Raw genomic sequence first — 57,671 nt, 5'->3', positions numbered from 1 at the left:
GCTGGAGGAACTGGGCGAGAGCGTCACCCGCTACCACGGCAAGCTGGCGGCGCGCGAGCGCAAGCACAACCAGGACTTGTTCATGGGCGGAGAGCGCCGCATCATGGTGGCCACCAACGCGTTTGGCATGGGCATCGACAAGCCGGACACGCGTTTCGTCATCCATTTGCAGGTGCCGGCCAACCTGGAAGCGTACTACCAGGAATCGGGCCGGGCGGGGCGCGACGGCTTGCCCGCCGACTGCACCTTGCTGTACTTCCAGGAAGACAAGCGGGTCCAGCAATTCTTTCTGGCCAAGCATTACCCGACGGCGGAAGAACTGGCCGCCATCATTGCGGCAGCGCAAGACTTGCCGGCCACGTTTTCTTTCGCTGCGCTGGCGTCCAGCCTGCCCGAGTTTTCCGACGGCCACCTGAAGGTATGCCTGAAACTGTTGAAAGACGGCAAGCTGCTGCGCCAGGACCGCAAGCTGGGCTACAGCCTGAGAACGCCCTCGGCCAGCTCGCCCGCGTATGCGCAACTGGCGCAGATCTATGTCGACAAGCAGGAGCGCGACAAGCAGGCGCTCGAACAAATGGTGGCCTATGCGCAAAGCGGCTTGTGCCGCTGGAAACTGCTGCTCGATTACTTTGGCGACGCCGGCGATTTCGAGCGCTGCTGCACTTGCGACAATTGCCAGTCGCCGCCCGCGCTGGCCATGCCCATTACCCTGGACGAGCTGCCGCCGGCGCCTGCCCAGGCACCATCGCCGCCAGCGCACCAGATCGCCGTCGGCAGCCGCGTGCGCGTGCCACGCTACCAGATCGGCACCGTGCTGTCGGTGGCGGGCGACCAGGTCACGATTGCCTTTCCAGAAAACACCACGCGCACCTTCATGGCCGAGTTTGTCGCACCGGCGTGAATCCAGTGTGCGCTGTCTGACAGATGATCTGGCGCAAGAGCGCTAGAATCAGCCCATTCCAAGGCGGTTTTTTCGTAGGGAGCTGGGCATGGCGGACATGGTAGTGGTGCGCAAGGAAGGCTTGTACTGTGTGCCGGGTCAGTTCTACATCGACCCGTGGCGTCCCGTCGAGCGCGCCATCATCACGCATGCGCACGCCGACCATGCGCGCGTCGGGCACCGGCACTACCTGTGCGCCGCGCCCGGCGAGCAAGTGCTGCGCGCGCGCCTGGGCGCCGTCTCCATCCAGGGCCTCGCGTATGGCGAGACCATCGAACACCACGGCGTGCAAGTGTCGCTGCATCCGGCCGGCCACGTGCTCGGTTCGGCCCAGGTGCGCATGGCGCACGGCGGGCAAGTATGGGTGGCGTCCGGCGACTACAAGCTGCAGCCCGACCCCACCTGCGCGCCATTCGACCCCGTGCGCTGCGATACCTTCATCACGGAATCAACCTTCGGCTTGCCCATCTACCGCTGGCAGGCGCCGCAGGAAATATACGACGACATCAACCAGTGGTGGCGCGGCAATGCGGCCGAGGGGCGCACCAGCGTGCTGTTCTGCTATGCCTTCGGCAAGGCGCAGCGCATCCTGGCGGGCCTGGACGCCAGCATCGGTTCCATTATCTGCCATGGCGCGGCGCAGGCATTGACGCAGGTCTACCGCGAGTGCGGCGTGGCCTTGCCCGCCACCGTTATGGTGGACCAGGTGACGGACAAGGCCGCCCTGAGGACGGCCATGGTGATCGCGCCCCCATCGGCTGCCGGTTCGCCGTGGATGAAGCGTTTCGGCGACTACAGCGATGCGTTCGCCAGCGGCTGGATGCTGCTGCGCGGCGCGCGCCGGCGGCGCGGCGTGGACCGGGGTTTCGTGCTGTCCGACCACGCCGACTGGCCCGGCCTGATGCAGGCGATCAAGGCCACGCAGGCTGGACGCATCATCGTCACCCACGGTTCGATCCCCGTGATGGTGCGCTGGCTGCGGCAGAACGGCTGGCAGGCGGGCGGTTTCGAGACGGAATATGGCGACGACGAGGCCGATGACGGTGCGCCCGGTGCATCCGCGGCGGCGGAGGACGTCAGCCATGCGTGAATTTGCCCGGCTGTACGGGGAGCTCGACGAGACGACCTCCACCAGCCGCAAGCTGGCGGCCCTGCAAGCCTATTTTCGCGGCGCCTCGCCCGAGAATGCGGCCTGGGCCGTGTATTTCCTGGCCGGCGGCAAGCCGCGCCAGGCCGTGCCCACCAGATTGCTGCGCGAATACGCGACGGAGCGGGCGGGCCTCGACGCCTGGCTGTTCGACGAGGCCTATCACGCCGTGGGCGACCTGGCGGAAACCATCGCCCTGATCCTGCCCGCGCCGGGCAAGCGCAGCGACATCGGCCTGGCCCAGTGGATCGAGCAGCGCATCGCGCCGTTGCGCGGCGCGGCGCCGGACGCCATCCGCGCCGCCCTGCTGGGGTACTGGGACGAGCTGGAAACGCGCGAACGCTTTCTGTTGATCAAGCTGATCGGCGGCGGCTTTCGCGTGGGCGTCTCGAAACTGCTGGTGACGCGGGCGCTGGCGTCCATCGCCGCCGTCGACAGCAAGCTGATCGCCCAGCGCCTGATGGGCTGGACCGATGGCAAGGTCAGCCCCACGGGCGCGGGATTCTTGAAGCTGATCGCCGCGCAGTCGGAGGGCGAACATGCGCTGCGCGGCGGCCAGCCGTATCCCTTCTTCCTCGCGCATCCCCTGCAGGCGGGGCCGGAAAGCCTGGGCGACGTCGGCGGCTGGCTGGTCGAATGGAAATACGACGGCATGCGCGCCCAGCTGCTGCGCCGCGATGGCGTGAACTGGCTGTGGTCGCGGGGCGAGGAATTGATCACGGAGCGCTTTCCCGAACTGGCGCAGCTGGCCTTGCCCGAGGGTACCGTGCTCGATGGCGAAATCCTCGTCTGGCAGCCGGGCGGCGTGCCGGCGCCATTTGCCGATTTGCAACAACGCATGGGCCGCAAGACGGTCTCGTCCAAACTATTGGCTCAGCTGCCCGCCGTGCTGATGGCTTACGACGTGCTGGAACTCGATGGCGTGGACGTGCGCCAGTTGCCCCAGCTGGAGCGACGCGCGCTGCTGGAAACCGTGGTGGCGCAGGTGGATGCGCCCGCGCTGCGGCTGTCGCCGCGTGTTGAAGCGGCAAGCTGGGACGCTCTGGCCGCCATCCGCGACGAATCGCGGGCGCGCGGCGTGGAAGGCTTGATGCTGAAAGCCGTGTCGGCCGCATATGGCGTGGGCCGCACGAAAGACGTGGGCACCTGGTGGAAGTGGAAGATTGATCCGTATGCCGTCGACGCCGTGCTGATCTACGCCCAGGCGGGCCACGGCCGGCGCGCCTCGCTGTACACGGACTACACGTTCGCCGTATGGGATGGAGAGCATGGGGACGAGCGCAAGCTGGTGCCGTTCGCCAAGGCGTATTCGGGCTTGACGGATGCGGAGATCGCGCAAGTCGACGCGGCCATCCGCAAGACGACGATAGAAAAATTCGGCCCCGTGCGCAGCGTCAAGCCCACGATGGTGTTCGAGATCGGTTTCGAAGGCATCGCCGCTTCCAGCCGCCACAAGGCGGGCATCGCCGTGCGCTTTCCCCGCATCCTGCGCCGGCGTGACGACAAGGCCATCGCCGACGCGGATACGCTGGCTACCCTGAAGGCCATGCTGGCCCAGACTACATGAGCAAGCGATGAGCAAAAGCGCGCTGGCGCAGCGCATCGGCGCCTGGTTCACGGAACGCGGCTGGACGATCTTTCCCTTCCAGCGCGCCGTCTGGCGGGCTGGCGCGCAGGGTCGCTCCGGCCTGCTGCATGCGAGTACGGGGTCCGGCAAGACGTATGCCGTCTGGTTCGGCGCCTTGCTGCGCGCCGAGCGCCTGGCGCGCAAGAGCCGCAAGCAGGGCTTGCGCGTGCTGTGGATTACGCCCATGCGGGCGCTGGCGGCCGACACCGTGCGCGCGCTGCAGGCGTCCGGCGAAACGCTGGCGCCCGGCTGGCGCATCGAGGCGCGCACGGGAGACACGAGCGCCGCCCAGCGGGCGCGGCAGGCGAAGTCCTGGCCCGAGGTGCTCGTCACGACGCCGGAAAGCCTGTCCCTGATGCTGAGCCAGGCGGACGCGCAGGAACGCTTCGCTCTGCTGGAAACGGTGATCGTCGACGAGTGGCACGAATTGATGGGCAGCAAGCGCGGCGTGCAGGTGCAGCTGGCGCTGGCCCGTTTGCGCCGCTGGCAGGAAAACCTGATGACGTGGGGCCTGTCGGCCACCCTGGGCAATCTGCGGCAGGCGCAGGATGTCTTGCTGGGAGAACAAAATGCTGGCGTGCTGATCGAAGGTAAAGTCAGGAAGCGCATCCTCGTCGACAGTTTGATCCCCGTCAACCCCACGCGCTTTCCCTGGGGCGGGCATTTGGGCATCCAGATGCTGCAAGCGCTGATCGCCGAAATCGAAGGCAGCGCCACCACCCTGGTGTTTACGAATACGCGGTCGCAGGCCGAGCTGTGGTATCAGCACCTGCTCGATGCGCGGCCCGACTGGGCCGGCCTGATCGCTTTGCACCACGGTTCGCTGGACCGTGAAGTGCGCGAGTGGGTCGAGCGGCACCTGAAGACGGGCGAGCTGAAAGCCGTCGTCTGCACGTCCAGCCTGGACCTGGGCGTCGATTTCCTGCCCGTCGAGCGGGTGCTGCAGGTGGGCAGCGCGAAGGGCATCGCGCGCCTGGTGCAGCGGGCGGGACGCAGCGGCCACGCGCCGGGGCGCATTTCGCGCGTCACCCTGGTGCCCACCAACAGCCTGGAATTGCTGGAAGCGGCCGCCGCCCGCGCCGCCCTGGCACAGGGCCACCTGGAAGCGCGCCCCGTGCCGGACAAGCCGCTCGACGTGCTGGTGCAGCACCTGGTGACGATCGCGCTGGGCGGCGGCTTCGATTCGCTGGCGCTGTACGCGGAAGTGCGCGCGGCCTGGTCGTACCGCCACCTGACATTGGATGAGTGGCAATGGGCGCTCGACTTCGTCGCGCGCGGCGGGCAAAGCCTCACCGTGTACCCGGAATACCGCAGAGTGCTGCCGGACGAGCAGGGCACGTACCGCGTGCCGGACGTGGCGCTGGCGCGGCGCCACCGCATGAGCATCGGCACCATCGTCTCGGAAGCGGCGATCCAGGTCAAGTTCCTCGGCGGGGGACGCATCGGCAGCATCGAGGAATCGTTTATCGCGCGCCTGAAGCAGGGCGATCATTTTCTGTTCGGCGGGCGCATCCTCGAATTCGTGCGCGTGCACGAGATGACGGCCTACGTGCGGCGCGCCACGGGCAGCCGCGGCGCCGTGCCGCGCTGGCAGGGCGGCAAGATGCCGCTGTCGTCGGAACTGGCGCACGCCGTGCTGGACCAGCTGCAGCTGGCGCAGGAGGGTAGGGCCAGCGGGCCGGAAATGCGCGCGCTGGCGCCGCTGCTGGCCATCCAGCAGACATGGTCCAGCCTGCCCACGCGCACCGGCTTGCTGGTGGAAACCTTGTCCAGCCGCGAAGGCCGGCACCTGTTCGTGTATCCATTCGCGGGCCGCTCCGTGCACCTGGGCCTGGCGTCCCTGCTGGCCTACCGCATCGCCCGCGTGCAGCCGGCCACCTTGTCGATCGCCGTCAACGACTACGGTTTTGAATTGCTGGGGGCAAGCGAGCTCGATTATGCGCCCCTGTTCGATGCGGCCACGGGCGCGGGGGTGGCCCTGTTCGGCACGGACAATTTGCTGGAAGACGTGCTGGCCAGCCTGAACGCGACGGAACTGTCGCAGCGGCGCTTCCGCGAAATCGCCCGCATCGCGGGCCTCGTCTTCCAGGGCTATCCGGGCCAGCCGAAAAGCGCGCGCCAGCTGCAGGCGTCGTCTTCGCTGTTTTTCGAGGTGTTCCGCAAGCACGATGCGGCCAATTTGCTGCTCACGCAGGCGCAGCGCGAAGTGCTGGAGCAGGAACTGGAATTGACGCGCCTGCGCGCCACCCTGCGAGAGTTGCATGAACGCAATATTTCCCTGCAGCCGTTGGAGCGCGCCTCGCCGTTTGCCTTCGGCCTGATGGTCGAGCGCTTCCGCGAACAGCTGACGACGGAAAAGCTGTCGGACCGGGTGGCGCGGCTGGTCAGCGCGCTGGAAAAGGCGGCCGCATGAACGGCCCGCAGCAAGCGCACTGCGTGGTGGAGCTGGCCGGCGAGCAGGTCTGGCTGCTGGCGCACAAGGCGATGTATTGGCCGGCGCGCAGGATGCTGATCATTGCCGATATCCATTTCGGCAAGGCGGCCGCGTTTCGCGCGCTGGGGGTGCCCGTGCCGCGCGGCACCACCACGCAAAACCTGCTGGCGCTCGACGCCTTGCTGGCCAGCTACGCCTGCGAGGAAATCGTCTTCCTCGGCGATTTTCTGCACGCGCGCGCCGCCCATGCGGCCGCCACGGTGGCGGCCATGCTGGCCTGGCGCGCGCGCCATCCCGACGTGCGCCTGACGGTGGTGCGGGGCAACCACGACGCGCATGCGGGCGATCCGGCCGCCGCGCTGGGCATCCGCATGGTCGATGAACCGCACAGCGTGGGCAAGTTGTCGCTCTGCCACCACCCGGACACCGTGGCGCCCGGCTATGTGCTGGCCGGCCACGTGCATCCCGTGTTTCACTTGCGCACAGAGCGTGGAGGCCTGCGCCTGCCGTGTTTCCTGCTGGGCCGCGAGCGTGCCATTTTGCCATCGTTTGGCGCCTTTACGGGCGGCCATGCGATGCGGCCAGGCGCCGGCGAGCGCGTCTACGTGACGGCGGACGCGGCGATTTTCCCGCTGCCCGCTAACTGCTGAGTGTCTGGTACTTTTGGTGGAAAACTGAAAGTAACTGCGCCACCACGGGCGGGACTCATCCTACATGCGCTCTTGCCATCCTCCTATTTCTAGCGCCCCATGCGCGCACTAAGATGACGGTTCCCTTGCCATGCGAGGGGGAAGAATTGCATGGTTTGCACTGTTTTCTGATTCCATCGATCAAGGAGATCATCATGGCCACATCGAGCGACAATAAACAGCAAGGTAGTCAAGGTAGTAAAACCAGTAGCAGCAGTGGCGGCAGCGGCGGCAGCAAGCAAAGCGATACCAGCAAACGGGGCTTCGCTTCCATGGACCCGGCCCAGCAGCGCGAAATCGCCAGCGAAGGGGGGCGCGCCGCGCATGAAAAAGGCACGGCCCATGAATTTACGTCGGAAGAGGCACGCCGTGCGGGCAGTCAAAGCCACAAGAACGATGCCAACCGGCAAAGCGCCGCCAGTTCCAGCGGCTCGCGCGACAATGCCAGCGTGAACCAGGAAGGCAACCGCGACAGTGGTAACAAGCAAAGCGGCGGTGCAGGTTCAGGGTCGGGTTCGGGCTCGTCCGGTTCGCGCAACAAGTAAGCGCCAGCAAGGCCGGTCTGGCCGGCGGGAATCCCCGTATTTCCGCCGGCCAGTTGCCGCGCTTGTCGGCGGCAAAATTTTGATGCATTGCAGCAGCCATGGACTATGATGAAATAGCTGCGCTGGCAATGATCTCGCAGTCAATTCGCATCGATGATCAGGGAGAACATGATGGGCAATTCGAATACGCCGCAACCGGGCAATCGCCAGGGCGGCACGCCGTCCACGGCGGGCAACAAGCAAAGCACGGCCGACTCGGCCGAAAACTTCGTGCTGGTCGATAGCGAGCAAGGCCTCGATATCGGCGACGATCTGTTCTCCATCGGCGAAGTGCGGCGCGCCGACCGCTTGCCCCATCACCAGTCCGCTTCCACCGGGCAAAGCCGGCAGAGCGCCGACGATGCCCCCGACACGACGGGCAGTACGGGCGTCTGAGTTTTTATTCTTGATTATCTGATAATCCCCGCAGGGCCAGCCGCCAGACGTGTTCGCGCACGTCGGCGGCTTGTTGGCGCGTCTACCTGGCTCGGCCTTGCTACAGGTCGATGCGGCCGTGTTCGCCCATGTCTTTCGGCGGCTCTCCCGTGATGGCGGCCTTGGCCATTTCATAGAATTGCATCATCTTGCTGGCGCTGCTATCCCAATACTCGGCCGACTGGATCGTCACCTTGATCAGCGACAGCTTCGGATCGTCGAGCCCGCCCGGGAACCAGGCTTTTACCAGCGGATTCCACAATTCCTCCGCCTTGGCGCGGTCCTTCAGCAATTGCGCATGGCCGCAGACGGACACGTACAGGCTGTCGCCCGTGTCGACGAAGCTGACGTTGACTTGCGGATTGTTCGGCAAGTCGCGCGTATAGGCTGCCTCGTCCGAGACAAAGAACCAGATGTGCCCGTCGCTGTCGACCTGCTGCTGCGTCAACGGCCGGCTGGTGAGGGTGCGCATGTCGTCGCTGGTGGTCAGCATGCCGAATTTGACGTCCTTGATCCTGGCCGCGATGCTGGCCAGCTGTTCGCTGGAATACGCTTGCATGGGTGCTCCCTTGTTGGTTGTCCTGAACAACAGCATAGGCGGATGCTGCATGCGGCTCTGTACGGCAGCTTACGTAGCAGCGGTGCTTTGTTTCAAAGCTGTTACAAAACGCTGGCCCGGCGGCGTGCCCCATGTATTGACTTAATAAATGATAATCATTATCATTTGTTTGAAAATATCGGCATGCACTTTGATTGAAGGATGGGAATGAAGCACACTGACTTGTCGCGCCACCTGGCCCGATCCTTGCCGGGAGCCCTCGATGGGTAATGCGGGCGCCGCCGACAAGGCCAGGAATAACGCCAGCCGCGCCGTCTGGTTGAAGAACTTGCATCAATGGCACTGGATCAGCTCGGCGCTTTGCCTGCTGGGCATGTTTTTGTTTGCCATTACCGGCATCACCCTGAACCACGCTGGCCAGATCGAAGCCAAGCCGTCGGTCACGCGCCAGCAGGCGACCTTGCCGGCCCCGTTGGTCACGCAACTGGCCGCGTATGCCGCGCAGCACGATGGCGCCAACGCGCCCATGCCGGCCGCTGCTGAAACATGGTTGAAAAAGCAATGGTCGCTTAATGCGGGCGGCCGTCCCGCGGAATGGAGCGTCGACGAGGTCTACCTGCCGTTGCCCAGGGCGGGCGGCGACGCCTGGGTGCGCATCGGCCTGGAAGACGGGGCCGCCGAATACGAATTGACGGACAGGGGCTGGGTATCCTGGCTCAATGACGTCCACAAGGGCCGCAACACGGGCGTGGCCTGGAGCTGGTTCATCGACATCTTTGCCGGCGCCTGCATCGTGTTTTGCCTGACGGGACTATTGATTTTGAAGTTCCACGCGGCCAACCGGCCATTTACCTGGCCGATGGTTGGCCTCGGTATCTTGATACCCTGCGCGATCGCCTTGCTGTTTATCCACTGATCGTTTTTATTTTTCCTTTTTACAGGCACACCATGAAATTACGCTACTCCCTGGCGCTTGGCCTTCCCCTGATCGGTACGTCGGCGATGGCGGCCGACCTGGCCCTCAAGATTGAAATCCCGCAACTGAACGTGGCGGAATACCATCGTCCCTACGTGGCGGCATGGCTGGAAACGGCCGATCAAAAGGTCGTCGGCAACCTGACGGTGCTGTATGACGTGAAAAAGAAGGACAAGGCGGGCGAGAAATGGCTGAAGGACATGCGTCAATGGTGGCGCAAGAGCGGCCGCGACCTGGCCATGCCTGTGGACGGCGTCAGCGGCGCCACGCGCGCGCCCGGCGAACATACCTTGACTTTCCCCGGTGCCAAGGCCTTGCTCGACAAGCTGCCGGCCGGCGAATACCAGGTGGTGGTCGAAGCGGCGCGCGAAGCGGGCGGACGCGAACTGGTGCGCGTGCCGTTCCAGTGGCCGCTGAAATCGGCCCAGTCCGTGCCGGCCAAGGGCAAGGAAGAACTCGGCAATGTCGTCGTCCAACTCAAACCTTAAGGCGCCTCTACCATGTTGAAGCAACTGAATAAACCGCTGATCGCCCTGGCCCTGGCCGGCCTGGCCATGAACGCCCACGCCCACCGCGGCTGGATGGTGCCGTCGAGCACGATGGTGGAAAGCAAGGACGCCTGGGTGACGGTGGACGCGGCCGTCTCCGACGGCCTGTTCGAGATCGACCACCAGCCGCTGCGCCTGGATGCGCTGCAAGTCATCGGTCCCGATGGCGCGAAAGTGGCGCCGGCAAACACGGTGACGGGCCGCTTGCGCAGCGTCTTCGATGTGAAGATGGAAAAGCCGGGCACGTACAAGGCTGCCATCGTGTCGCAGAACGTCATGGCCAGCTACAAGCAAAATGGCGAGCAGAAGCGTTTCCGTGGTAACGAGGAAACTTTCAAGAAGGATATGCCGGCCGATGCGCAAGACGTGAAAATCACGCGCACGGCAAGTCGCCTGGAAACCTTCTTCAGCAATGGCGAAACCAGCACGGAAGTATTCAAGCCGACGGGCGTGGGCCTGGAATTCGTGCCGGTGACGCACCCGAACGACTTGCGCGCGGGCGAAAAAGCCACGTGGCGTTTCCTGGTCGATGGCAAGCCGGCAGCGAATCAGGCCTTCAGCCTGGTGCCAGGCGGCGTGCGCTACCGTGGCGTGCTCGGTGAAATCCGCCAGAGCACCGATGCCAAGGGCGAAATCACGTTCACCGTGCCGGCCGCCGGCATGTATTACCTGAGCAGCACCTGGCCTGCGGCAGCCCCTGCCGTGGCCGGCCAGCCGCCAGCCATGCCCGAGCGCCGCATGACCTACGCGGCCACCGTGGAAGTGCTGCCGCAGTAAGCGGCGGCATCGTCACGAGAGCGCCGATGCGCCGGGTCCTGCTGCCGCAGCATATTTCCGATCAGGTCGCGCCGCCCGGCGCCGCGATCCGGGACTTGCGCGGCTTGACCATGGGCACCAGCTGGTCGGTGCGCCTGGTCGAATCCGCCATGCCGGGACGCGCCGGCAGCGCCGACCTGCAGCAGGGCTTGCAGCAGCAGCTGGACCTTGTTGTAGCGCAAATGAGCCACTGGAGCGACGAGTCCGACCTGGGCCGCTTCAACCGTGCCGAGCCCGGCAGCTGGCACAGCCTGCCCGCCGCGTTTTGCGAGGTGCTGGGCTTTGCCATGCACGTCTCGCAGGCGTCGGGCGGCGCGTACGACCCGTGCGCGGGCGCCCTCGTCAACCTGTGGGGCTTCGGCCCCCGCCAGCGCTACGATGAACCTGGTTTCCTGCCGCCGACCAACGAAACGGTGGCCCTGCTGCTGGCGCAGCGCCAGCGCCGCCGCCTGGAGCCGGACTTGCCGGCCCGCCGCGTCCGCCAGCCGGGCGCCTTGCAGCTCGATCTGTCCGCCATCGCCAAGGGCTATGGCGTGGACCGCCTGGCCCGCTACCTGGACAGCCAGGGCATCCATCATTACCTGGTCGAAGTGGGCGGCGAGCTGCGCGGCGCCGGCAGCAAGCCCGACGGCCAGCCGTGGTGGGTGATGCTGGAACAGGTCGGTGGCGCCGCCGATCGTGCCGAGAATGCGCAGCATCCGGCGGAAATGCTGCTGGCGCTGCATGGCTTGTCCGTGGCGACGTCGGGCGACTACCGGCGTTTCTTCCAGGATGGCACGGCGCGTTTCTCGCACACCATCGATCCGCGCAGCGGCATGCCGATCGCCAATCAACTCGCTTCCGTCACCGTCGTGCATGAACAATGCATGGCGGCCGACGCCTGGTCGACGGCCTTGACCGTGCTCGGTGTCGAGGCCGGCATGGCGCTGGCAGAAGAGCAGGGCCTGGCCGCGCGCTTCCTGCAGCGCGACGGCGCTGGCTTTCACGAAACGCTGAGCAGCCAGATGCTGGCCATGCTTGACGAATGAACGATTAATTCCATGATTTTTACGCACGATACGACACGGCTGGCCTTGCTGGCCGCCCTGTCCCTCAGCTACGCGGGCGTGTGCCTGGCGCCCTGGCTGCGCGCGCGCGCCAAACGTCGCGCGTCGGACGCCGCGAAGGCGGCGCTGGCGAACAGTCCCGCCTGGCTGGTGGCGTATGCGAGCCAGACGGGCAATGCGGAAGAGCTGGCCACGCAAACGGCGCAGAGCCTGCAACTGGCCGGCATCCCCGTGCGCCTGTGCGCGCTGGCCGAACTCACGGCCCTTGATCTGCAACAAGCGGAACGGGCCCTGTTTTTGGTCAGCACCTATGGCGAAGGCGACGCGCCCGACAATGCGGCCGCCTTCATGGGCCGCCTGATGACGGGCGAGCTGGCGCTGCCGCAATTGCACTATGCCGTGCTGGCCCTGGGCGACCGCAGCTATGGCCAGTTCTGCGGCTTCGGCCGCGCGCTCGACGCCTGGCTGGCGGCACAGGGCGCCTCGCGCCTGTTCGAGCGTATCGAAGTCGACCGCAGCGCCAGCGCTACCATCGAGCAATGGTTCCAGCACCTGAGCCACCTGGCCGGCACCAGCGATGCGCCCGACTGGAGCGCGCCCGCCTTTGGCGACTGGAAATTGATGCAACGGCGCTTGCTCAACCCGGGCAGCGCGGGCGGCGCCATCTATCACGTGGAACTGGCGCCCGTGGCGGGCGCTTTGCCGGACTGGCAATCGGGCGACCTGGTGCAGGTGGCGGCGCCGCTTGACCCTGCGCAACCGCGCGAATACTCGATCGCCTCGGTCCCGCGCGATGGCGGCGTGCACTTGCTGGTGCGCCAGCATGCGCATCCCGACGGCAGCCTGGGCCTGGCCTCGGGCTGGCTGACGGCGCAGGCGGCTGTCGGCGACGTGGTACAGCTGCGCTTGCGCCAGCACAAACGCTTCCGGCTGGAAGACAATGCCCAGCGGCCATTGATTTTGATCGGCAACGGCAGCGGCATCGCCGGCTTGCGCGGCCACCTGAAAAGCCGCGTGCTGGCAGGGCAGCGGCGCAACTGGCTGATCTTCGGCGAGCGCAATGCCGCCCACGACTTCCATTACCGCGAAGAAATTGAAGGCTGGCACGCCAGTGGCGACCTGCCGCGCCTTGACCTGGCGTTTTCGCGCGACCAGGCCGAGCGCACCTACGTGCAGGACCGCCTGCGCGGCAATGCCGATGAAGTCAAATTGTGGCTGGAGCAGGGCGCCGCCATCTACATCTGCGGCAGCCTGGCGGGCATGGCGGGCGGCGTCGACCAGGCGCTGCAGGAAATGCTGGGCCGGCCCGCGCTCGATGCGCTGGCGGCCGAAGGGCGCTACCGGCGCGATGTGTATTGACCGGCTGCACATAAAAAAAGGACTGGCCGGGCCAGTCCTTTTTTATTGGGCAAGCCCGCTTACGGCTCGATGGCGTCCAGCGCGGCCGGCTCCATTTCCCCGCTCACTTCCTGCAAGCCGCGCGCCAGGCTGGAGATGCTGGGGTTGTCGATGAAGACGCAGCGCTTGCCCGTGCGCTTGCAATAATCCTTCACGCGCCAGTAGGCGCTGTGGCTGATGCAGCCCGTCTGGCAAATCACCAGGTCGGCCGCCGCCAGGCTCGAATCGAGCAGGTTGGCATTGTCTTCCAGGCCGCCGTCGTGGTGGGCGAACTGCGCGCCCACGCGCTCGATCAGGGCGCGGTAGGTGGCGACATTGCCGCTGCGCCCGCCCACGCACAAGACGCTTTGATCGACGAGGCGGATCGGCATTTTCAGCTTGCCGCCCGTCGGCACTTCCAGCTTGGCAGCCGGTGGCGGCACGGCGGCGGCCGGGCGCGGCTGGGCTTGTTTCAAGTCCGCAATTTGCTGGCGCAATTCCTTTTCGCGCTCATCCATCTGCGCCAGGCGTTCGACCAGGCGCGTGCGCGATTCCAGCGCGGGGACGGCGGCCTGCAATTGCGCCAGCTCAAGGCGCAAGCCGTCGATCAGGCTATCCTTGCCGATTGATTCGGCACGCGTGCGCAGCAGCAAGGCTTCCTGGCGTTCCAGTTCGCCCGTCTTTTCCATTAGCATGGCCTGGCTGCGCTGTTGCAGCTTGGCCAGTTCGTGCGCCAGGCGCGCATTTTCTTCCTGCAAGGCCGTAAATTTGCCCATGTCGGCGCGCACGCAGGCGCCGGCCTGGTGCTGGATCATGTGCAGGTCGCGGCACATCTGCTCTTCCAGTTCGGCGTCGCAGCGCGGGTGCGTCAGGCCGGCCCAGAAGGCGCCCGACACGTCGCCGTTGGCGACGGCCGTGCGCCACAGTTCGGCCACTTGTTCCGTGCTCTTGGCGCCGCGAAAGCGCAGGATCACGGGGGCGTAGCGGCGTTCGAGTTCCTTTTGCAGCGCTTCGGACAGGCGGTTGCGCGCGCCGCATTCCGTCACGGCGCCCACGTGCACTTCGTAGTCGTCGGCCAGCACGCGCCCGCCCGTCATCTTGCCCACCAGCTTGCGCAGGTAGCCCAATGGCAAGCCCACGCCCACCAGCGGGCAATGGCAGGTGTGCGACAGTTCCCACAGCCGGCGGCGGCGCGAAGCGAGCGCGGCCGTTTCCGTGCCGGCGTGGGCGCAATTGCTGATGACGGGCAGGGACTGGTCTTTGTCACACATGGCGATATCCTGTTGGGCGGTGGGAGTGTTGATGAGAAATTATTGCGGCAGGGGCGAGGCAGGGGGCCTGGCGCGCAGCAGGCGTGCCAGCCGCTCGAGCAGGGTGGCCTTCGGTGGCGCGGGGCGGTGCAGCGCCACCAGGGCGGCCCATTGCTGCGACAATTGCTGGCAGGTTGCCTGCAGCACGGGGCCCAGGCCGGGCGAGCTGGACAGCACTTGCAGATGGCGTTCGATGACACCGGCCAGTTTCTCGCAGGGACTGCCCGCATGGTAGTGCGACATCAGGTGCAGCACGGCCGACAACAGCAATTCAGGCTGCTGGCCTTGCGGGGAAGGAAACATCGGGGAAGGTCGGTCGTGCGCCATCAAACACTCCTGTACGGTGGTTTGGCTGGCTGCGCGCAAGGAGCGCGACTGGCTGGCGAGTGTGGTGACTGGCTGCCGTGCTGCTTCAGGCAGTCAGGATCAGCTTGTTCAATTGGGTGACGCGCAGGCGATAGATCTTGCCGCTGTGCTCAATCTCCACTTCGCGGCCCTGCTGCAGCAGCGCTTCGCTGGTGATGCGGCGTGCCGGCTGGGCCATGCTGACGGGCGGACGGACGTGGGCGGTAGCGGCATCCTGGATCAAGGCTGGTTTTGAGCTTTGCATGTTGGGCTTTCTTTATCTCAGTTGAGAATGATTCGTATTTGCATTATTGTTGAATGTGGCCCGAAAAGCAAGGCTTATTTGTGCCGGATACAGGCTTTTTTTTGACTGCAGGGGAGGGGCGTGCCGTGTGCGGGGCGCGCGGTGGCGCCAGCGGGCTGAAGAAGGGGCGGACAGTAAAAAAGACCCGGCAAGGCGGTGCGCCTTGGCCGGGTCAAGCCTGTGCCAAGCTGGAAGGAATCGGTTGGCGTGAATCGGGTGGCGCTAAATCGTGGCCAGCAGTTGCGCCGAGGCGTCGGCGGCCGCTGCCGTATCGGCTTTCAGCTTGGCGGCGGCCAGCTGCTTGGCGCGCGAGCGCGAGGGCGGCAGGCGGCGCAGGGTTTTCAGGGCCTCCGGGTCCTTGATGCCGATGGTGCGCTGATCGACCGAGATCAGGCCGATTTCATTGAAGGCGGACAAGGTGCGGCTCACCGTTTCCAGGGTCAGCCCCAGGTAGCTGCCGATTTCGTGGCGTGTCATGCGCAGGTTGAACAGCTTGCTCGAGTAGCCCATCTGCGCGAAGCGGTCGGCCAGCGAGACGAGGAAGCGCGCCACGCGGGCTTCGGCGCTGAGGGCGCCCAGCATGCCGATCATGGCTTGCTCGCGCACCAGTTCGCGGCTCATCACGCCATACATGACGTTTTCCAGTTCCAGGTGGACTCTGCCCAGGGCCGTGAGTTTCTTGAACGGCAGCAGGATCAGGTCGCAGTCGGACAGGGCCACCGCTTCCGAGGAATAATGGCGCGAGTGGATGCCGTCGACGCCCAGCATGTCGCCTTTCATGGGGAAGCTGAGGACCTGCTCATTGCCGAATTCGTCGATGAGCACGGTTTTCAGGAAGCCCGAATTGACGATGTACAGGGTGTCGAACGGTTGCCCGATGGTGTGCACGCGCTGGCCCGTCTTGAATTGCACGTGCTGGAACAGCAGTTCGTCGGCGGCGATGGTACAAGCGCTGGAGATATGCAGCAGGTCGCACACCTCCTTCAGGTTCGACCATAGCCGGCCCTGGCGCTGGCGCCCCGCTTCCATCGGAGTGGCAGGGGGCAGCGATGGAGCGGCAGCGCGGGTTTCAGGCGTTTGCGTGGACAGCATGTTCATCTCCTGGTGACAGGTAGTTCAGAGTTGAATGACGGGGTGCACAGGGCGGCGGGCGGGCAAGGGCCGGCGGCGCGCGTCCAGGCAGGTAATGCTCAATTCGCTGAAGACTTGCTGTGTGATGAAATAACTTCCCAGCAACTTGATTACTGGTTTCAGTATGCCAACAACCGTATGCAATTAATATCAGCAGTGGCTGAATATGGCAGTAGGAGCTGTGGTAGATGAAGTAGGATTGTTCCTACAGTCGACGCGCGGGCGCGCGCCGTTGGACTTAGGTCTTGAAGGGGGAGAGCAGGCGGTGCGCGACGGCATACTGGACCATTTCAGACAGCGAGCTCATGCCCATCTTTTGCATGATGCGCGTCTTGTGCGTACTCACGGTCTTGACGCTCAGGTGCAGATTGTTGGCGATTTCCGTGATCGACTTGCCTGCCACCAGCAGGGAAAAGACTTCGAATTCGCGGTCCGACAACTGTTTATGCAGCAAGCTTTCATTCGGCATCATGATGTTGAGCACGAGTTGCTCCGCCACCTCGGCGCTGATGTAGGGACGGCCCGACGCCACCTTGTGGATGGCGCCCACCAGCTGGGTGCCCGCGCTTTCCTTGGTCAGATAGCCTTGCGCGCCGGCGCGGATGGCGCGCACCGCATATTGTTCTTCCTCGTGCATGGTGAGGATCAGGATGGCCAGCTTGGGTGCTTCGCTGCGGATTTGCCGGATCAGGTCGACACCGCTGCGGCCCGGCATCGACAGGTCGAGCAGCAACAGATCGAAGCCGCCCTGGCGCACGTGGTTGAGCACTTCGAAGCCGTCGATGGCTTCACCCACGATATCGATATCCGGTGCGCCGTCGAGGATGCGCTTCAATCCTTCACGCATGATGGTGTGGTCGTCGGCAATCACAATACGTATCATAGGCGGGCAATCTGGAAGCGTGTAGTCTGCTCTGGCCATTTCGTGGCGGCCAATTGTTGAGAAGCGAGAAACATTGTCATTTTAACTGAAATGGCCGCGGATTTGCCTTTTTCTTAATGTGCAGGCCGCGGCGGCCCCATGGCCATGTGACCCCTTATTTCGTCGGGGGTTCCTTGATCAGCCTATGCACGAGCACCGGCAATTTCGAGTGCGACAGCACTTTATTGGTCACGCTGCCCAGCAGCAACTGACCCCAGCCGCTGCGGCCGTGCGAGCCCATGAAGATCAGGTCGCATTGCTGCAATTGCGCCACTTCCACGATTTTCAGGGCCGGGCTGTCGGAAAAGGCCGTCAAGCCCGTCGCTTGCAGGCCCCGCTTGGCCGCCGCGTCGAGGATGGGCTGCCAGTGGTCGGCGCCCGCCTTGCGCATGGCGATGCGGTATTCCTCTTCGCTGGGATAGCTTGGTGGAATGATTTCGATGTACACCGGGTACTGGTATTCGGGCGCCACGTACACGGCAAGGATATCGGCGTGCATCTGTTCGGCAAAGGCAACGCCGGCACAGGCCGTCAAGTTGGAGACGGTGGAACCGTCCGTGGCGATCAGAATTTTCTTATACATGGCAGGTCCTTTGGCGGTGACTCAGCGCGCGCAACGCCTCTTATTGTAGACGGGGCGGCAGCATTGTATTCATGTAAAGACTTGATAATTATCAATACAACTGCACCTTCAGTATAGACAACATTGGCAGAAAGATCGTGTTTTACCTGCAACGATGTCCGTATGGCGCTGTTGCGCAGGCGCCCGGGAGCAGGATTTCTTGTGTCATGCGTGGTCTTGCACGCACGCCAATGGTAGTATTTCAAAATACAACAGCAGGAACACTTATTTCCTGACGGAAAAGCTCTTGTGGACAAGCTTTGCACCAGGAAGCGCGTTTTGAGATTTACCAACAGGGCGGCGCCCTGCTACACTCGCACCATCGCAGCGGTATTGCCTCAAATCATCTTAATCGAGACATTGTGGGTATCAGTCTGTAAAACGCACAGTTCAGGCGGAATTTTGACAAATTATGGAGAAGCAGGGATATGACCAACGCCGCTGATGATTTCGATGCATTATTCGATGAAGTATCTGCGCAAAGTGCGGCAGCGGCTCAGCCCGCGCCTGCCGCCGCGCCCGCTCCCGCCGTGATTGCGGAGGACGATTTCGACGCCCTGTTCGACTCCGTGTCGGCCAGCGCCGCCGTGCCGGCGCCAGCCGCAGCGGCCGAGCCGGCCGTCGCGGAAGCGGCGCCCGCGGCAGTTGCCGCGCCTGGCGAAGCGGCCGATCCCGTCGACCAGTCCGACAAGCCGATGTTCGAGCGCCTGGGCGGCATCGTGCGCCTGCTGCACGATTCGCTGCGCGAACTGGGCTACGACAAGGCGTTGACGGAAGCGTCGTCGCAGATCGTCGACGCCCAGGACCGCCTGGAATATGTCGCCACCCTGACGGAGCAGGCCGCCAACAAGGTCCTGAACACGCTCGACGAAGGCATGCCGGCGCAAGACGTGCTGTCGAAGAAGGCCAAGGACATGGATGGCCGCTGGACGGCGCTGTTCGACGGCAAGCTGAGCCTGGAAGAGTTCAAGGCCCTGGCCGGCGATTCGCGCCAGTTCGCGCAAGCCGTTGCCGAGGCGACGGAAGCGGAAAAAGCCCGCTTGCTGGAAATCATGATGGCGCAGGACTTCCAGGACATCACGGGCCAGCTGATCAAAAAAGTGGTCAACATCACCAAGACGGTGGAAAACGAGCTGGCCCAGCTGTTGCGCGACAACGCGCCGGCCGAGGTGCGCGAAAAACTGGCGCAAAAGCCGGTGCCGCTGATGCAGGGCCCGTCCGTGCCGTCGGTGGCGCTGGACCAGGATAATGTAGACGACCTTCTTGCGGATTTGGGATTCTAATGGACGATATGCTCAAGGATTTCGTCGTTGAGGCGATGGATCTTGCGGTTAATGTAGAAGAGCACTTATTGCGCCTCGAGCGTGATCCTGACAACAAGGAAACACTGAATGCCGTGTTTCGTTCCTTCCACACCATCAAGGGTGGCGCCGGTTTCATGGGCTTGCCCGCACTGGTGGCGGCCTGCCACCTGACGGAAAACCTGTTCGACGCCTTGCGCACGGGCGCCGCGCCCGTGACGCCGATCGCCATCGAGGCAGCGCTGCAGGCGTCCGGTTTCGTCGCCGACCAGCTGACGGAACTGGCCAATGGTTCTGCGCCGGAAAGCTTGCCTGCTATGCCGGAAGAGCTGGAACACATCCTGACGAATGCCATCGAAGGCAAGGGCATGGATGCGCCTGCGCCAGCCGCCGCCGTGGTGGCGGAAGTGGCCGCGCCCGTTGCCGAGGCCGTGGCGGCGGCGCCTGCCGCTGCCGCTGCCGTTTCCACCGCCGGCGCCGATGGCCTGGACTGGGAAGGCATGTATAACGCCGTCGTGCCCGAGGGCAGCCGGGTCGCTGCCGCGCCGGTGTCCGCCGTCGCCGCTGCCCCTGCCGTCGTGGCTGCGCCCGCCGCTGCTGCCGCTGCCGCCAAGCCGGCCGCCAAGGCCTGGGATGGCGCGGAACGGCGCGAAGAGCGTCCGGAAGTGCGCCATGCCGCGCCCGTCAAGGAAGACAGCATCCGCGTCGACGCCGTCAAGCTCGACGCGCTGCTGGAAGTGGCCGGCGAATCCGTGCAGGCCGCCAACCAGGCTGCCGTGCTGCTCGAACGCTTGCTTCAATTCAAATTCGAAGGCCAGGCCGCCACCCTGATGGCGACCTTGGCGGAAACCCTGGAACGCGCTTCGCGCTACTCGACGGAACTGCAGCGGGCGACTTTGGCCACGCGCATGCAGCCCGTGGGCCGTCTGTTCCAGAAATTCCCGCGCCTGGTGCGCGAACTGGCCAAGGACCTGGGCAAGGATGTCGAACTGACCATCGAAGGCGCGGAGACGGAAGTCGACCGCGTGGTGGTCGACAGCCTGTACGACCCGCTCGTGCACATGCTGCGCAACTCGCTCGACCATGGCGTCGAATCGCCGGAAGCGCGCCTGGCTGCCGGCAAGCCCGCCAAGTCGTATATTTCGCTGAAAGCCTGGCAGGAAGCCAACAGTGTCATGATCGTGCTGCAGGATGACGGCAAGGGCATGGACCCGGTCTTCCTGCGCAGCAAGGCCCAGCAAAAGGGCTTGATCAGCGAAAACGCGCAATTGAGCAACGACGAATGTTTCCAGCTGGTGTTCCTGCCGGGCTTCTCGACCAAGGAAGTGGCATCCAGCGTCTCGGGACGCGGCGTGGGCATGGACGTGGTGAAAACTGCCGTGGAGAAAAACCGCGGCGCCATCCACATCGAGTCGACGCTGGGCAAGGGCACCAAGTTCGCCATCCGCCTGCCGATCGAACTGTCGATCGTGCCGACCATGCTGGTATCGACCTCGGGTGCCGCGCTGGCGCTGCCGATGGCCGTGGTGCAGCGCGTCGTCGAATTGCCGGAAACCTTCATGGAAGTGGGCGGCGCGCCCGTGCTGAAAGACCAGGGCCGTCCATTGCCCGTGCGGTCGCTGGCCGGCTCGCTGGGTTACGAATCGTGCAGCGAGCGCGTGGGCATTGTTGTCGCCGCGCCACAGCCGTATATCCTGGCCGTCGCAGCCGTCGATGGTACGGCCGACCTGGTGATCAAGCCGATGACGGCCATCACCGTGGAAGGCATCACGGGCACGGCCCGTTCGGCAGAAGGCGAGCTGGTGCTGGTGGTGGGGCTGTCCTTCCTGATGGACGGCTGCCGCGGCACGGTACGCATGGCGGCATAAGCTTTGCTTTGAAAAATCAAGCCCGCTGCGCAGATTGCGCAGCGGGCTTTTTTTATGCGCCGTCCGGTCGCAGCGTGCCGCCTTCCAGCCAGCGCCGCACGCGCACGATCTCATCGTCGCGGCCCGCCTCGTCCTTCGGCGGCGGCAGGTAGATGTCGGGCATGATGCCGCCCAGGTCCACCTGCAGCTGCGGCAGGCGGGCCGAGCGCGAGGTGGCGTATTGCAGGTGGCGCAAGCCCGAAGGCAGAATGTGCAGGCGCAGATTCGAATAGTCGAGCGCGCCGTAACTGTTGCGGCCGATCAATTTGACGTGAAAGCTTTGCCGCGCCGCCAGCAGGAATTCTTCGCAGGAACTGGCGCAGTCGCGGTCGACCAGCACGGCCACGCGCGCCGGCCGGCGCGGCTCGGGCGTCTCCACGCGCGCATAGCTGATGGTGCCGCCGCTTTGCTGCGGCGCGTATTGGCCCGTCTGGACGGTACGCATCTGCGCCACGGCCTGGGCCGCAAAGGCCGCGCATGCCTGGTCGCCGGGCGCCAGCAGCGCGCAGACTTTCTCCTGGCCCGCGATATTGGCCGGCGTGGACAGCCATTCGGCGCCCATGCTGACGATTTCGCCGGAACTGATCCAGGACAACAGCGGCGCATACGTGCTGTCGCTGCCGCCGCCGTTGCGGCGCACGTCGAGGATCCAGTTGGGACGCTGGGCCAGCGCGTCGCGGTGGGTCTCGAGCAGGCTGGCCACGGCGGCGCGGTAGCGGCCGTGGAAGCTGGGCAGGACCAGGAGCACGGTCGAGTCCGACAAGATCTGCAGCGCCGGTTCCTTCGAGGGCGCCGCCTGTCCCGCCGCGGCGGGCTGGGCCGGCGCCGGTTTGGCGATGTCGAGCGCGCTGCCCGGCTTCACGTGCAAATGGCCCTTGCGCCACATGCCCGCATAGTTTTCCAGGATCGCGTCGCACGCCTTGCCGTCGGCCGCGCCGGCCGCCGCCGTTGCGGCCGTGGCCAGCGCCAGGTCGAAGTAGGCCTGGCCCTTTTGCGCCAGGTGGGCGCGTGCGCCCGTATCGTTTTCCAACAAGAAAGGCGCAATGGCGCGCAAGTCCTGCGCGCAGGTTTCTCCCGGCGTGGCGGCCGCCGCATGGGCGCCGGCCAAGGGCAGCGCGGCCAGCGCCAATAAATGCAGTTTCATCGAGGTCCCCAGGTGTGGCGGCGCGGGTGCGCCGGTCATTATTGTCGAAATACAATACACGAAAGATTGAAGAAAAAGTATCGTTTTCTGGTCGCGCCGTGGCTCGTTCGGCAGCCTGTCCGCAGATGGGGCCGCCGTGTCGCCGATATGCCGATATCGGCAATTTCCAGCTCATATCCAACAAAGTCGCCGAACTTTGTATCGCCAATCCCACGCTTTTGCCTATTTCGGTTCTGTGTTGCCCAATATATGGCATAATCCTTGTGGATCACCGTATGACCTGGTATCACTTGATCACTTACTACAGGCTGTGGCAACGCTGCATAAATCATGATGAAGACGCTTTACGACAAACTTTGGGAATCCCACGTTGTTCGGGCCGAAGATGATGGCACGACAATTCTGTACATCGACCGGCACCTGCTGCACGAAGTCACCAGCCCGCAAGCCTTCGATGGCCTCAGCGTGGCGGGCCGCCAGCCGTGGCGCATTTCCGCCAATCTGGCCGTGGCCGACCATAACGTGCCCACCACCAGCCGCGTCGACGGCATTGCCGATCCGGTCTCGCGCCTGCAGGTGGAAACCCTGGACAAGAACGCCAGGCACTATGGCTTGACCTACTTCAATATGAACGACAAGCGTCAGGGTATCGTGCATGTGATCGGGCCTGAACAGGGCGCGACCCTGCCCGGCATGACGGTCGTCTGCGGCGATTCGCACACGTCGACGCACGGCGCGTTCGGCGCGTTGGCGCACGGCATCGGCACGTCTGAAGTGGAACACGTGCTGGCCACGCAAACCTTGCTGCAAAAGAAATCGAAATCCATGCTGGTGCAGGTCGACGGCGCCTTGCCGCCCGGCGTGACGGCCAAGGATATCGTGCTGGCCATCATCGGCAAGATCGGCACGGCCGGCGGCACCGGTTACTGTATCGAATTCGGCGGCTCGGCCATCCGCGCCCTGTCGATGGAAGGCCGCATGACGGTGTGCAACATGGCCATCGAGGCGGGCGCGCGCGCCGGCATCATCGGCGTGGACGACACCACCATCAATTACGTCAAGGGCCGCCCGTTTTCGCCGGCCGGCCCGCACTGGGAACGCGCCGTGGCCTATTGGCGCACCCTGCATTCGGACCCGGGCGCCCGCTTCGACCTCGTCGTCACGCTCAACGCGCAAGACATCGTGCCGCAAGTGACCTGGGGCACGTCGCCTGAAATGGTGGTCGGCGTCGATGGCCGCGTGCCTGATCCTGACCAGGAAAAAGACAGCGTCAAGCGCGATGCGATGGAAAAGGCGCTCGTCTACATGGCCCTGAAACCGAATACCGCCATCGAAGACATCCGCATCGACAAGGTCTTCATCGGTTCCTGCACCAATTCGCGCATCGAGGATTTACGGGCTGCCGCCGCCGTGGTGCGCGGCAAGTACCGCGCCTCGAACGTCACCCTGGCGCTGGTCGTGCCCGGTTCCGGCCTGGTGAAAGACCAGGCCGAGCGCGAGGGACTGGACCGCATCTTCAAGGATGCCGGCTTCGAATGGCGCGAGCCGGGCTGCTCCATGTGCCTGGCCATGAATGCGGACCGCCTGGAACCGGGCGAACGCTGCGCCTCGACCTCGAACCGCAACTTTGAGGGCCGGCAAGGGCAGGGCGGACGCACGCACCTGGTGTCGCCCGCGATGGCGGCGGCGGCAGGCATCGCCGGCCACTTTGTCGACGTGCGGGCTTTGCGATGACGGCAGGGACTGGCGCCGCTGGTTTACACTAGCGGTCTCAGTCCCTTATTTCTTATCGAGAACTCATCATGAAAAAACTCTTCGCCCTCCTCATCGCCACCGTCATCTTGTCCGGCTGCAACACCGTCTCCGGCATCGGCCGCGATGTGCAGAAAGTCGGCCAGGTCGTCACTGGCGCCGGCGGAAAATAAACCGTGACGTGCCGGCGCCCCGCGCCGCGCGTCTTACCGAGTAGAAACAGCATGGATAAATTTACGATTTACGAAGGCCTGGTGGCCCCGCTGGACCGCGCCAACGTCGACACCGACGCGATTATCCCGAAGCAATTCCTGAAATCGATCCACCGCAGCGGCTTCGGCCCCAACCTGTTCGACGAATGGCGCTACCTCGACCATGGCGAACCGGGCCAGGACAACAGCCGCCGCCCGCTGAACCCGGAGTTCGTGCTCAACGAGCCGCGCTACCAGGGCGCCTCGATCTTGCTCACGCGCAAGAATTTCGGCTGCGGCTCCTCGCGCGAACACGCGCCGTGGGCGCTCGATCAATACGGCTTCCGCGCCATCATCGCGCCCTCGTTTGCTGACATCTTCTTCAATAACTGCTACAAGAACGGCTTGCTGCCCATCGTGCTGTCGGAAAGCCAGGTCGAGCACCTGTTCAATGAAGTCAAGGCCTTCCCCGGCTACAAGCTGGTGGTGGACCTGGAACAGCAGTGCGTGCGCACCAGCAATGGTTCCGTCTCCTACCCATTCGAGATCGATGCCTTCCGCAAATATTGCCTGATGAATGGCCTCGACGATATCGGCCTGACCCTGCGCCATGCCGACGATATCCGCGCCTTCGAAGAGCGCCACCTCGCCACTCAACCGTGGCTCGCCAACGTCATCTAATCGATAAAAATATGAAAATTGCAATCTTACCCGGCGACGGCATCGGTCCTGAAATCGTCGCGCAAGCCGTCAAGGTCTTGAATGTGCTGGGCGAATCGTTCGAGCTGGAAACGGCGCCCGTGGGCGGCGCCGGCTATGCGGCCCATGGCCACCCTTTGCCGGAAGGCACCCTGGCGCTGGCGAAAGCAGCCGATGCCGTGCTGTTCGGCGCCGTCGGCGACTACCAATACGACAACCTGGAGCGCCAGTTCCGCCCGGAGCAGGCGATTCTGGGCTTGCGCAAGAACCTGGGCCTGTTTGCCAACCTGCGTCCGGCCATCTTGTATCCGGAACTGGCGGGCGCCTCGACCCTGAAGCCGGAAGTGGTGTCCGGCCTGGACATTCTGATCATCCGCGAATTGACGGGCGACATTTATTTCGGCCAGCCCCGCGGCGTGCGCGAGTGCCCGGACGGTCCGTTCAAGGGCCAGCGCGAAGGTTTCGACACCATGCGCTATGCGGAAGGCGAAATCCGCCGCATCGCCCACGTGGCGTTCCAGGCCGCGCAAAAGCGCGACAAGAGACTGACCAGCGTGGACAAGGCGAACGTGCTGGAAACCTTCCAGTTCTGGAAAGACATCGTCATTGACGTGCACAAGGAATACCCCGATGTTGCGCTAGATCATATGTACGTCGATAACGCGGCCATGCAGCTGGTGCGGGCGCCGAAGAAATTCGACGTCATGGTGACCGGCAACATGTTCGGCGACATTCTGTCCGACGCGGCCGCCATGCTGACGGGTTCGATCGGCATGCTGCCGTCCGCCTCGCTGGACGCCAACAACAAGGGCTTGTACGAGCCATCGCACGGTTCGGCGCCCGATATCGCGGGCAAGGGCATCGCCAATCCGCTGGCGACGATCTTGTCGGCCGCCATGATGCTGCGCTATTCGCTGAACCGCGAAGAGCAGGCAAACCGTATCGAAGGCGCCGTCAAGCAAGTGCTGGCGCAGGGGCTGCGCACGGCCGACATCCACGAGGCAGGCACGACTTTGGTCGGCACCGAGGCGATGGGCGATGCGGTGGTCAAGGCATTAGGATAAAATATTTCAATGACGGCAGTCGCCGTCTCATCTTGAGGAATGGTAATGAAATTAGTTGGCTTGGTAGGTTGGCGCGGTATGGTCGGTTCGGTCCTGATGCAGCGCATGCAGGAAGAGGGCGATTTCGCCCACATCGAACCGGTGTTTTTCACGACGTCGAACACGGGCGGCGCGGCGCCGGCCATGGCGAAGAATGAAACCATCCTCAAGGATGCCAACAACATCGCCGAACTGTCCAAGTGCGACATTATCATTTCCTGCCAGGGCGGCGACTACACGAGCGCCGTTTTCCCGCAACTGCGCGCAGCGGGCTGGAACGGTTACTGGATCGATGCGGCCTCGACCTTGCGCATGGAAAAGGATGCCGTCATCGTGCTCGACCCCGTCAACCTGCACGTCATCAAGGATGCGCTGGGCAAGGGCGTCAAGAACTACATCGGCGGAAATTGCACCGTGTCGTGCATGATGATGGGCCTGGGCGGCTTGTTCCAGCACGACCTGATCGACTGGATGACGTCGATGACCTACCAGGCGGCCTCGGGCGGCGGCGCGCAGCACATGCGCGAACTGCTGACGCAATTTGGCACCATCAACAGCTCCGTCAAGGCCTTGCTGGAAAACCCGGCGTCCGCCATCCTGGAAATCGACCGCCAGGTGCTGGCCACCCAGCACGGCTATTCCCCGGATGAAATCAAGCAATTCGGCGCGCCGCTGGCCGGCAACCTGATCCCGTGGATCGACAAGGACCTGGGCAACGGCCAGTCGAAGGAAGAGTGGAAGGCGGGCGCGGAAACGAACAAGATCCTCGGCCGCGGCATCGACTTCGGTACCAAGGAAATTCCTGTGGACGGCCTGTGCGTGCGCATCGGCGCCATGCGCTGCCATTCGCAGGCGCTGACCATCAAGCTGAAGCAAGACGTGCCGCTCGATGAAATCAACGACATCATCGCCAGCAACAATCAATGGGTGAAATTCGTGCCGAACACGCGCGAAGCGTCCGTGCGCGACCTGTCGCCGGCGGCCGTCACGGGCAGCCTGACGATTCCAGTCGGCCGCGTGCGCAAGATGAGCATGGGCGGCGAATACCTGTCCGCCTTCACCGTGGGCGACCAGTTGCTGTGGGGCGCGGCCGAGCCGCTGCGCCGCATGCTGCGCATTTTGCTCGACGCGTAACAGCCATAAATCAGCAATAATTTGCTGATGCAGATCAAGCCGGGGTTGTTTTCCCGGCTTTTTTTTCGTCCCGAGCCCGTCAAGGCTCAACCATGCGGAGCTTGCATAGCTCTGGGCATGATGATATGTTGATACCTCTGGAAAAGTAACAGTTTTCCCATGTCAACTAAGATGCCGCCAACTATGCCTGTACACACTCGTCCCCGGGTCGCCTCCCTTGCCATTAAAACACTCAGCAGCGCTGTCGCCTGTGCGGTGTTATTGTCACCGGCGGTATCCGCAGCCGAGCTGGGCAAGATCACGGTGCTGTCCGCCGCCGGCCAGCCGCTGCGCGCCGAGGTCGAATTATCAGCCGTCAAGCCGGGCGAGGCAGCCAGCCTGCTGGCCAAGCTGGCGCCGCCGGAGGCCTACCGCCAGGCCAACGTGGAATTCAATCCCGCGCTGAACGCACTGACGTTTGCCGTGGAAAATCGCAACGGCAAGTCCTTCATCCGCATCAGCTCGGCGCAAGCCGTGGCCGAGCCCATGGTCGACCTGCTGCTGGAGCTGAGCAGCAAGAGCGGGCGCCAGGTGCGCGAATATGCATTCGTGCTCGACACGCCCGAAGCGCGCCAGACGCGCGGCGCGCAAGTGACGGCGCCAGTCGAACCAGGCAAGGCCAAGCCGGCCGCTGCGGCGGAGACCGCGCCGGCGAAAAAGGCGGCGGGCGAATACAAGGTCAAGACGGGCGACACCCTGAGCCGCATCGCCAGCGAACTGAAGCCTTCGGGCGTCTCGCTCGACATGATGCTCGTCGCCCTGTACCGCGCCAATCCCGATGCCTTCAAGGGTGAGAACATGAACCGCATGCAGGCCGGGCGCATCCTGGCCGTGCCGGGCGCGGACGCCGTGCGCGCCACCAGTGCGGCCGAAGCGAAGGGCATCGTGACGGCGCATGCCATCGATTTCGAAGCCTACCGCAACAAGCTGGCGGGCCAGGTGTCGCAAAGCAAGCCGGCCAAGGCCGCGCAGGCGGCGCAAAGCACGGCCGGCAAGATCGGCGCGACCAAGGTCCAGGAAAAACCGACGGCCGTGAGCGAGTCGCAAGATAAATTGAAACTGTCGAAGGCGGAACCGGCGGCCAAGTCGGCCGGCAAGAGCGCCGTCGCCAGCGAGGAAGACAAGATCGCCAAGGCGAAACAGGTCGATGAAGCGGCCGCGCGCGTCAAGGAACTGGAAAAGAACGTCAGCGACCTGGAAAAGTTGATGGCGGTCAAGAGCAAGGCCATGGCCGACAAGAGTGCGCCCGCGCCCGTCAAGCCGGCCGAGGCCGCTGCCAGCGCGTCGGCCAGTGCAGCGGCCAGTGCTGCGGCCAGCGTCATCGCCAGCGCGCCCGCCGAAGCCCAGCCGCCTGTTCCGAAAGCGAAACCGGTGCCGCTGGTGAAAAAACCGTCGCCGCTGGAACCGACCTTTGCCGACAAGATCAACGACCACCTGGGCGCCATCGGCATCGGTCTGGCCGCGCTGCTGGCCGCCGTGGCCGCGCTGGTGATTGCGCGCCGCCGCAAGGAGACGCCGCCGGCCCAGGACGATATCGCCCCCGTGTTCGAGCCGGAAGCGCCGGTAACGCCGCCATCCGGCCTGGCGCCGGAAGACCAGCAGTCCGAGGCGAGCAACCACCTGTTCGGCACGGGCGCCGCCGCTGCCGGCGTGGCCGCCGCAGCGGGCGCCAGCATGCTTGAAGGCAATGAAACGGACCCCGTTGCCGAAGCCGACGTGTATATCGCCTACGGCCGCGATGGCCAGGCGGAAGATATCCTCAAGGAAGCCTTGCGCATCCACCCGGAACGCCATGCGGCCCGTTTGAAGCTGCTGGAAATCTATTCGGCCCGCAACGATGTGCGCGCGTTCGAAGACCAGGCCAGCGAGCTGTACAGCCTGACGCGCGGCCAGGGCGAAGAGTGGCCGCAGGCGGCCGCCCTGGGCCTGGCGCTCGATCCTGCCAACCCCCTGTATGGCGATACGGAAGACGACGCCGTCGTCAGCCTGAGCAAGGGTGCGGGCGACGACGTGCATGGCCAGAGCATGGACTTGCCCGACGATCTGTCGACGCCTGCGCCGCTGGCCGACCTGGCGCCGGCCGAGCCGGTATCTTCCGTGACGGCCCGCGATGTGCGCGATCCCCTCGATTTTGACCTCGACAGCCTCGATTTCGAGCCCGTTTCCACCAGCGACCCGATCGTCATGCCCGGACCGGACAGCAAGCCGGTCGCTGCCGCGCACGATGCGCAGTACGACGCCAGCATGGATTTCGGCCTGGACCTGGAGCCGCCAGCCGGTCCCGTCAATGGCGTGGGCGCCGGTTTGACGCCTTTGCCTGATCCGTTGAAAGACGTGGACCTGGCCCATTTCGACCTCGACGAGCCCGTGGCGCCCGCTGCCGCGCCCGTCGCGGCGGCCGAGCCGTCGATCCACAGCCTGTTTGACGATGCGCAAACACCAGCCACCTTGCCGGAAGCCATACCGCCAGCACAGGAATTCGACCTGTCCGGCATCGACCTGGACCTCAACGATGGCAAGGCGGCCAGCGTGGGCGTGGACGACCCGCTGTCGGCCATCCACATGGAAATGGATACCAAGCTGGACCTGGCGATCGCTTACCAGGAAATCGGCGACAAGGAAGGCGCGCGCGAGCTGATCGATGAGGTCATCAAGGGCGGCAGCGAAGAGCAGGTCGCCAAGGCGAATACGATGCGAGCTTTGCTGAGCTAAGCACCTGATACGACGTCCATGGCAGCGTTGCACGGTCTCGCCGTACTATTCGTACTGTCTTCGACCATGCGCCTTGCCCTGAACGCCGTCTCAGGCGCTGGTGTCGTCGGGAGGCAGGGCCGCCTGCGCGCCGGTATAATGCTTCGATGCAAAATATTACGACAGTAACGCCATTCAAGCGTATCGTCCTGGGCCTGCAGTACGACGGCACGGCCTGGCATGGATACCAGAAGCAGGAAGACGGGCAAACGGTGCAGGACCAGCTGGAAAACGCGCTGGAGCAGTTTGCCCGCGTGCGCCTGGCCACCACCTGCGCCGGCCGCACGGATACGGGCGTGCATGCGCTCGAGCAAGTCGTGCATTTCGATACGGATTTGAACCGCGATGTGCACTCGTGGGTGCGCGGCGTCAACGCCTTCCTGCCGAAATCGATCGCCGTGCGCTGGGCCAAGGAACTCGAAGGCGATCCGACGGTCAATGACTTCTTCCACGCCCGTTTCAGCGCCCGCGCACGCACTTATCATTATGTGTTGTATAACAACGCTACCCGTTCGCCGCTGGTGGAAGGGCGCGCCGGCTTCTTTTTCCGCCCGCTGGACGTGGAACTGATGCGGCAAGCCGTGCAGCCGCTGCTGGGCTGGCACGATTTCACGGCTTTCCGCGCCGCGCAATGCCAGGCCAAGTCGCCCGTCAAGCTGATGCACGACATCCGCATCGAGCGGCGCGGCGATTGCGTCATTTTTACGATTACGGCCAATGCCTTCCTGCATCATATGGTGCGCAACCTGGTTGGCTCGCTCGTGTATATCGGCACGGGGCGCGAAAAGCCGGACTGGCTCGGGCATTTGCTGGAAAGTAAGGATCGCCACGCGGCGGCGCCCACCTTCATGCCGGACGGCTTGTACCTGGCGCAGATCGATTACGATCCGAAATGGGAGTTGCCGCAAGACAGTAGCAGCGCCTTGCCCTGGTTTTGATCTGCATCAATAAAGGATGAACATGCCACGCACACGCATCAAGATCTGCGGCCTGACCCGCGCCGAAGACATCCAGACTGTCGTGGCGGCGGGCGCCGACGCCATCGGCTTCGTGTTTTATCCGAAAAGCCCCCGTTACGTCACGCCCGGGCAGGCCGCCAGCCTGATCGCCGCCATGCCCCCGTACGTGACGGCGGTGGGCCTGTTCGTCAACGCCACGGTGGACGAGGTGCGGGCCACCAGGGCCGTGGCGCCTTTATCTCTGCTGCAATTTCACGGCGACGAGACGCCCGAACACAGCGCCGCGCTCGCTGGCGCCGTGCAGACGCCGTTTACGCAAGTGTTCCGCGTCAAACCCGACACCAGCTTTGAAGATTTGCTAGAATACGAACAGCGCTATCGCGCCGCCAGTCCCTTGTTCTCGAGCCTCTTGCTCGATACCTATGTGGATGCGTATGGCGGTGCAGGAAAGGTATTCGATTGGTCCCTCATTCCAGAAGAACTCGCGCCTCGGGTCGTTTTAAGTGGTGGCTTGAGCGTACAAAACGCGACTGACGCAGTGGTGCGCGTGCGCCCTTACGCCGTCGACATCAGCAGTGGTGTCGAAGCGTCCAAGGGCATCAAGGACGCATCCCGAGTCCGCGCGTTCATCGCCGCGGTGGGGGATGCCGATGCCATCATTGCCAGAGGAAACCACCATGAATGACCACACCAACTCGCCCGGCGCAGCCGCCGCATTGTTCCACGCCACCGATTACCCGTTTCCCGACCTGCGCGGCCACTTTGGCCCGTACGGCGGCTCTTTCGTTGCCGAAACGCTCACGCACGCGCTGGCCGAGCTGAAGGACGCCTACGCGCGCTACAGCGTCGATCCGGAATTCCTCGAAGAATTCCGCTACGAGCTGAAACACTTCGTCGGCCGCCCGTCGCCCATCTACCACGCCAAGCGCTGGTCCCAGATGGCCGGCGGCGCGCAAATCTACTTCAAGCGCGAAGACCTGAACCACACGGGCGCGCACAAGATCAACAACGTGATCGGCCAGGCCCTGCTGGCCAAGCGCATGGGCAAGCCGCGCATCATCGCCGAGACGGGCGCCGGCCAGCACGGCGTGGCCACGGCCACCATCTGTGCCCGCTTCGGCCTCGAATGCGTGGTCTACATGGGCAGCGAAGACGTCAAGCGCCAGGCGCAGAACGTGTACCGCATGAAATTGCTGGGCGCGACCGTCGTGCCCGTCGAATCGGGCTCGAAGACCCTCAAGGACGCGCTGAACGAAGCCATGCGCGACTGGGTCACCAACATCGAAAACACCTTTTATATCATCGGCACCGTGGCCGGTCCCCATCCTTACCCGATGATGGTGCGCGATTTCCAGTCCGTGATCGGCGAGGAATGCCTGGTGCAGATGCCGGAAATGACGGGCCGCCAGCCCGACTACGTGCTGGCCTGCATCGGCGGCGGCTCGAACGCCATGGGCATCTTTTACCCGTACATCGACCAGAAAGACGTCAAACTGATCGGCGTGGAAGCGGCCGGCGAAGGACTCGATACGGGCAAGCATTCGGCGTCGCTGACGGCCGGTTTTCCGGGCGTGCTGCACGGCAACCGCACCTATCTGCTGCAGGATGAAAACGGCCAGATCATCGAGACGCATTCCGTCTCGGCCGGCCTCGACTACCCGGGCGTCGGTCCGGAACATGCCTGGCTGAAAGATTCGGGCCGCGCGCAATACGTGTCGATCACGGATGACGAGGCGCTGCAGGCTTTCCACGACTGCTGCCATATCGAAGGCATCATTCCGGCCCTGGAGTCGTCGCACGCGCTGGCCTACGCGGCCAAGCTGGCGGCTACCTTGCCGAAAGACCAGATCGTGCTAGCCAACCTGTCGGGCCGTGGCGACAAGGACATGCATACCGTGGCGGAGCGCATGGGATTGAATTTCAGTTAAACAACTGTCAATTCTCAATAACGCGTAGGTCGGATTAGCGCGCAAGCGCGTAATCCGACATCCTCCACCGATAAAGAAAGCTCCCCATGTCCCGTATCGCCACCACCTTTGCCAACTTAAAATCCAACAACAAGACCGCCCTGGTCACCTTCATCACCGCCGGCGACCCCGGCCCTGACGCCACCGTGCCGCTGATGCACGCGCTCGTCGAGGGCGGTGCCGACATCCTGGAGCTGGGCGTGCCGTTTTCCGACCCCATGGCCGAAGGTCCCGTGATCCAGCGCGCCTGCGAGCGGGCCCTGGCATTCAATGTCGGCATCCACGACGTATTCGGCTATGTGCGCCAGTTCCGTGAAACGAACCAGACGACGCCCGTGGTGCTGATGGGCTATGCGAACCCCATCGAGCGCATTGGCAGCGCCGCGTTTATTGATGCAGCACAAGCTGCCGGCGCCGATGGCGCCATCGTCGTCGACTATCCGCCCGAAGAGTGCGAGGAATTCGCGGCCGCCATGCGGGCGGCGGGCCTCGACCTGATTTTCCTGCTGGCGCCCACCTCGACGGAAGAGCGCATCGCGCAAGTGGCCAAGGTTGGCGGCGGCTTCAGCTATTATGTGTCGCTGAAAGGCGTCACGGGCGCCGGTAACATTGATACGGAACAGGTGGCCGAGCGCCTCGCGGCCATCCGCCAGCATGTAAAATTACCCATCGGCGTGGGTTTCGGCATCCGCGATGGCGCTACGGCCAAGGCCGTTGCCAATGTGGCCGATGCCGTCGTGATTGGCAGCCGCATCATCCAGGAAATTGAAAATGCCCCGGCAGGGGGCGCCGTGGACGCCGTGCGCAGCTTTACGGCAGGCATCCGCGCCGCACTGGACGCCTGAGCAAGCTTGTCGTTTGCGCAAGATGCGTTGGCGGCAAAGTTCGACAGCCCGGCGATAAACGGCTACACTTCGGCCACTGATTTGCCTGTTATTGTGCAATAGATAAAATTTTTGGCGGCGTCCTGCGGGGCGCCGCCGTTGACCGTCTGCCGGGGGCGTCCACCGACGCTACCCCAACAAGGGCCCAAGGAGAAAATATGAGTTGGTTGGAAAAACTGCTGCCACCGCGCATACAGCGTTCGGACGCCGCCGCGCGCAAGACCATGCCGGAAGGCCTGTGGGTCAAGTGCCCGTCGTGCGAAGCCGTGCTGTACCGTACGGACCTGGAATCGAATTTGCACGTGTGCCCGAAATGCGACCACCACATGCGCATCCGCGCCCGTGAACGCCTCGACAGCCTGCTCGACGCGGGCGGCCGCTATGAAATCGGCCAGGAAATCCTGCCCGTCGATACCTTGAAATTCAAGGATAGCAAGAAATACCCGGACCGCCTGAAATCGGCCATGGAAGCGACGGGCGAGACGGATGCGATGGTCGTCATGGGCGGCGCCATCATGAGCTTGCCGGTGGTCGTGGCGTGCTTCGAATTCGAATTCATGGGCGGCTCCATGGGTTCCGTGGTCGGCGAGCGCTTCGTGCGCGGCGCGCAGATCGCGCTGGAACAGAAAGTGCCGTTCATTTGCATCACCGCCACCGGTGGCGCGCGCATGCAGGAAGGCTTGCTGTCGCTGATGCAGATGGCCAAGACCACGGCCATGCTGACCAAGTTGTCGGAAAAGAAATTGCCATTCATCAGCGTGCTGACCGACCCGACCATGGGCGGCGTGTCCGCTTCGTTCGCCTTCATGGGCGACGTGGTCATCGCCGAGCCGAAAGCGCTGATCGGCTTTGCCGGCCCGCGCGTGATTGAAAACACCGTGCGCGAAAAACTGCCGGAAGGCTTCCAGCGCGCCGAGTTCCTCGTCACCAAGGGCGCCGTCGACATGATCGTCGACCGCCGCAAGATGCGCGAAGAAATCGCCCGTCTGCTGGCCTTGTTGCAAAACCAGGCTGTCGAAGTCTTGGCTTAATGTCAAAGTAACAGGCCGGGCGGTGTCCTGCGGACCCGCCCGGTTGCCACGCCACACCGTTTGCGCGCCTTGCGCACTGTCTCCTCATCAAGAAGTCTCCCATGCAAAACCTCCCCACCACCTTGCCGGACTGGCTCGCCCTGCTGGAAACCCGCCATTCGGAAACCCAGATCAACATGGGCCTGGATCGCGTGCAAGCCGTCAAGGCGCGCATGCAGCTCGCTTTTACCTGCCCCGTGATCATGGTGGCGGGCACGAATGGCAAGGGTTCCACCTGCGCCATGCTGGAATCCGTGCTGTTGCGTGCTGGCTACAAAGTGGGCTTGTACATCAAGCCGCATTTCCTCGATTTTAACGAGCGCGCGCGCGTGCTGGGCGAGATGGCCAGCGACGAGCAGCTCGTCGCCAGCTTCCAGGCCGTCGAAGCCGTGCGCGGCGATACGCCGCTCACGTATTTCGAATTCACTACCCTGGCCATCCTGCATCTGTTGTCGCAAGCCAAGCTCGATGTGGCCATTCTCGAAGTGGGCCTGGGCGGGCGCCTCGATGCCGTCAACGTGATCGACGCGGACGTGGCCATCGTCACCAGCGTCGACATCGACCACACGGATTACCTGGGCGATACGCGCGAAGCGATCGGCTTTGAAAAGGCCGGCATCTTCCGTCCGGGCAAGGCGGCCATCTGCAGCGACCCCGTGCCGCCGCAATCCTTGATCGACCATGCCGAGGCCATCGGTGCCGACCTGTGGCTGATGGGCCGCGATTTCAACTATTCGGGTGACAAGCAGCAGTGGAACTACGGCGGGCGCGAGCAGCGCCGCAATTCGCTGGCCTACCCGAGCTTGCGCGGCGCCAACCAGATCCTCAATGCGACGGCCGTGCTGGCCGCGCTGGAAGTGCTGAAGCTGAAACTGCCCGTGGGCGCGCAGGAAGTGCGCACGGGCCTGGTGACGGTGGAATTGCCGGGCCGTTTCCAGGTCTTGCCTGGCCGCCCCAGCGTGATCCTTGATGTAGCGCATAATCCCCACGCGGCCTCGGCCCTGAACCAGAACCTGGGCAATATGGGTTTCCACCCGTACACCTACGCCGTGTTCGGTTCCATGCAGGACAAGGATATCGATGGCGTGCTGGCCGCGATGAGCGAGCACGTCGACCACTGGTGTCTGACGGGCCTGCCTTCGCCGCGCGCGGCCACGGCTTCCGAACTGGCCGCCAAGGTGCAGATCATGTTGGAAGATAAACCCGACAGCAGCGAGCATACTGTGTCTATTTTCGATGATCCGGCACAAGCTTTTGCAAATGCAATGAGCCGGGCCGGTGAGAATGATAGAATTGTGGTCTTTGGTTCTTTCCTCACCGTTGCCGGCGTGATGAAGGCCCGAAAATCCTCACTTCACTGAAACGCACTCGACTGAAAATCACGCATGGGCTTGTTCTCGAAACTGTTTAAAAACAAGCAAGAATCCTCTGGCGAAGACAGCGGCTTTTATGTCCCTGGCGAAGCGCAGTCGCCGACCCGCAAGCGCGCCGCCAACACCTCCGGTGGCGGCGGATCGCGCCGTGGCGGCAAGGAAGCGCCGGATCCGGTCTTGCCTGAAAAAAAGCGCGCACGCCGCCGCCTGGTCGGGGCCATTGCCCTGGCCCTGGGTGTGGCTGTCGGCTTGCCGATGCTGCTCGATTCCGAGCCGAAAGCGCCGTTCAACGATATCGCCATCGACATTCCATCGAAGGAAAAGGCTGCGCCGGCACCGGCGCCCGTGCCTGCCGTTCCGGCCCAGGCTGCCGCGAATGGCCTGGACCAGTCCGAGGAAATCGTCGACGCGCCGCTGCCGCCTGCGGCCAAGCCCGCGCCAGCCCCGGCCCCCGTGCTGGCCGCCGTCCAGCCAGCTACCGTCAAGCCGGCCTACGTGGAACCAAAGCCCGAACCGAAACCGGTCAAGGTGGAGCCGAAGCCGGAACCGAAACACGAGCCCAAGCCGGAACCGAAGCACGAACCCAAGCCTGAAGCGAAACCGGAGCCCAAGCATGAGGTAAAACCGGAAGCCAAGCCCGAGACCAAGCCTGCCAAGCCGGCGCAATCGGCCGACGATGCCGCGCGCGCGCTGGCGATTCTGGAAGGCAAGCCGCAAGAGAAAGCGCAAGACAAGCCACACGACGCCGGCAGCGGCAAGTTCGTGGTGCAGGTGGCGGCGCTGGCGACGCAGGACAAGGTCGACGAATTGCAGGACAAGCTGCGCGAAGCGGGCATCAAGTCGTACACGCAGAAAGTCTCCAGCCCGGCAGGCGAACGCATCCGCGTGCGCGTGGGGCCGTTCGGCAGCCGCGAAGACGCGGAAAAGACGCGCGCCAAGCTGCAAAAGCTGGGCCTGGGCGGCTCGCTGGTGCCGGCGTGATGTTGCAAGGCTGAACGCGCGTGACGATTTTCGATTACCTGGTGCTGTTCGTGCTGGTGACCTCCGTACTGATCAGCATGATGCGTGGCCTGGTCAAGGAAATACTGTCCCTGGTCAGCTGGATCGTGGCTTTCGTCATTGCCAACGCCTATGGCGCGACCCTGACAAAATTCTTGCCGGAAGCCGTGCCGGGCGAAGCCATCCGTTTGTTGCTGGCTTTCGTCGTGCTGTTCATCGGCGTGCGCATTTTGATGGGATTGCTGTCCATGACGGTCGACGCGCTCGTCAAGGTGACGGGCCTGAGTCTGGCCGACCGCACCCTGGGCAGCCTGTTCGGCCTGGCGCGGGGTCTTGTGATCGTGCTGACCGCCGTCATCTTGTGCGGCATGACATCCATACCGCAGCAGCCATTCTGGAAAAACGCGCTGCTCAGCCCTTACGCGGAGCAGGGCGCGCGCGCCATCAAGCCTTATCTGCCTGCCGCTTACGCGCAGCATGTGAAATTTTGAATTTTTTTTAAAATCAGTAGCACAGTTTAGGAGCACACCATGTGTGGCATCGTCGGCGTCGTTTCCCATCAACCTGTCAATCAATTGCTCTATGATGCATTGTTGCTCTTGCAACATCGCGGTCAGGACGCGGCAGGGATTGCGACCAATCACAGCAGTATGTTTTCCATGCACAAGGCCAACGGCCTCGTGCGTGACGTCTTCCGTACGCGCAATATGCGTTCGCTGCAGGGCAACTCGGGCATCGGTCACTGCCGCTATCCGACGGCCGGTTCCTCGAGCGAAGAGGAAGCACAGCCGTTTTATGTGAATGCGCCGTTCGGCATCACCCTGGCGCACAATGGCAACCTGACCAACTGGGAACAGTTGAAGCAGGAAATGTTCAAGAACGACCGCCGCCACATCAATACCGATTCCGACTCGGAAGTGCTGCTCAACGTGCTGGCGCATGAAATCCAGGAAGCGACGACGGGCCTGAACCTGGACCCGGACGCCATCTTCAAGGCTGTCACCGTGCTGAACCGCCGCGTCAAGGGCGGTTACGCTGCCGTGGCGCAAATCGCCGGCGTGGGCTTGCTGGCCTTCCGCGACCCGCACGGCATCCGTCCGCTGTGCCTGGGCATCAACGAAACGGAGCAGGGCGCCGAATACCTGATCGCCTCCGAATCCGTGGCCCTGGAAGGCATGGGCTTCCGCTTCGTGCGCGACATCGGTCCCGGTGAAGCCGTCTTCATCGATGCCGACAAGCAATTACACAGCCGCCAGTGCGCGGACAACGCGAGCCTGAACCCGTGCGTCTTCGAATTCGTCTACCTGGCCCGTCCCGACTCCGTCATCGACGGTGCCTCCGTGTATGCCACGCGCCTGAAAATGGGCGAATACCTGGCCGAAAAGATCCGCGCCGAGTTGCCTGGCGTACATATCGACGTGGTCATGCCGATTCCCGACTCGTCGCGTCCGGCCGCCATCCAGCTGGCCATGGCGCTGAACATCGAGTACCGCGAAGGCTTCATCAAGAACCGCTACATCGGCCGCACTTTTATTATGCCGGGCCAGGCGGCGCGCAAGAAATCCGTGCGCCAGAAGCTCAACGCGATTCCATCCGAATTCAAGGATAAAGTGGTCTTGCTGGTCGACGATTCCATCGTGCGCGGCACCACCAGCCGTGAAATCGTGCAGATGGCGCGCGAAGCGGGCGCGACGAAGGTCATCTTCGCCTCGGCCGCGCCACCGGTGATCTACCCGAACGTGTACGGCATCGACATGCCGACGCGCGACGAACTGATCGCTTACGGCCGCACGACGGAAGAAGTGTGCCGCGAAATCACGGCCGATTACCTGGTGTACCAGGATATCGGCGCGCTGAAGCAGGCGATCGCCGACGTCAACCCGGCCCTGGTCAACTTCGAGGCGTCGTGTTTCGACGGCGTCTACGTGACGGGCGACGTGTCGCAGGAATACCTGGACCGCCTGGAATATGCGCGCCACCATCCGAAGGCGGCAGCGCCCGAAGATACGCCACGTTCCCAGCTGAACCTGAACCTGGCAACGACAGAAGCGTAATTATCTTGCCCGGCTAGCGCCGGGCTTTTTTTGCTCCGCGATCATGAACGATAAAAAAAACTACGGCTTTACCACCACCATCCTGCATAACGACCGCCGCAAGGGCATCGAGCACGGCTCGCTGCACAAGCCCGTGCACACCTCCGTCGCGTTCGGCTACGGCGACGCGCGCCAACTCGCTTCCGTGTTCCAGGGCAAGGAGCCGGGCTTCCGCTACGGCCGCCAGGGCAATCCCACCGTGTCCGCGCTGGAAGACAAGGTCAACAAGATGGAAGACGGTGTGGCGACCTTATGCTTCGCCACCGGTATGGGCGCCATCGGCGCCGTGGTGCAATCCTTGCTGCGCGCGGGCGACCATGTGGTGTCGTCGGCCTTTCTGTTTGGCAACACCAACAGCCTGTGGCAAACGGTGACGGGGCAGGGCATCGCCGTGTCGTTCGTCGATGCGACAGATGTGGCCAACGTGGCGGCCGCCATCACGCCGGCCACGCGGATTGTTTTTGTGGAAACTATTGCCAATCCGCGCACGCAGATCGCCGACCTGAAAAAAATCGGTGACTTGTGCCGCGAGAAAGGCATTTTGTACATCGTCGACAACACCATGACGACGCCGTATCTGTTCCGCCCGAAGGCCGTGGGCGCGGGCCTGGTGGTCAATGCCTTGACGAAATCCATTGGCGGCCACGGCAATGCGCTGGGCGGCAGCTTGACGGACACGGGCGTGTTCGACTGGACGCGCTATCCGAATATTTTCGACAATTACAAGAAGGCGGCGCCCGCGCAGTGGGGCATCGCGCAAATCCGCGCCAAGGCCTTGCGCGACTTCGGCGCCTCGCTGGGGCCGGAAGCGGCGCACCATCTCGCGGTCGGCGCGGAAACCATGGCCTTGCGCATGGACCGCACCTGCTCGAACGCCCTGGCGCTGGCCACCATGCTGGCCGCCGACCCGCGCGTTGCCGCCGTGCATTACCCAGGCTTGGCCTCGCACCCGCAGCACGCGCTGGCGAGCGACTTGTTCCGCAGCTATGGTTCGCTGTTCAGCTTTGAATTGAAGGATGGCATCGATTGCTTCGATTTCCTCAATCGTTTGAATCTGGCTATTCCAGCGAGCAACCTCGGCGACACGCGCACCCTGGTCATTCCCGTCGCCCACACGATCTTTTACGAGATGGGCGCCGAGCGGCGCGCCAGCATGGGCATCGCCGAGTCGCTGATCCGCGTTTCCGTCGGGATCGAGGATGAGGTGGATTTGCTTGAGGATTTCCGCCAGGCACTCGATGTATAGGTAGCCGGATAAATGAAAAGGGCCGCAACAGTCATGCTGTTGCGGCCCTTTTTTCGTGCAGTCGTTTAATGCCAGCTGCGCATGAGTCCGACGGCCAGCCCTTCCAGGGCAAACTCGTCTTCCGGCGACACGGTGATGACCTTGAAGTCGGGGTTTTCCGGGAACAGTTCGATCACGGAACCCGTCTTCTTGTAGCGCTTGACGGTGACTTCGTCGCCGATGCGTGCGACGACGATCTGGCCGTTCTTGGCGCTGTCGACCTTTTTGACGGCCAATAAATCGCCATCCATGATGCCGGCGTCGCGCATGGACCAGCCGCGTACCTTCAGCAGGAAGTCGGGCTTGGCCGAGAACAGGGCAGGATCGACGTTGTAGCTCGCTTCGAGGTTTTCCTGCGCCAGGATCGGCGAACCGGCCGCCACGCGGCCGATCAGGGGCAGCGACATCAGCAGGGCTGGCGGCACTTTCGATGCAAGGGCTTCGGCTGCCGCACTTGCCGCCGCACCGATCAGGCGGATGCCGCGCGAGGTGCCGGGAGAAATCTCGATGGCGCCCTTGCGGGCCAGGGCCTGCAAATGCTCTTCGGCCGCGTTGGCCGATTTGAAACCCAGTTCATTGGCGATTTCGGCACGGGTGGGCGGAAAACCCGTGTTTTCAATCGCGTCCTTGATCAGGTTCAGAATTTGTTCTTGTCGTGCTGTCAGCTTGATCATGAGCGGTGGGTGCATACTAAAATGCTGTCTATATGAACAGTCTGTATTTTTGTACAGTATCGCCCACTATGCAAGGGGATTTCCGTGTTTTCGGCGAATTTCGCAAGAAATACTTGTCCAGGCGTGGAAAGCGCGGCGGCGCGCGGGCTTTTCCGGCGCTGGCGCAAGGAATGATTGAAACGTTTGCAAAAGGCGGTTATAATCTTCGGCTGACCTTCCCACACCCGTCTTGACGCCGGGGTGGGCGATTATCAATCCGACCTGAAGGAGTTTGCATGCGTCATTATGAAATAGTCTTTATCGTCCATCCGGACCAAAGCGAGCAAGTGCCCGCGATGATCGAACGCTACAAAGCCAGCGTAACCACCCGCGGCGGTTCGGTTCACCGCGTGGAAGATTGGGGCCGCCGTCAAATGGCTTACTCGATCCAAAAGCTGCCTAAAGCACACTACATCTGCCTGAACATCGAGTGCGACAACGAGACCCTGGTCGAGTTGGAAACAGCATTCAAATTCAATGATGCCGTGTTGCGTCACCTGACCGTTAAAATGAAGAAAGCTGAAACAGCTCCTTCGCCGATGATGAAATCGGTACAACGCGAAGACGCGGCCAAAAGCCACCGCACCGAAGCACCAGCAGCCGCTCCAGCCGCAGCCGCTTAATTCTTGACCAGGATCGTGCGCTGAACCAGCTACAAGTAACCGCCATCATTGCCGAGCGCGAAATATTGCGCTATACCCCGGCAGGGCTGCCGATTGTGAATGCAGTATTGCAACACAGTTCGCAGCAGATGGAAGCAGGGATTGCCCGTTTGACCGAGTTTGATGTTGCCGCGCTAGCCGCTGGCGAAATCTCAGGCCGGTTCAGTCAGGCAAGCTTGGGCGGGGTGTATCAGTTCACGGGTTTCCTGGCCAGAAAAAGCCGCAACAGCAAGAGTTTGGTGTTTCACATCATTGATTTTAGTGCAGTCAATTCTGACTAGCGCATTTTAGATACAGGAGCCTGACATGGCATTCGGTAAAAAGTTCGACAAAAATAAGCTCAAGCTTAAAGAAAAACGCAAACAGCAAAACCCTTTGTTCAAACGTAAGAAGTTCTGCCGCTTCACGGCAGCTCACGTTGAGCAAGTCGACTACAAAGACGTCGATACGCTGAAAGACTTCGTCCAGGAAAACGGCAAGATCATGCCAGCACGCCTGACCGGTACCAAAGCGCACTACCAGCGCCAAGTCGACACCGCAATCAAGCGCGCTCGCTTCCTCGCGCTGCTGCCATACACCGATCTGCACCACGCTTAATCGGTCAGATATTCCTGGAGAAGAACTATGCAAATCATTCTGTTAGAAAAAGTTGTAAACGTCGGTAACCTCGGCGAAGTCGTCAAAGTCAAGGACGGTTACGCACGTAACTTCCTGATTCCACAACGCCTGGCACGTCGTGCTACGGCAACCGCTGTGGCTGAATTCGAAGTCAAGCGCGCCGAACTGGAAAAAGCTGCTGCCGCCAAACTGGCTGCATCGCAAGCCCAGGGCGAAAAACTGAGCGGCCTGACCGTTCAAGTTGCTCAAAAAGCTGGCGTCGATGGCCGTCTGTTCGGTTCCGTCACCAACTTCGACATCGCTGAAGCGCTGACCAAGCAAGGTTTTGCTGTTGAAAAAGCACAAATCCGCATGCCTACCGGCCCGCTGAAGATCGTTGGCGAGCACAACGTTTCGGTTGCTCTGCACACCGACGTGGTCGTGGAAGTGGTAATCGCTGTCGTTCCAGACGCGAACGCGTAATCGTCTGCGGGCCTGGCCCGCAAGCGCTGCCGCACTATGAAAAGCCGGGTTCGCCCGGCTTTTTTGTGGCCTTTTTTTCGCTCATTTTCAGCCCTTTATTTTTGCCAGCACGCCGAAGCGGGTATAATTCGCGCCATGAACGCCCCCTCTGATCCGCAACTGGATTCCCTCCGTATTCCGCCGCATTCGATCGAAGCAGAACAATCCGTCATCGGTGGTCTGCTGCGCGACAATGCTGCATATGACCGCATCGCCGACTTCATGCATGCGGAGGATTTCTATCGCTATGACCATCGCATCATCTTCGAGCAAATCGTCAAGATGGTTAACGCTTCCAAGCCAGCCGATGTCATTACTGTTTTTGAAACCCTGACCCAGCTCGGCAAGGCCGATGATGTGGGCGGACTCGCTTACCTGAACGCCATGGCGCAAAACACGCCATCGGCCGCGAACATCCGGCGCTATGCCGAGATCGTGCGCGACCGCGGTGTGCTGCGTAAACTCATCACCGTCGCCGACGATATCTCCGGCACGGCCTTCAGCCCGCAAGGCAAGGAAGTCAAGCAGATGCTTGACGAGGCCGAATCGAAGATTTTCGCCATCGCCGAAGAAGGCGCGCGCGGCGCTCAGGGCTGGACCGCCATCCAGCCCCTGCTGACGCAGGTGGTCGAGCGCATCGACGAGCTGTACAGCCGCGACAACCAGAGTGAAATCACGGGCGTGCCCACCGGTTTCATCGACCTCGATCGCATGACCTCCGGTCTGCAGCCGGGCGACCTGGTCATCGTGGCGGGCCGTCCGTCGATGGGCAAGACGGCGTTTTCCGTCAACATCGGCGAAAACGTGGCCATCGACAGCGGCTTGCCCGTGGCCGTGTTCTCGATGGAGATGGGCGGCGCCCAGCTGGCCATGCGTATGCTCGGCTCCGTCGGACAGCTCGACCAGCACCGCCTGCGCACGGGCCGCCTGAACGACGAAGACTGGCCGCGCCTGACGAATGCGATCCAGAAGATGAACGACGCGCAGTTGTACATCGATGAAACGCCAGCGCTCAATTCCATCGAATTGCGCGCCCGTTCGCGCCGTTTGTCGCGCCAGTGCGGCAAGCTGGGCCTGATCATCGTCGATTACTTGCAACTGATGTCGGCCAATACCCCGGGCGACAACCGCGCCACGGAGATTTCCGAGATTTCGCGGGGCTTGAAAGGCCTGGCGAAGGAACTCGGTTGCCCCGTGATCGCGCTGTCCCAGCTGAACCGCTCGCTGGAACAACGCCCGAACAAACGTCCCGTCATGTCCGACTTGCGCGAATCGGGCGCTATCGAGCAGGATGCCGACGTGATCCTGTTCATTTACCGCGACGAGGTGTATAACCCCGACTCGCCGGACAAGGGGACGGCCGAAATCATCATCGGTAAACAGCGTAACGGTCCAATCGGCAGCATCCGCCTCACCTTCATGGGGCAGTACACCAAATTTGGCAATTACAGTGGTGGCCTGGCGCTTTACCAAGGCGACTAAGACTCAGCAGCACTGGCAATTCCATCGGCCGCCCCCGACAACGGGGCGGCTTTCTGTAGTAAATAACACGACTCAATGCTTAACGGAGAATGACATGTTTGGACGCTTGATGCCCACTGAGGGCAAGTTTTTTGAATTGTTTAACCAGCACGCGGAATTGTGCGTCAAGGGCGCCAAAGAGATGCTCGGCCTGATGACCAATTTCGACGACCTGGAAAACCGCGTGCATGCGATCGAAAGCATCGAGAAACAGGCGGACAAAGTCACCTACGCCACCGTGGAAATGCTGCACAAGACCTTCATCACGCCGATCGACCGCGATGACATCCATCAGCTGATCACGCGCCAGGACGACATCCTCGACCTGCTGGAAGATGCGGCGCAAACCGTCTCGCTGTACGACCTGAAGGCCGTCACGCCGGAAGCCAAGCGCCTGGCCGAACTGGTGTTGGCCTGTACCGAAAAAGTGCGCGACGCCGTCGCCATGCTGCACAACATGGACAACTCGCGCAAGATCGTCGCCATCTGCGAAGAGATCGACCGCCTGGAATCGGATGCCGACCACGTGATGCGCGCCGCCATGTCCAAGCTGTTCCGCGACGAGCCGGACGTGCGCAACCTGATCAAGCTGAAAGCGATCTACGAAATTCTGGAAACCGTGACCGACCGTTGCGAAGACGTGTCCAATATTATCGAAGGCATCATCGTCGAAAACGCGTAAGCGTTGGGCCTGTCCTGAACCAGAATCAGAAAAGAAACTATAATGACCATACAAATCAGCATCTACGTGCTAGGCCTGTTGATCGTCCTCGCGCTGCTGTTTGACTTCATGAACGGCTTCCACGATGCCGCCAACGCGATTGCCACGGTGGTCTCGACGGGCGTATTGAAACCGCAGACCGCGGTTGCCATGGCCGCCACGTTCAACTTCGTCGCCATCTTCGTGTTCCACCAGCTGACCGTGGCCGCCACGGTGGGAAAAGGCACCATCGACCCGGCCGTGATCGACCAGTACGTGATCTTCGGCGCGCTGATGGGCGCCATCTTCTGGAATCTGTTTACCTGGTACTACGGCATCCCCTCGTCGTCCTCGCACGCGCTGATCGGCGGCCTGGTGGGCGCAGCCGTCGCCAAGTCCGGCACGGGCGCGCTGGTTGCGGCCGGCCTGTGGAAAACCGTGGCCTTCATCGTCATCGCACCCGTGCTGGGCTTCGTGTTCGGTTCCATCATGATGCTGCTGGTGTCGTGGATATTCGTGCGCTCGACGCCGCGCAAGGTCGACAAGTGGTTCCGCCGCTTGCAACTGGCATCGGCCGCGGCCTACAGCCTGGGCCACGGCGGCAACGACGCGCAAAAAACCATCGGCATCATCTGGATGCTGCTGATCGCCGCCGGCTACTCCAGCGCGGCCGATGCCATGCCGCCGATGTGGGTCATCATCTCGTGCTATACGGCCATCAGCTTCGGCACGCTGTTCGGCGGCTGGCGCATCGTCAAGACCATGGGCCAGAAGATCACCAAGCTCAAACCGGTGGGCGGCTTCTGCGCCGAAACGGGCGGCGCCATCACCCTGTTCGTCTCGACGGCGCTGGGCATTCCCGTGTCGACCACGCATACGATCACGGGCGCCATCGTCGGTGTCGGCTCGTCGCAAAAAATGTCGGCCGTGCGCTGGGGCGTGGCAGGCAATATCGTCTGGGCCTGGATCTTCACGATTCCCGCTTCCGCGTTTGTTGCCGCAGTCGCCTGGTGGATTGGCCACCACATCATGTGATGGATAGCCAACGCCAGTAAAAAGGGAGCCTTGCGGCTCCCTTTTTTTATGCGCCGGCCAGTTCCACCGTCAGCCCCTCGCTGGCGAGGAACACCTGCAAGCCGGCCAGGCGGCTCGCATAGCGGCCCATCACGTCGGCAAATACGGCTTCGAGCTGCTCGTCGCTGCGCGTCGGCTCGTGGTGGGTGCAGTACAGGCGCCGCGCGCCGCAGCGCAGGGCCAGGTCGAAGGCGGCGTCGAAGGTGCCGTGGCCCCAGCCCTGCTTGCCCGGGTATTCCTCGCGCGTGTATGAGCAATCCATGATCAGCGCATCGACGCCGGCGACCAGCGCATCGATGCCGGCCTGGCGCTGCGCATTGCGTGCCGCGCAGGCCGCATGCTCGGCGTGGCCGGGCGGATGCAGGTTGTAGAACGGTTCATGGTCGCCGCTGAAGAACAGCGCGGCGCCGCCGCAGTCGATGCGGTAGCCTAGGTTGACGACCGGGTGGTTCATTTCCGCGCCGCGCACGCGCGCGCCGCCCACATCGACGGTGTCGCCGGGCGCCAGCGTGCGGTATTCGATGCTGGCCGCCATGGCCGCTTCGCTTACGGGGAAATAGCTGTTTTGCAACTGCACCGCCATCACGTGTTCGATGCCGCATCCGCTGACGCCGTCCAGGGCGCCATGCAGGCGCATGCGGTTGCCGGCCACGAACAGGGGCGAGAACATGGGCAGGCCGTGGATGTGGTCCCAGTGGCTGTGCGTGATGAAGACATGCGCGTCGACGGGCTGGCCGGGCGGCAATTGCTGCGCCAGCGCGAAAATGCCGCTGCCCGCATCGAGAATGATCAGGCTGTCGTCGTCGGTGCGCACTTCGATGCACGTGGTGTTGCCGCCATAGCGGGCCGTGCGCGGGCCCGGGGAGGGGATGGAGCCGCGCACGCCCCTGAACGTGAATTTCATTCAGTACCTTGTTACAGTGTAATTATTGTTGATTCTATTCTAATTAATGAGATTGGCGGCAACATTTATACGTGTTGCAATATGGCAAGTTATTTCATTTTGTTGTAACTAAGTAATGTACAGTGCGCGGGGTGGCCGTTACACTGGCGCTTGCCCGCTTCCTCTTCCCTTACCTGATCGCCATTCACATGCCTCAGTTGCACCCTGAGAAAATCGCCCACAGACTGGAGCAATTGACCGAACTCAGTGTCGCGCTCGGCCACGGCCTGGGCGGCGAGGGACACGATATCGGCGCGCTGTTGCAGCGCATCGTGCTGCTGGCAAAAAGCATGAGCGGCGCCGATGGCGCCACCCTGTACCGGCCCGCCGCCGAGGGCCGCCAACTGGCGTTCGACATCAGCGTCAACGACAGCCTGGGCATCGCGCAGGGCGCCGACATCGGTGTGCCGGGCGTGCCTCTGTTCGATGGCGCGGGCCAGCCCAACCTGGCATCGGTGGCGGCGTATGCGGCGAACCTGCGCCGCAGCGTGAATATTGCCGATGTCTACCGCGACGAGGGCTTCAATTTTTCCGGCATGCGCGAGTTTGACCGCCACCATGGCTACCATACCCAGTCGATCCTGACGGTGCCCATGAGCGACCACGAGGGCGATTTGATCGGCGTGCTACAGCTGGTCAATGCCAAGGATGGGGAAACGGGGCAGGTGCGCGCCTTTTCTTCCACCGACCAGCGCTTCATTGAGGCGCTGGCCGCGCAGGCTGGGGTGGCGCTGACGAACCAGCTGCTCATTTCGCAGCTGGAAGAGCTGCTTGAATCGCTCGTTACCCTGATCAATATCGGCATCGATGAAAAGTCGCCGTACACGGGGCGGCACTGCCAGTTCGTGCCCGAGCTGACGATGCTGCTGGCCGATGCCGCGCACGCCACGCAAACGGGGCCGCTGGCCGATTTCCGGCTCAGCGACAACGAGCGCAAGCAACTGTGGCTGGCCGGCCTGCTGCACGATTGCGGCAAGATCACTACGCCCGTGCACGTGGTCGACAAGGCCACCAAGCTGGAGACGATTTTCGACCGTATCGCCCTGATCGACACGCGCTACGAAGTGCTGCTGCGCGACGCCGAGATCGCGGCCCTGCGCCAGCAGGCGGCGCAGCCGCAGCAGAAGGACGCCATCGCCGGCGCGCTGGCGCAGGAGCAGGCGGCGCTGCGCGAAGAGCGCGACTTCATCCGGCGCGTCAACATAGGCGGCGAAAGCATGGCGCAGGCCGACCAGGAAAGAGTGCGGCAGATCGCTCGGCGCCGCTGGCGCGCGGCCGACGGCCAACTGTGCGATTTTCTGGACGCCGACGAGACGGAAAACCTGACCATCCGCGCCGGCACCCTGACGGCAGCCGAGCGGGCCATCGTCAACAACCATATCAGCGTGTCGATCCGCATGCTCGAAGCGCTGCCGTGGCCCAAGCACCTGCAAAAGGTGCCGGAATACGCGGGCGGCCACCACGAGCGCATGGATGGCAAGGGCTATCCGCGCGGGCTGACGAAAGAGCAGATGTCGGTGCCGGCGCGGCTGATGGCGATCGCCGACATTTTCGAGGCGCTGACGGCGCGCGACCGGCCCTACAAAAAGGGCAAGCCGCTGTCCGAATCGCTGCGCATCCTCGGCAATTTTAGCCTGAACGGGCATATCGACCCGGAGCTGTTCGACGTCTTCATCCGCAGCAAAGTCTATTTGACCTTCGCTGAAAAGCACATGCATCCGAGCCAGATCGATGCCGTCGACGAGGCGGCCATTCCGGGCTATACCCCGTGAAGCTGCCGCTGGCCTGGCGCAAGCACGGGGCACGGTCGCTGCTGGGCATCGTGCTGACGCTGGCGGCGGCTGTCCTGTGCCTGGCCGGGAATGAGAATATTGCCCGCCTCGACGCCATGCTGGGCGACTGGCGCATGCGGGCCGAAACGCCGCAGCTGGACCGCCGCATCGTCATCGTCGACATCGACGAGCAAAGCCTGGCACGCGTGGGCCGCTTTCCCTGGAGCCGCGACATCCAGGCGCGCCTGGTGAGCCAGCTCACCGGCCATTACGGCGTGTCTGCGCTGGGCTTCGATATCTCGTTTCCCGAAGCGGACACCAGTTCCGGCTACGCCGTGCTGCAAGGCCTGGCGCGCGGCGAACTGGCCGGCGTGCCCGGCTTGCCGGCGCAACTGGAAAAACTGCGCCCGGCCATGGACTACGACGGCCTGTTTGCAGGCGCCATGCGCGGCCAGCCCGTGGTGCTCGGCTACAGCGTCTCGGAGCAGCAAAGGAAGGGCGTGCTGCCCAAGCCCGCCTTTACCGTCGCCGACTTGAACGGGCGCACGGTCACGGCCTACGTGGCGCGCGGCTACGAAGCCAATATCGCGCCCCTGCAGGCGGCCGCGCAGGGGGCCGGCATCTTCACGGCGCTGACCGATGCCGATGGCGTCGTGCGTTCCTCGACCCTGTTGCAGCGCATCGGCGACGGCTATTATCCGTCGCTGTCGCTGGCCACCGTCGCCGTCTACCTGCAGGCGCGCGCCATCGCCCCTCGTTTCACGGGCACGGCCGATACCCTGTCGGCGCGCGAACTGGCCAGCGGCGGCCTCGAACACATCATGCTGTTCACGCCGCGCGGCGCGCTGGCGATTCCTGTCGGCGAAGCCTTGACGACCACGGTGCAGTACCGCGGTGCGGGAGGTCCCGATGGCGGCGCCTTCCGTTATGTGTCGGCTGCCGACGTGCTGGCCGGCACGGTGCCGCCCGCGCTGTTGAAGGGCGCCATCGTCCTGGTGGGCACCACGGCGCCCGGCTTGAACGATATCCGTGCCACGCCCGTGAATGCCGAGTATCCGGGAGTGGAGGTGCACGCCAACCTGATCAAGTCCATGCTCGACGGACGCTTCAAGGCGCGGCCCGACTACGCGCTGGCGCTCGAACTGGTGCAGCTCGTGCTGTTCGGCCTGCTGCTGGCGGGCGCCCTGGCCGTGCTGCCGCCGGCCGGCGTGATGCTGGCCAGCGTGGGCGCGCTGGCGGCCGTCATCGGCATCAACCTGTACCTGTATGCCGTGCACGACCTGGTGCTGGGCGGCGCCGTGCTGCTGTTGCTGATCCTTGCGCTGTTCATCGCCAACCTGGCATGGGGCTATTTTTTCGAGGTGCGCAAGGGCCGCGCGCTGGTGGCCCGTTTCGGCGAATACGTGGCGCCTGAACTGGTGGCCGAGATGGCCGACGATCCACAGCGCTACACGATGGAGGGGGAGAACCGCGAACTGACGGTGCTGTTTGCCGACGTGCGCGGTTTCACGGCCATTTCCGAGCAGCTGGCGCCCGCCGCGCTGCGCGAATACATCAACGCATACCTGACGGCCATGTCGGAAGATATCCGCGACAGCCACGGCGGCACGCTGGACAAATACATCGGCGACGCCGTGATGGCGTTCTGGGGCGCGCCCGTCGCCTTTGGCGATCACGCCAGCCGCGCCGTGGCCAGCGCCCTGCTGATGCAGCAAAGTGCGGCGCGGCTGAACCAGCAGTTTTGCGCGCGCGGCTGGCCGGCGCTGCGCATCGGCATCGGCCTCAATACGGGGCCCATGCATGTGGGCGACATGGGCTCGCGCATCCGCCGCGCCTACACCGTGATGGGCGACAGCGTCAACCTGGCCGCGCGCCTGGAGGGCGCCAGCAAGCTGTATGGCGTGGGCATCGTGGTGGGCGAGGCCACGCGCGCGGCCGCCCCGCAATTCCTGTACCGCGAACTCGATCGCATACGCGTGCTGGGCAAGCAGGAAGCGGTGGCCATCTTCGAGCCGCGCTGCCTGCTGGCCGGCGCCGCGGCGGCCGAACTGGCGCAGATCGAGCGCTGGCACGCGGTGCTGGCCCGGCTGCGCGCGCGCGACTGGGCGGCGGCTGGCGCGCAGCTGGCCCGCTTGCAGGCGGACTTTCCCGACGATGGCCTGTACCGGCTCTATGCGGCGCGCCTGGCGCAATACCGCGACGCGCCACCGCCGGCCGGCTGGGATGGCGTGACGGAATTGCACAGCAAATAGCCTGTCGTCGCGCCGGAAAAAACTGCCATGGCGGCTTTTTTCAGCATTCCCGGCGCGCTGTTTGTTGCGTTGCGATAAAAATCAGGGCGAAATGTTAGAAATTTCTGACTGGAAACTAAAAGCCGTCTAAAATTTGTCTTCAATCCATTGCCGGACACGCTGGCGCCTGCGGGCCGCGCGCTTGTCCTGTTACACAAGAAATCCTTCACATGACATATCGTTTGGTGCACCTGCTTGCGGGTTCCGCGCTGCTGTTCGCCGTCGGCGCCGCCGGCGCCGCTGTTTCCATGGATGAAGCTGCTCCTGCCACGCAGGAGGACGGCGTGCCGCGCTTCGATATCCGCCGCTTCGACGTCCAGGGCAATACCCTGCTCACGTCCGCGCAGGTGCAAGCCTTGCTGGCGCCCTTTACGGGAGCGCAGCGCGATTTTTCCGACATCGCCCGCGCCGTCGAGGCGCTGGAAGGAGCTTACCGCGGGCGTGGCTACAGCGCCGTGCAGGTGCAACTGCCCGAGCAGGAACTGGAACGGGGCGTGGTGCGTCTGAGCGTGCTGCAAACGCCGCTGGGCAAGGTGGCTATCAGCGGCAATGCCTGGGTCGACGAGGCCAACGTGCGGCGCGCCTTGCCGTCTCTGCGCGAAGGCGCGACGCCGAACTTGCCGGCCCTGTCGCAAAGCCTGAAGCTGGCCAATGAAAACCCGGCGCGCAAGATCGAAGTGCGCCTGCAGGCCGACGAGCCGGCGGGCGCCATCGATGCCATCGTCACGGTGGCCGATGACAAGCCCTGGAAAGCCATGCTCAACGTGGACAATACGGGCAATGCGCAAACGGGCAAGACACATGTGGGCGTGGTGCTGCAGCATGCCAACCTGTTCGGCCGCGATCATGTTGCCAGCCTGCAATACACGAGCAGCCTGGAAAAGCCGGACAAGGTGGGCGTGTATGGCGCCGGCTACCATTTTCCGCTGTATGCGCTGGGCGATTCGATGGACTTTTTCGCCAACTATTCGAACGTCGATTCGGGCAGCGTCTCGGCCGGCATTTTCGACCTGGCCGTCAGTGGCCAGGGCAGCATGGCCGGCATCCGCTACAACCAGAACTTTGCCCGCAGCGGCGATTTCGAACCCAAGCTCGTGTACGGCGTCGATTACAAGGCGTACCGCAACAGCGTGCAATTGTTCGGCATGGAACTGGGCGCCGACGTCACCGTGCATCCGCTCAGCGTCAGTTACATCGGCAGCTGGACCGTGCCCACGGGCGAGACCAGCGTGGCCGTCACCTTCGCGCACAATATTCCCGGTGGCAAGCATGGCGCGCAAGCCGATTTCGACCGCGTGCGCGCGCATGCCAAGGCGGCCTATAACACGGTGCGCCTGAGTGCCAGCTTGGGGCGCGTGCTGGATGGCGACTGGCAATGGCGCACGCTCGTCAATGCGCAACTCACGCCGGACGCGCTGGTGCCGGGCGAGCAGTTCGGCGCCGGCGGCGCGGCGTCCGTGCGCGGCTTTGCCGAGCGCGAGGTATCGAATGATTCCGGCGCCAGCCTGAACCTGGAACTGTACACGCCGAACTGGTGCGGCCAGGCGCTCGGTTACCAGTGCCGCGCGCTGGCCTTCTATGACACGGCCTGGCTGCGGCGCAACCATGCGCTGCCCGGCGAAAGCGCGTCGCAAGGCATCAGCAGCGGCGGCCTCGGCCTGCGTTTGCTGTTGAGCCGCTACGCCAATCTGCAACTCGATTACGCCCATGTCGTCAATGGCGGCGACACGGGGCAGCGGGGCGCCAACCGCCTGCATTTCCGCCTCGCCTTGGCCTACTAGCATCAGGATGAACACCATGCACAACCACGTCCAGCACGCCTCCGCTTTCATCCTGACGCCATCCTTTTCATTACCCCATGCGCTACCGCTGCGCCGCACGGCGCTGGCGCTGCTGCTGGCCGGCTGTTTCGGCGCCGCGCAGGCCAACCCCGCCTTGCCGCAGGTGGTCAACGGACAGGCGACGTTCAACCAGCAGGGCAATATCTTCTCGATCACGAACACGCCCAACACCATCATCAACTGGCAGAGCTTTTCCATTCATGCGGGCGAAATCACGCGCTTCATCCAGCAAAACGGCAATAGCGCCGTGCTCAACCGCATCACGGGACAAGACCCCAGCAAGATCCTCGGCAGCCTCGAATCGAACGGCAAGGTCTTCCTGATCAACCCGAACGGCATCGTCTTCGGCCAGGGCGCGAAAGTGGACGTGAATGGCCTGGTGGCATCGAGCCTGGGCATGACGAACGAGGATTTTCTGTCCAGCAAGCGCCAGTTCACGGCGGGGGCCATCGCCGGCGGCGTCGCCAATGCGGGCACGATCAACGCCGGCAAGGGCGGGCAAGTGCTGCTGATCGCGCCGAACGTGGAAAACACGGGCATCATCACGGCGCCGAATGGCGAAGTGATCCTGGCGGCCGGGCGCAGCGTGCAGCTGGCCGATCCCGGCAATCCGCAATTGCGCGTGCTGGTCTCGGCACCGAGCGACCAGGCGCTGAACCTGGGCCAGATCATCGCCCAGGGCGGCAGCATCGGCATGGCCGGCGCGCTGGTCAGCCAGCGCGGCGTACTCAACGCCAACAGCGCCGTCGTCGGCGAGAACGGCAGGATCGTGCTCAAGGCCAGCGGCAAGGCGCTGCTCGAAGCGGGCAGCGTCACCAGCGCCACGGGCGCGGCCGGCAAGGGCGGCGACATCCGGGTACTCGGTGAACAGGTGGGGCTGCTGGGCAATGCGAAAGTCGACGCCAGCGGCGCTGCGGGCGGCGGTACGGTCTTGCTGGGTGGCGACTACCAGGGCAAGAACGCGGCCGTGCAGAATGCGCGGCAAGTACTCGTCGGCAAGGATGCCAGCGTCAATGCGGATGCGATTGTCAGTGGCAACGGCGGCAAGGTCATCGCCTGGGGCAATGAATCGGCCCAGGTGCACGGCAGCATTTCCGCGCGCGGCGGGGCGCAGGGCGGCGACGGCGGCTTCGTGGAAACGTCCGGCCATTACCTGGCCGTCGACGGCATCCGCGTCAATACCAGCGCGGCGCGCGGCAAGCGCGGCAACTGGCTGCTCGATCCTTACGATATCACCATCGTCGCCGGTTCGGGCGGCCAGCTGAGCAACTTCGACCAGTTCGCCGACGCGCCGTCGACCGGCAACGCCAACATCGGCGCCGACCTGATTTCCGGTGCCAGCAGCGACGTCACCTTGCAGGCCCTGCGTCGCATCAATTTCAACAGCGCCATCAACATCACGCAGCAAGGGGTGGGCTTAACGGCGCAGGCGGGCGAGATCATCAATGTCAACGCGCCCATTACCACCAATGGCGGCCATATCACGCTGTCGGCCAACGATGCGGCTGCGGGCCTGGCCTATGGCGTCGGCTCGAACGTGAACCTGAACGCGGCGCTGGGCAGCGGCAATGGCGACGTCAGGCTGTCCGGCGCCGGCGTCACTTTCGGCGTCGGCTCGGTCAATGTCGGTAACGGCAACCTGGTCTTGCGCGCGAATGTCGCCGGTGGTTCCATCGACCTGACGGGTAGCGGCGATCAGCTGCTGGGCAGCGGCGTCACCGGCCAGACGGTGCTGCTGGAGGCGGACAACATCAGCATCAACGGCGCCATCAATGTTGGCGGCGCGGCCGGCAATGCCGGCGTGACCGTGCAGGCGTTCAGCGCGGGACGGCAGATCGTGCTGGGCGACAAGGCCGGCAGCGGCCTGCGCCTGACAAATGCCGAACTGAACCGCATCGCTGCCGGCAGCGTGCATATCGGCAACGCCACCGGCGGCGACCTGACGGTGGAGCAGGCGATCGACCTGGCGATTGTCGCGGCGGGCGGCGGCGTGAAAAACCTGGTGCTTGAAAGCGGCGGCAATGTGCTCGTATCGGACACGCTGGCGCTGCGCCAGGACGGCGGCAGCATCGCCGCCACGGCTGCTGGCCTGCTGTCGGTCGCCAGCGGCGGCGGCCTGTCCGCCGGAGCAGTCAAGCTGGTTGCCGACAATATGAGCCTGGGCGGTGGCGCGCAATCGATAGCGGCCACGGCGGGCGGCAGCGTCAGCCTGAACCGCCTTTCCAGCATGGGCACGATCACCCTGGGTGCGGGGGCGGCGGACAGTGCCAACAGCCTGGGACTGAGCGAAGCGGAATTGAAAACCATCAGCGCCGGTACCGTCCAGGTGGGCGGCGGCAGTTTTGCCGGGGTCGTGAATCTCATGGGCGCGCTGGACCTGGCGTCGCAAGGCGAGCTGAACCAACTTGTGCTGCGCACAGGCGGCAATATCAACCTGAACGGCCCCCTCAGCGTGGCGCAGGGCCTGACCCTGGCTTCCGGCGGCAACATCAGCGCGAGCGGCGCCGTCAGCGTGGGGGGCGACTTCCTGCTCGATGGCGGCCGCTGGGTGCAGAACGGCGCCAGCCTGCCCGGGTTTTCCGCGCGCGGCTTCAGCATTGCGCAGGGGAGTTTCCTGCGCGCGAGCGGTGGCGACGGCGGCTCGTCCTCGCCCTATCTGATCGCCGATATGTATGGCTTGCAAGGCATCGGCAGCCTTGGCCTCGGAGACAGCTATCGTCTGGCCGGCAATATCGACGCCAGCGGCACCGTGAACTGGAACAGTGGCCAGGGTTTTGTGCCGATTGGCGGCAGCGGCAGCGGTTTTTCCGGCGTATTTGATGGCGCCGGATTTACCCTCAGCAATTTGACGATCGACCGCAGCCAGCTGCCCGGTTCGGCGGCTGGCCTGTTTGGCACCGTCCAGGGCGGCACCTTGCGTAATCTGACCCTGAGCGGCGGCAGCGTCGCCGGCAGGGCAAATGTGGGTGCGCTGGCGGGAAATGTTGTCAGCGGTACTATCGACGGCGTGAACAGCAGCATGGCCGTCAGTGGCCAGAGCAATGTCGGCGGCCTGGTGGGCAGCAATGGCGGCGCCATCACGAGATCCGCCAGCAGCGGCGCCGTCACCGGCGTGAATGCCGATGGCGGCGGCGCCATCGGCGGCCTGGCCGGATGGAATGCATCCGGCGCCAGCATCGCGGCGTCGTATGCCACCGGCGTGGTGACGGGCGCGCGCGAGATGATCGGCGGCCTCGTCGGCAACAACCAGGGCGCGCTGAGTCAATCTTATGCCACCGGCAAGGTCAGCGGCGCGCGCAGCATCGGCGGCCTGGTGGGCCTGAACGGCGGCAGTATCAATGATGCGTATGCCAGCGGCGCCGTGGGCCGGGCCGCCAATGCCGATTCCATCTTGCCCTGGGAAAACATGGGCGGGCTGGTCGGTGAAAGCACGGGCAGCGTCAGCCATGTCTTCAGCAGCGGCGCCGTGACCGGCAGCGGCTATGCGGCCGTGGGCGCGGTGGCCGGCCACGTGGCTACCGGTTCGCCGTTCGCCTATGGCTTTTTCAATTATGAAACGTCGCTGGTACTGAGCGATGGCGGCGGCTCCAGCGGCCGAAGCACGGCGCAGATGCAGCAGCAAGGCAGCTTCAACGACTACAATTTCAACAGCGTATGGCGTATCTACGAAGGCTACACGACGCCGATGCTGAAGGCTTTCCTGAAGCCGCTGCAGGTGAACCTCTCGGGCAATGCCGCAGGCAAGGTCTACGATGGCCAGCTGGCAGCCTTCCTCGGTTCGATAGGCTATGTCGGGTTGCTCGACGGAGATACGGGCGTGAATGGCAGCCTCGGCTACGGTAACGCGCGCAACGTGGGCAGCTATGCGGCGACGGGCCTGTGGTCGACCAAGTACGACATCACCATGGGCGGCACGACCACCTTCGCCATCACGCCGCGCGCGCTGACGGTGAGTCTCGGCGGCAATGGCAAGGTCTATGACGGCACCCTGGGCTACGATGGCGCCAGTTTTGTGCTGGGCAATGTGGTGGCAGGTGACAACCTCAGTATCAGTGGCAGCGCCGCCTTCCTCGACAAGAATGCGGGCAGCGGCAAGGCCGTGCATGCCAGTGGCCTGGTCCTGGGCGGCAATGAACTGGGCAACTACAGTCTGGCCGCGACCACGCTGGAGGGCACGGCGGACATCACGGCGCGCTTGCTGAACTATGGCGTCACGGGCGCGCAGAGCCGTGTCTATGACGGCAGCTTGCAAACCGGCCTGAACGGCTACTTCGAAGGCCTGGTGACGGGCGATCAGGTCGCCATGGCCGGCTTGCTGGGCAGTTTCCGCGACAAGCATGCCGGTACTGGCAAAGTGGTCGATTATCAGGTGGCGACGGGCCACCTCACGGGTGCCGACGCGGGCAACTATGTGCTCAACGGAAATGCTGGCAGCACCACGGCAGACATCACGGCGCGCACCCTGAATGTGAGTTTTAACGGCATCAACAAGACCTATGACGGCACGACGGGCGCGCAAGTGAACTTTGGCGACGACCGCCTGCAGGGCGACGCCTTGAGCGTGAGCGGCAA

At 63.6% G+C, this 57,671-nt stretch carries 51 protein-coding genes (1 of these 51 cut by a window edge); 41 read left to right on the top strand and 10 right to left on the bottom strand.

Features of this window, described 5'->3' with window-relative positions:
* The 7 genes from IGS61_RS19155 to IGS61_RS19125 all read left to right on the top strand — a co-directional run.
* On the top strand, positions 1-901 hold the 3' portion of the coding sequence (locus tag IGS61_RS19155) for a RecQ family ATP-dependent DNA helicase (RefSeq protein ID WP_230541126.1). It extends 788 nt beyond the left edge of the window; only the last 901 of its 1,689 coding nucleotides appear in the window; its start codon lies beyond the left edge, outside the window; the stop codon is at positions 899-901.
* Positions 902-989: 88 nt separating this feature from the next.
* Positions 990-2,030 carry a ligase-associated DNA damage response exonuclease gene (locus IGS61_RS19150; protein ID WP_230541125.1) on the top strand — a complete coding sequence of 347 codons (1,041 nt, stop codon included), beginning with the start codon at positions 990-992 and terminating at the stop codon, positions 2,028-2,030.
* Positions 2,023-3,654, top strand: a complete 1,632-nt coding sequence (locus tag IGS61_RS19145; protein ID WP_230541124.1) for an ATP-dependent DNA ligase — start codon at positions 2,023-2,025, stop codon at positions 3,652-3,654. Before IGS61_RS19150 ends, IGS61_RS19145 begins: the two co-directional genes overlap by 8 nt.
* Positions 3,655-3,661: 7 nt before the next feature.
* On the top strand, positions 3,662-6,127 hold the full coding sequence (locus IGS61_RS19140) for a ligase-associated DNA damage response DEXH box helicase (RefSeq protein ID WP_230541123.1): 2,466 nt from the start codon (positions 3,662-3,664) through the stop codon (positions 6,125-6,127).
* Positions 6,124-6,798, top strand: coding sequence for a ligase-associated DNA damage response endonuclease PdeM (pdeM, locus tag IGS61_RS19135; RefSeq protein WP_230541122.1), 675 nt, complete (start codon positions 6,124-6,126; stop codon positions 6,796-6,798). The genes IGS61_RS19140 and pdeM overlap by 4 nt, the downstream gene beginning before the upstream one ends.
* Before the next feature lie 194 nt (positions 6,799-6,992).
* Positions 6,993-7,382 carry a KGG domain-containing protein gene (locus IGS61_RS19130; RefSeq protein ID WP_230541121.1) on the top strand — a complete coding sequence of 130 codons (390 nt, stop codon included), beginning with the start codon at positions 6,993-6,995 and terminating at the stop codon, positions 7,380-7,382.
* Positions 7,383-7,550: 168 nt separating this feature from the next.
* On the top strand, positions 7,551-7,817 hold the full coding sequence (locus IGS61_RS19125; RefSeq protein ID WP_230541120.1) for a hypothetical protein: 267 nt from the start codon (positions 7,551-7,553) through the stop codon (positions 7,815-7,817).
* A gap of 100 nt (positions 7,818-7,917) precedes the next feature.
* Here IGS61_RS19125 and IGS61_RS19120 read toward each other — a convergent pair whose 3' ends face one another.
* Entirely contained in the window at positions 7,918-8,415 is a 498-nt protein-coding gene (locus IGS61_RS19120; protein ID WP_230541119.1) for a pyridoxamine 5'-phosphate oxidase family protein, read from the bottom strand.
* Between the two features lie 262 nt (positions 8,416-8,677).
* Here IGS61_RS19120 and IGS61_RS19115 point away from each other — a divergent pair, with 262 nt between their 5' ends.
* The 5 genes from IGS61_RS19115 to IGS61_RS19095 are packed head-to-tail and all read left to right on the top strand — an operon-like array spanning position 8,678 to position 13,160.
* Positions 8,678-9,331: a PepSY-associated TM helix domain-containing protein gene (locus IGS61_RS19115; protein ID WP_230541118.1), complete on the top strand. Its 654-nt coding sequence runs from the start codon at positions 8,678-8,680 to the stop codon at positions 9,329-9,331.
* A 32-nt stretch (positions 9,332-9,363) separates the two neighbouring features.
* Positions 9,364-9,879: a DUF2271 domain-containing protein gene (locus IGS61_RS19110; protein ID WP_034783417.1), complete on the top strand. Its 516-nt coding sequence runs from the start codon at positions 9,364-9,366 to the stop codon at positions 9,877-9,879.
* Positions 9,880-9,891: 12 nt separating this feature from the next.
* On the top strand, positions 9,892-10,716 hold the full coding sequence (locus IGS61_RS19105; RefSeq protein ID WP_230541117.1) for a DUF4198 domain-containing protein: 825 nt from the start codon (positions 9,892-9,894) through the stop codon (positions 10,714-10,716).
* A gap of 26 nt (positions 10,717-10,742) precedes the next feature.
* Positions 10,743-11,783: an FAD:protein FMN transferase gene (locus tag IGS61_RS19100; protein WP_230541116.1), complete on the top strand. Its 1,041-nt coding sequence runs from the start codon at positions 10,743-10,745 to the stop codon at positions 11,781-11,783.
* 12 nt (positions 11,784-11,795) lie between these two features.
* Positions 11,796-13,160 (top strand): sulfite reductase subunit alpha, encoded by a 1,365-nt coding sequence (locus IGS61_RS19095; protein ID WP_230541115.1) that lies wholly within the window; start codon positions 11,796-11,798, stop codon positions 13,158-13,160.
* Between the two features lie 59 nt (positions 13,161-13,219).
* Here the strand turns inward: IGS61_RS19095 and IGS61_RS19090 are convergent, their stop codons facing one another.
* The 6 genes from IGS61_RS19090 to IGS61_RS19065 form a co-directional block, all read right to left on the bottom strand.
* Positions 13,220-14,449, bottom strand: coding sequence for a DUF2325 domain-containing protein (locus tag IGS61_RS19090; RefSeq protein ID WP_230541114.1), 1,230 nt, complete (start codon positions 14,447-14,449; stop codon positions 13,220-13,222).
* A gap of 39 nt (positions 14,450-14,488) precedes the next feature.
* A complete protein-coding gene (locus IGS61_RS19085; protein WP_230541113.1) occupies positions 14,489-14,815 on the bottom strand; it encodes a hypothetical protein in 327 nt (108 codons plus the stop codon).
* A gap of 85 nt (positions 14,816-14,900) precedes the next feature.
* On the bottom strand, positions 14,901-15,098 hold the full coding sequence (hemP, locus tag IGS61_RS19080) for a hemin uptake protein HemP (RefSeq protein WP_034750559.1): 198 nt from the start codon (positions 15,096-15,098) through the stop codon (positions 14,901-14,903).
* A 261-nt stretch (positions 15,099-15,359) separates the two neighbouring features.
* Entirely contained in the window at positions 15,360-16,166 is an 807-nt protein-coding gene (locus IGS61_RS19075; protein ID WP_230541239.1) for a Crp/Fnr family transcriptional regulator, read from the bottom strand.
* A 340-nt stretch (positions 16,167-16,506) separates the two neighbouring features.
* Positions 16,507-17,151, bottom strand: a complete 645-nt coding sequence (locus IGS61_RS19070) for a response regulator (RefSeq protein ID WP_034750556.1) — start codon at positions 17,149-17,151, stop codon at positions 16,507-16,509.
* Positions 17,152-17,305: 154 nt separating this feature from the next.
* The gene (locus IGS61_RS19065; protein ID WP_230541112.1) at positions 17,306-17,773 is read right to left on the bottom strand and encodes a universal stress protein; all 468 of its coding nucleotides are present in this window, start codon (positions 17,771-17,773) and stop codon (positions 17,306-17,308) included.
* 467 nt (positions 17,774-18,240) lie between these two features.
* Between IGS61_RS19065 and IGS61_RS19060 the strand changes: the two genes are divergently transcribed.
* Complete coding sequence (locus IGS61_RS19060) at positions 18,241-19,095, top strand: protein phosphatase CheZ (RefSeq protein WP_230541111.1); 855 nt, start codon at positions 18,241-18,243, stop codon at positions 19,093-19,095.
* The gene (locus tag IGS61_RS19055; RefSeq protein WP_230541110.1) at positions 19,095-20,981 is read left to right on the top strand and encodes a chemotaxis protein CheA; all 1,887 of its coding nucleotides are present in this window, start codon (positions 19,095-19,097) and stop codon (positions 20,979-20,981) included. Before IGS61_RS19060 ends, IGS61_RS19055 begins: the two co-directional genes overlap by 1 nt.
* A gap of 52 nt (positions 20,982-21,033) precedes the next feature.
* On the opposite strand, the gene IGS61_RS19050 is transcribed toward IGS61_RS19055, so the two are convergent.
* The gene (locus IGS61_RS19050; protein WP_230541109.1) at positions 21,034-22,164 is read right to left on the bottom strand and encodes a S41 family peptidase; all 1,131 of its coding nucleotides are present in this window, start codon (positions 22,162-22,164) and stop codon (positions 21,034-21,036) included.
* 330 nt (positions 22,165-22,494) lie between these two features.
* Here IGS61_RS19050 and leuC point away from each other — a divergent pair, with 330 nt between their 5' ends.
* The 16 genes from leuC to IGS61_RS18970 all read left to right on the top strand — a co-directional run bounded on the left by leuC (position 22,495) and on the right by IGS61_RS18970 (position 40,424).
* Entirely contained in the window at positions 22,495-23,898 is a 1,404-nt protein-coding gene (leuC, locus tag IGS61_RS19045) for a 3-isopropylmalate dehydratase large subunit (RefSeq protein WP_230541108.1), read from the top strand.
* A gap of 68 nt (positions 23,899-23,966) precedes the next feature.
* A complete protein-coding gene (locus IGS61_RS19040) occupies positions 23,967-24,089 on the top strand; it encodes a lipoprotein (RefSeq protein WP_010400408.1) in 123 nt (40 codons plus the stop codon).
* 51 nt (positions 24,090-24,140) lie between these two features.
* Positions 24,141-24,788 (top strand): 3-isopropylmalate dehydratase small subunit, encoded by a 648-nt coding sequence (leuD, locus tag IGS61_RS19035; protein WP_230541107.1) that lies wholly within the window; start codon positions 24,141-24,143, stop codon positions 24,786-24,788.
* An 11-nt stretch (positions 24,789-24,799) separates the two neighbouring features.
* Positions 24,800-25,870 carry a 3-isopropylmalate dehydrogenase gene (gene leuB, locus IGS61_RS19030; RefSeq protein ID WP_230541106.1) on the top strand — a complete coding sequence of 357 codons (1,071 nt, stop codon included), beginning with the start codon at positions 24,800-24,802 and terminating at the stop codon, positions 25,868-25,870.
* A 45-nt stretch (positions 25,871-25,915) separates the two neighbouring features.
* Positions 25,916-27,043, top strand: coding sequence for an aspartate-semialdehyde dehydrogenase (asd, locus tag IGS61_RS19025; RefSeq protein ID WP_230541105.1), 1,128 nt, complete (start codon positions 25,916-25,918; stop codon positions 27,041-27,043).
* 261 nt (positions 27,044-27,304) lie between these two features.
* Positions 27,305-29,794: a FimV/HubP family polar landmark protein gene (locus IGS61_RS19020; RefSeq protein WP_268993949.1), complete on the top strand. Its 2,490-nt coding sequence runs from the start codon at positions 27,305-27,307 to the stop codon at positions 29,792-29,794.
* Between the two features lie 146 nt (positions 29,795-29,940).
* The gene (gene truA / locus IGS61_RS19015) at positions 29,941-30,771 is read left to right on the top strand and encodes a tRNA pseudouridine(38-40) synthase TruA (RefSeq protein WP_230541103.1); all 831 of its coding nucleotides are present in this window, start codon (positions 29,941-29,943) and stop codon (positions 30,769-30,771) included.
* Between the two features lie 22 nt (positions 30,772-30,793).
* Positions 30,794-31,477 (top strand): phosphoribosylanthranilate isomerase, encoded by a 684-nt coding sequence (locus tag IGS61_RS19010; RefSeq protein ID WP_230541102.1) that lies wholly within the window; start codon positions 30,794-30,796, stop codon positions 31,475-31,477.
* Positions 31,470-32,720, top strand: coding sequence for a tryptophan synthase subunit beta (trpB, locus tag IGS61_RS19005; protein ID WP_230541101.1), 1,251 nt, complete (start codon positions 31,470-31,472; stop codon positions 32,718-32,720). The genes IGS61_RS19010 and trpB overlap by 8 nt, the downstream gene beginning before the upstream one ends.
* Positions 32,721-32,806: 86 nt before the next feature.
* On the top strand, positions 32,807-33,604 hold the full coding sequence (gene trpA / locus IGS61_RS19000; protein ID WP_230541100.1) for a tryptophan synthase subunit alpha: 798 nt from the start codon (positions 32,807-32,809) through the stop codon (positions 33,602-33,604).
* Between the two features lie 197 nt (positions 33,605-33,801).
* The gene (gene accD / locus IGS61_RS18995) at positions 33,802-34,674 is read left to right on the top strand and encodes an acetyl-CoA carboxylase, carboxyltransferase subunit beta (RefSeq protein ID WP_010400390.1); all 873 of its coding nucleotides are present in this window, start codon (positions 33,802-33,804) and stop codon (positions 34,672-34,674) included.
* A gap of 101 nt (positions 34,675-34,775) precedes the next feature.
* Entirely contained in the window at positions 34,776-36,074 is a 1,299-nt protein-coding gene (gene folC, locus IGS61_RS18990) for a bifunctional tetrahydrofolate synthase/dihydrofolate synthase (RefSeq protein ID WP_230541099.1), read from the top strand.
* 24 nt (positions 36,075-36,098) lie between these two features.
* Positions 36,099-37,067 (top strand): SPOR domain-containing protein, encoded by a 969-nt coding sequence (locus IGS61_RS18985; RefSeq protein WP_230541098.1) that lies wholly within the window; start codon positions 36,099-36,101, stop codon positions 37,065-37,067.
* A 20-nt stretch (positions 37,068-37,087) separates the two neighbouring features.
* A complete protein-coding gene (locus IGS61_RS18980) occupies positions 37,088-37,576 on the top strand; it encodes a CvpA family protein (protein ID WP_230541097.1) in 489 nt (162 codons plus the stop codon).
* 39 nt (positions 37,577-37,615) lie between these two features.
* Positions 37,616-39,139, top strand: coding sequence for an amidophosphoribosyltransferase (purF, locus tag IGS61_RS18975; protein ID WP_230541096.1), 1,524 nt, complete (start codon positions 37,616-37,618; stop codon positions 39,137-39,139).
* Between the two features lie 43 nt (positions 39,140-39,182).
* Positions 39,183-40,424, top strand: coding sequence for a cystathionine gamma-synthase family protein (locus IGS61_RS18970; protein ID WP_230541095.1), 1,242 nt, complete (start codon positions 39,183-39,185; stop codon positions 40,422-40,424).
* 65 nt (positions 40,425-40,489) lie between these two features.
* Here the strand turns inward: IGS61_RS18970 and lexA are convergent, their stop codons facing one another.
* Positions 40,490-41,137, bottom strand: a complete 648-nt coding sequence (lexA, locus tag IGS61_RS18965) for a transcriptional repressor LexA (RefSeq protein WP_230541238.1) — start codon at positions 41,135-41,137, stop codon at positions 40,490-40,492.
* Between the two features lie 275 nt (positions 41,138-41,412).
* Here lexA and rpsF point away from each other — a divergent pair, with 275 nt between their 5' ends.
* The 7 genes from rpsF to IGS61_RS18930 all read left to right on the top strand — a co-directional run bounded on the left by rpsF (position 41,413) and on the right by IGS61_RS18930 (position 46,213).
* On the top strand, positions 41,413-41,799 hold the full coding sequence (gene rpsF / locus IGS61_RS18960) for a 30S ribosomal protein S6 (RefSeq protein WP_010400028.1): 387 nt from the start codon (positions 41,413-41,415) through the stop codon (positions 41,797-41,799).
* Positions 41,800-41,819: 20 nt separating this feature from the next.
* The gene (gene priB, locus IGS61_RS18955; RefSeq protein WP_034783455.1) at positions 41,820-42,119 is read left to right on the top strand and encodes a primosomal replication protein N; all 300 of its coding nucleotides are present in this window, start codon (positions 41,820-41,822) and stop codon (positions 42,117-42,119) included.
* Between the two features lie 25 nt (positions 42,120-42,144).
* Positions 42,145-42,435 carry a 30S ribosomal protein S18 gene (gene rpsR / locus IGS61_RS18950; RefSeq protein WP_010400024.1) on the top strand — a complete coding sequence of 97 codons (291 nt, stop codon included), beginning with the start codon at positions 42,145-42,147 and terminating at the stop codon, positions 42,433-42,435.
* Positions 42,436-42,462: 27 nt separating this feature from the next.
* On the top strand, positions 42,463-42,918 hold the full coding sequence (gene rplI, locus IGS61_RS18945) for a 50S ribosomal protein L9 (protein ID WP_034783456.1): 456 nt from the start codon (positions 42,463-42,465) through the stop codon (positions 42,916-42,918).
* A gap of 135 nt (positions 42,919-43,053) precedes the next feature.
* The gene (locus IGS61_RS18940; RefSeq protein ID WP_034750488.1) at positions 43,054-44,439 is read left to right on the top strand and encodes a replicative DNA helicase; all 1,386 of its coding nucleotides are present in this window, start codon (positions 43,054-43,056) and stop codon (positions 44,437-44,439) included.
* A 94-nt stretch (positions 44,440-44,533) separates the two neighbouring features.
* Positions 44,534-45,160, top strand: coding sequence for a DUF47 domain-containing protein (locus IGS61_RS18935; RefSeq protein WP_010400015.1), 627 nt, complete (start codon positions 44,534-44,536; stop codon positions 45,158-45,160).
* Between the two features lie 39 nt (positions 45,161-45,199).
* Entirely contained in the window at positions 45,200-46,213 is a 1,014-nt protein-coding gene (locus IGS61_RS18930) for an inorganic phosphate transporter (RefSeq protein ID WP_230541237.1), read from the top strand.
* A 46-nt stretch (positions 46,214-46,259) separates the two neighbouring features.
* On the opposite strand, the gene IGS61_RS18925 is transcribed toward IGS61_RS18930, so the two are convergent.
* Positions 46,260-47,156, bottom strand: coding sequence for an MBL fold metallo-hydrolase (locus tag IGS61_RS18925; RefSeq protein ID WP_230541094.1), 897 nt, complete (start codon positions 47,154-47,156; stop codon positions 46,260-46,262).
* Positions 47,157-47,344: 188 nt separating this feature from the next.
* Between IGS61_RS18925 and IGS61_RS18920 the strand changes: the two genes are divergently transcribed.
* The 4 genes from IGS61_RS18920 to IGS61_RS18905 form a co-directional block, all read left to right on the top strand.
* Entirely contained in the window at positions 47,345-48,967 is a 1,623-nt protein-coding gene (locus IGS61_RS18920; protein ID WP_230541093.1) for a GAF and HD-GYP domain-containing protein, read from the top strand.
* Positions 48,964-51,219, top strand: coding sequence for a CHASE2 domain-containing protein (locus IGS61_RS18915; protein WP_230541092.1), 2,256 nt, complete (start codon positions 48,964-48,966; stop codon positions 51,217-51,219). Before IGS61_RS18920 ends, IGS61_RS18915 begins: the two co-directional genes overlap by 4 nt.
* 209 nt (positions 51,220-51,428) lie before the next feature.
* Positions 51,429-53,039 carry a ShlB/FhaC/HecB family hemolysin secretion/activation protein gene (locus tag IGS61_RS18910; protein ID WP_230541091.1) on the top strand — a complete coding sequence of 537 codons (1,611 nt, stop codon included), beginning with the start codon at positions 51,429-51,431 and terminating at the stop codon, positions 53,037-53,039.
* Between the two features lie 16 nt (positions 53,040-53,055).
* The coding region (locus tag IGS61_RS18905) for a beta strand repeat-containing protein (RefSeq protein ID WP_230541090.1) at positions 53,056-57,671 on the top strand (4,616 nt) is incomplete at its 3' end.

The organism is Janthinobacterium sp. FW305-129 (assembly GCF_020858115.1).
Classification (GTDB): domain Bacteria; phylum Pseudomonadota; class Gammaproteobacteria; order Burkholderiales; family Burkholderiaceae_D; genus Janthinobacterium.
This window is presented reverse-complemented; position numbering and strand designations above follow the sequence as displayed.

Coding starts and splice junctions, on each gene's coding strand:
- IGS61_RS19150 (WP_230541125.1), top strand. CDS start 990: ATGGCGGACATGGTAGTGGTGCGCAAGGAAGGCTTGTACTGTGTGCCG.
- IGS61_RS19145 (WP_230541124.1), top strand. CDS start 2,023: ATGCGTGAATTTGCCCGGCTGTACGGGGAGCTCGACGAGACGACCTCC.
- IGS61_RS19140 (WP_230541123.1), top strand. CDS start 3,662: ATGAGCAAAAGCGCGCTGGCGCAGCGCATCGGCGCCTGGTTCACGGAA.
- pdeM (WP_230541122.1), top strand. CDS start 6,124: ATGAACGGCCCGCAGCAAGCGCACTGCGTGGTGGAGCTGGCCGGCGAG.
- IGS61_RS19130 (WP_230541121.1), top strand. CDS start 6,993: ATGGCCACATCGAGCGACAATAAACAGCAAGGTAGTCAAGGTAGTAAA.
- IGS61_RS19125 (WP_230541120.1), top strand. CDS start 7,551: ATGATGGGCAATTCGAATACGCCGCAACCGGGCAATCGCCAGGGCGGC.
- IGS61_RS19120 (WP_230541119.1), bottom strand. CDS start 8,415: ATGCAAGCGTATTCCAGCGAACAGCTGGCCAGCATCGCGGCCAGGATC.
- IGS61_RS19115 (WP_230541118.1), top strand. CDS start 8,678: ATGGGTAATGCGGGCGCCGCCGACAAGGCCAGGAATAACGCCAGCCGC.
- IGS61_RS19110 (WP_034783417.1), top strand. CDS start 9,364: ATGAAATTACGCTACTCCCTGGCGCTTGGCCTTCCCCTGATCGGTACG.
- IGS61_RS19105 (WP_230541117.1), top strand. CDS start 9,892: ATGTTGAAGCAACTGAATAAACCGCTGATCGCCCTGGCCCTGGCCGGC.
- IGS61_RS19100 (WP_230541116.1), top strand. CDS start 10,743: ATGCGCCGGGTCCTGCTGCCGCAGCATATTTCCGATCAGGTCGCGCCG.
- IGS61_RS19095 (WP_230541115.1), top strand. CDS start 11,796: ATGATTTTTACGCACGATACGACACGGCTGGCCTTGCTGGCCGCCCTG.
- IGS61_RS19090 (WP_230541114.1), bottom strand. CDS start 14,449: ATGTGTGACAAAGACCAGTCCCTGCCCGTCATCAGCAATTGCGCCCAC.
- IGS61_RS19085 (WP_230541113.1), bottom strand. CDS start 14,815: ATGGCGCACGACCGACCTTCCCCGATGTTTCCTTCCCCGCAAGGCCAG.
- hemP (WP_034750559.1), bottom strand. CDS start 15,098: ATGCAAAGCTCAAAACCAGCCTTGATCCAGGATGCCGCTACCGCCCAC.
- IGS61_RS19075 (WP_230541239.1), bottom strand. CDS start 16,166: ATGGAAGCGGGGCGCCAGCGCCAGGGCCGGCTATGGTCGAACCTGAAG.
- IGS61_RS19070 (WP_034750556.1), bottom strand. CDS start 17,151: ATGATACGTATTGTGATTGCCGACGACCACACCATCATGCGTGAAGGA.
- IGS61_RS19065 (WP_230541112.1), bottom strand. CDS start 17,773: ATGTATAAGAAAATTCTGATCGCCACGGACGGTTCCACCGTCTCCAAC.
- IGS61_RS19060 (WP_230541111.1), top strand. CDS start 18,241: ATGACCAACGCCGCTGATGATTTCGATGCATTATTCGATGAAGTATCT.
- IGS61_RS19055 (WP_230541110.1), top strand. CDS start 19,095: ATGGACGATATGCTCAAGGATTTCGTCGTTGAGGCGATGGATCTTGCG.
- IGS61_RS19050 (WP_230541109.1), bottom strand. CDS start 22,164: ATGAAACTGCATTTATTGGCGCTGGCCGCGCTGCCCTTGGCCGGCGCC.
- leuC (WP_230541108.1), top strand. CDS start 22,495: ATGATGAAGACGCTTTACGACAAACTTTGGGAATCCCACGTTGTTCGG.
- IGS61_RS19040 (WP_010400408.1), top strand. CDS start 23,967: ATGAAAAAACTCTTCGCCCTCCTCATCGCCACCGTCATCTTGTCCGGC.
- leuD (WP_230541107.1), top strand. CDS start 24,141: ATGGATAAATTTACGATTTACGAAGGCCTGGTGGCCCCGCTGGACCGC.
- leuB (WP_230541106.1), top strand. CDS start 24,800: ATGAAAATTGCAATCTTACCCGGCGACGGCATCGGTCCTGAAATCGTC.
- asd (WP_230541105.1), top strand. CDS start 25,916: ATGAAATTAGTTGGCTTGGTAGGTTGGCGCGGTATGGTCGGTTCGGTC.
- truA (WP_230541103.1), top strand. CDS start 29,941: ATGCAAAATATTACGACAGTAACGCCATTCAAGCGTATCGTCCTGGGC.
- IGS61_RS19010 (WP_230541102.1), top strand. CDS start 30,794: ATGCCACGCACACGCATCAAGATCTGCGGCCTGACCCGCGCCGAAGAC.
- trpB (WP_230541101.1), top strand. CDS start 31,470: ATGAATGACCACACCAACTCGCCCGGCGCAGCCGCCGCATTGTTCCAC.
- trpA (WP_230541100.1), top strand. CDS start 32,807: ATGTCCCGTATCGCCACCACCTTTGCCAACTTAAAATCCAACAACAAG.
- accD (WP_010400390.1), top strand. CDS start 33,802: ATGAGTTGGTTGGAAAAACTGCTGCCACCGCGCATACAGCGTTCGGAC.
- folC (WP_230541099.1), top strand. CDS start 34,776: ATGCAAAACCTCCCCACCACCTTGCCGGACTGGCTCGCCCTGCTGGAA.
- IGS61_RS18985 (WP_230541098.1), top strand. CDS start 36,099: ATGGGCTTGTTCTCGAAACTGTTTAAAAACAAGCAAGAATCCTCTGGC.
- purF (WP_230541096.1), top strand. CDS start 37,616: ATGTGTGGCATCGTCGGCGTCGTTTCCCATCAACCTGTCAATCAATTG.
- IGS61_RS18970 (WP_230541095.1), top strand. CDS start 39,183: ATGAACGATAAAAAAAACTACGGCTTTACCACCACCATCCTGCATAAC.
- lexA (WP_230541238.1), bottom strand. CDS start 41,137: ATGATCAAGCTGACAGCACGACAAGAACAAATTCTGAACCTGATCAAG.
- rpsF (WP_010400028.1), top strand. CDS start 41,413: ATGCGTCATTATGAAATAGTCTTTATCGTCCATCCGGACCAAAGCGAG.
- rpsR (WP_010400024.1), top strand. CDS start 42,145: ATGGCATTCGGTAAAAAGTTCGACAAAAATAAGCTCAAGCTTAAAGAA.
- rplI (WP_034783456.1), top strand. CDS start 42,463: ATGCAAATCATTCTGTTAGAAAAAGTTGTAAACGTCGGTAACCTCGGC.
- IGS61_RS18940 (WP_034750488.1), top strand. CDS start 43,054: ATGAACGCCCCCTCTGATCCGCAACTGGATTCCCTCCGTATTCCGCCG.
- IGS61_RS18935 (WP_010400015.1), top strand. CDS start 44,534: ATGTTTGGACGCTTGATGCCCACTGAGGGCAAGTTTTTTGAATTGTTT.
- IGS61_RS18925 (WP_230541094.1), bottom strand. CDS start 47,156: ATGAAATTCACGTTCAGGGGCGTGCGCGGCTCCATCCCCTCCCCGGGC.
- IGS61_RS18920 (WP_230541093.1), top strand. CDS start 47,345: ATGCCTCAGTTGCACCCTGAGAAAATCGCCCACAGACTGGAGCAATTG.
- IGS61_RS18910 (WP_230541091.1), top strand. CDS start 51,429: ATGACATATCGTTTGGTGCACCTGCTTGCGGGTTCCGCGCTGCTGTTC.